The organism is Actinocorallia sp. B10E7, assembly GCF_039871655.1.
In the GTDB taxonomy this organism is placed as follows: Bacteria; Actinomycetota; Actinomycetes; order Streptosporangiales; family Streptosporangiaceae; genus Actinocorallia.
Window position 1 is genome coordinate 168,543 of the sequence record NZ_JBDPLZ010000011.1, and the last position, 56,261, is coordinate 224,803.

Annotated in this window: 54 protein-coding genes (2 of these 54 cut by a window edge); 21 read left to right on the top strand and 33 right to left on the bottom strand. The window is 71.3% G+C overall.

Annotated elements, in window-relative coordinates; genetic code table 11:
* The 6 genes in view from ABGB12_RS29785 to ABGB12_RS29810 are tightly spaced (at most 27 nt apart) and all read left to right on the top strand, a layout consistent with a single transcriptional unit that may run on beyond the window.
* Positions 1-727: the 3' portion of an acyl-CoA dehydrogenase family protein gene (locus ABGB12_RS29785; protein WP_347682908.1), read on the top strand. 278 nt of this gene lie to the left of the window's left edge; 727 of the gene's 1,005 nt are visible here — the last part of the coding sequence; the start codon falls outside the window, past its left edge; it ends in the stop codon at positions 725-727.
* The gene (locus tag ABGB12_RS29790) at positions 724-1,572 is read left to right on the top strand and encodes a VOC family protein (RefSeq protein ID WP_347682910.1); all 849 of its coding nucleotides are present in this window, start codon (positions 724-726) and stop codon (positions 1,570-1,572) included. The genes ABGB12_RS29785 and ABGB12_RS29790 overlap by 4 nt, the downstream gene beginning before the upstream one ends.
* The gene (locus ABGB12_RS29795; RefSeq protein ID WP_347682912.1) at positions 1,569-2,564 is read left to right on the top strand and encodes a hypothetical protein; all 996 of its coding nucleotides are present in this window, start codon (positions 1,569-1,571) and stop codon (positions 2,562-2,564) included. The genes ABGB12_RS29790 and ABGB12_RS29795 overlap by 4 nt, the downstream gene beginning before the upstream one ends.
* A gap of 5 nt (positions 2,565-2,569) precedes the next feature.
* Positions 2,570-4,123 carry an acyl-CoA synthetase gene (locus ABGB12_RS29800; RefSeq protein ID WP_347682914.1) on the top strand — a complete coding sequence of 518 codons (1,554 nt, stop codon included), beginning with the start codon at positions 2,570-2,572 and terminating at the stop codon, positions 4,121-4,123.
* 27 nt (positions 4,124-4,150) lie between these two features.
* Positions 4,151-4,357, top strand: a complete 207-nt coding sequence (locus ABGB12_RS29805; protein ID WP_347682916.1) for a hypothetical protein — start codon at positions 4,151-4,153, stop codon at positions 4,355-4,357.
* Positions 4,357-4,581: a type II toxin-antitoxin system HicA family toxin gene (locus ABGB12_RS29810; RefSeq protein ID WP_347682918.1), complete on the top strand. Its 225-nt coding sequence runs from the start codon at positions 4,357-4,359 to the stop codon at positions 4,579-4,581. The genes ABGB12_RS29805 and ABGB12_RS29810 overlap by 1 nt, the downstream gene beginning before the upstream one ends.
* Positions 4,582-4,677: 96 nt before the next feature.
* Here the strand turns inward: ABGB12_RS29810 and ABGB12_RS29815 are convergent, their stop codons facing one another.
* The 4 genes from ABGB12_RS29815 to ABGB12_RS29830 all read right to left on the bottom strand — a co-directional run bounded on the left by ABGB12_RS29815 (position 4,678) and on the right by ABGB12_RS29830 (position 7,742).
* Complete coding sequence (locus tag ABGB12_RS29815; RefSeq protein WP_347682920.1) at positions 4,678-5,010, bottom strand: hypothetical protein; 333 nt, start codon at positions 5,008-5,010, stop codon at positions 4,678-4,680.
* Positions 5,011-5,042: 32 nt separating this feature from the next.
* A complete protein-coding gene (locus tag ABGB12_RS29820) occupies positions 5,043-5,768 on the bottom strand; it encodes a hypothetical protein (protein WP_347682922.1) in 726 nt (241 codons plus the stop codon).
* Positions 5,769-5,796: 28 nt separating this feature from the next.
* The gene (locus ABGB12_RS29825) at positions 5,797-7,026 is read right to left on the bottom strand and encodes a hypothetical protein (protein WP_347682924.1); all 1,230 of its coding nucleotides are present in this window, start codon (positions 7,024-7,026) and stop codon (positions 5,797-5,799) included.
* Between the two features lie 248 nt (positions 7,027-7,274).
* Entirely contained in the window at positions 7,275-7,742 is a 468-nt protein-coding gene (locus tag ABGB12_RS29830; protein ID WP_347682926.1) for a hypothetical protein, read from the bottom strand.
* A 700-nt stretch (positions 7,743-8,442) separates the two neighbouring features.
* Between ABGB12_RS29830 and ABGB12_RS29835 the strand changes: the two genes are divergently transcribed.
* Positions 8,443-8,745 (top strand): hypothetical protein, encoded by a 303-nt coding sequence (locus tag ABGB12_RS29835; RefSeq protein WP_347682928.1) that lies wholly within the window; start codon positions 8,443-8,445, stop codon positions 8,743-8,745.
* A gap of 146 nt (positions 8,746-8,891) precedes the next feature.
* Here the strand turns inward: ABGB12_RS29835 and ABGB12_RS29840 are convergent, their stop codons facing one another.
* The 8 genes from ABGB12_RS29840 to ABGB12_RS29875 all read right to left on the bottom strand — a co-directional run bounded on the left by ABGB12_RS29840 (position 8,892) and on the right by ABGB12_RS29875 (position 18,014).
* Positions 8,892-9,707, bottom strand: coding sequence for a mycofactocin-coupled SDR family oxidoreductase (locus ABGB12_RS29840; RefSeq protein ID WP_347682930.1), 816 nt, complete (start codon positions 9,705-9,707; stop codon positions 8,892-8,894).
* A gap of 39 nt (positions 9,708-9,746) precedes the next feature.
* Entirely contained in the window at positions 9,747-11,222 is a 1,476-nt protein-coding gene (locus ABGB12_RS29845) for an aldehyde dehydrogenase family protein (RefSeq protein ID WP_347682931.1), read from the bottom strand.
* A 50-nt stretch (positions 11,223-11,272) separates the two neighbouring features.
* On the bottom strand, positions 11,273-12,493 hold the full coding sequence (locus tag ABGB12_RS29850; protein WP_347682933.1) for a cytochrome P450: 1,221 nt from the start codon (positions 12,491-12,493) through the stop codon (positions 11,273-11,275).
* 36 nt (positions 12,494-12,529) lie between these two features.
* Positions 12,530-12,724 (bottom strand): ferredoxin, encoded by a 195-nt coding sequence (locus tag ABGB12_RS29855; RefSeq protein WP_347682935.1) that lies wholly within the window; start codon positions 12,722-12,724, stop codon positions 12,530-12,532.
* 104 nt (positions 12,725-12,828) lie between these two features.
* Positions 12,829-15,282: a CoA transferase gene (locus ABGB12_RS29860; protein ID WP_347682937.1), complete on the bottom strand. Its 2,454-nt coding sequence runs from the start codon at positions 15,280-15,282 to the stop codon at positions 12,829-12,831.
* 40 nt (positions 15,283-15,322) lie between these two features.
* On the bottom strand, positions 15,323-15,757 hold the full coding sequence (locus ABGB12_RS29865; protein ID WP_347682939.1) for an OB-fold domain-containing protein: 435 nt from the start codon (positions 15,755-15,757) through the stop codon (positions 15,323-15,325).
* Between the two features lie 5 nt (positions 15,758-15,762).
* Positions 15,763-16,950 carry an acetyl-CoA acetyltransferase gene (locus ABGB12_RS29870; protein WP_347682941.1) on the bottom strand — a complete coding sequence of 396 codons (1,188 nt, stop codon included), beginning with the start codon at positions 16,948-16,950 and terminating at the stop codon, positions 15,763-15,765.
* 341 nt (positions 16,951-17,291) lie between these two features.
* Positions 17,292-18,014: a TetR family transcriptional regulator gene (locus ABGB12_RS29875; protein WP_347682943.1), complete on the bottom strand. Its 723-nt coding sequence runs from the start codon at positions 18,012-18,014 to the stop codon at positions 17,292-17,294.
* A 418-nt stretch (positions 18,015-18,432) separates the two neighbouring features.
* Between ABGB12_RS29875 and ABGB12_RS29880 the strand changes: the two genes are divergently transcribed.
* The 3 genes from ABGB12_RS29880 to ABGB12_RS29890 all read left to right on the top strand — a co-directional run bounded on the left by ABGB12_RS29880 (position 18,433) and on the right by ABGB12_RS29890 (position 22,523).
* The gene (locus ABGB12_RS29880; protein WP_347682945.1) at positions 18,433-20,589 is read left to right on the top strand and encodes an acyl-CoA dehydrogenase; all 2,157 of its coding nucleotides are present in this window, start codon (positions 18,433-18,435) and stop codon (positions 20,587-20,589) included.
* A 106-nt stretch (positions 20,590-20,695) separates the two neighbouring features.
* Positions 20,696-20,995, top strand: a complete 300-nt coding sequence (locus ABGB12_RS29885; RefSeq protein ID WP_347682947.1) for a hypothetical protein — start codon at positions 20,696-20,698, stop codon at positions 20,993-20,995.
* Between the two features lie 16 nt (positions 20,996-21,011).
* On the top strand, positions 21,012-22,523 hold the full coding sequence (locus ABGB12_RS29890; protein ID WP_347682949.1) for a fatty acid--CoA ligase family protein: 1,512 nt from the start codon (positions 21,012-21,014) through the stop codon (positions 22,521-22,523).
* A gap of 141 nt (positions 22,524-22,664) precedes the next feature.
* Here the strand turns inward: ABGB12_RS29890 and ABGB12_RS29895 are convergent, their stop codons facing one another.
* Positions 22,665-23,837: a thiolase family protein gene (locus ABGB12_RS29895; protein ID WP_347682952.1), complete on the bottom strand. Its 1,173-nt coding sequence runs from the start codon at positions 23,835-23,837 to the stop codon at positions 22,665-22,667.
* Positions 23,838-23,923: 86 nt separating this feature from the next.
* On the opposite strand from ABGB12_RS29895, the gene ABGB12_RS29900 reads away from it, so the two are divergent.
* A complete protein-coding gene (locus tag ABGB12_RS29900) occupies positions 23,924-24,685 on the top strand; it encodes an SDR family NAD(P)-dependent oxidoreductase (RefSeq protein WP_347682954.1) in 762 nt (253 codons plus the stop codon).
* A gap of 23 nt (positions 24,686-24,708) precedes the next feature.
* Here ABGB12_RS29900 and ABGB12_RS29905 read toward each other — a convergent pair whose 3' ends face one another.
* From ABGB12_RS29905 to ABGB12_RS29955, 11 genes are all read right to left on the bottom strand, one after another.
* Entirely contained in the window at positions 24,709-25,527 is an 819-nt protein-coding gene (locus ABGB12_RS29905) for a crotonase/enoyl-CoA hydratase family protein (RefSeq protein WP_347682956.1), read from the bottom strand.
* A gap of 10 nt (positions 25,528-25,537) precedes the next feature.
* Complete coding sequence (locus tag ABGB12_RS29910; protein WP_347682958.1) at positions 25,538-26,035, bottom strand: DoxX family protein; 498 nt, start codon at positions 26,033-26,035, stop codon at positions 25,538-25,540.
* Positions 26,032-26,292: a hypothetical protein gene (locus ABGB12_RS29915; RefSeq protein ID WP_347682960.1), complete on the bottom strand. Its 261-nt coding sequence runs from the start codon at positions 26,290-26,292 to the stop codon at positions 26,032-26,034. Before ABGB12_RS29915 ends, ABGB12_RS29910 begins: the two co-directional genes overlap by 4 nt.
* A 76-nt stretch (positions 26,293-26,368) precedes the next feature.
* Positions 26,369-27,502 (bottom strand): amidohydrolase family protein, encoded by a 1,134-nt coding sequence (locus ABGB12_RS29920; protein ID WP_347682962.1) that lies wholly within the window; start codon positions 27,500-27,502, stop codon positions 26,369-26,371.
* A 207-nt stretch (positions 27,503-27,709) separates the two neighbouring features.
* Positions 27,710-28,657 carry an oxygenase MpaB family protein gene (locus ABGB12_RS29925; protein WP_347682964.1) on the bottom strand — a complete coding sequence of 316 codons (948 nt, stop codon included), beginning with the start codon at positions 28,655-28,657 and terminating at the stop codon, positions 27,710-27,712.
* A gap of 92 nt (positions 28,658-28,749) precedes the next feature.
* Complete coding sequence (locus ABGB12_RS29930) at positions 28,750-28,938, bottom strand: ferredoxin (RefSeq protein ID WP_347682966.1); 189 nt, start codon at positions 28,936-28,938, stop codon at positions 28,750-28,752.
* Positions 28,939-28,955: 17 nt separating this feature from the next.
* Positions 28,956-29,159: a hypothetical protein gene (locus ABGB12_RS29935; protein WP_347682968.1), complete on the bottom strand. Its 204-nt coding sequence runs from the start codon at positions 29,157-29,159 to the stop codon at positions 28,956-28,958.
* Positions 29,156-30,301: an amidohydrolase family protein gene (locus tag ABGB12_RS29940; protein WP_347682970.1), complete on the bottom strand. Its 1,146-nt coding sequence runs from the start codon at positions 30,299-30,301 to the stop codon at positions 29,156-29,158. Before ABGB12_RS29940 ends, ABGB12_RS29935 begins: the two co-directional genes overlap by 4 nt.
* 15 nt (positions 30,302-30,316) lie before the next feature.
* Positions 30,317-31,177 carry a mycofactocin-coupled SDR family oxidoreductase gene (locus ABGB12_RS29945; RefSeq protein ID WP_347682972.1) on the bottom strand — a complete coding sequence of 287 codons (861 nt, stop codon included), beginning with the start codon at positions 31,175-31,177 and terminating at the stop codon, positions 30,317-30,319.
* A gap of 38 nt (positions 31,178-31,215) precedes the next feature.
* Positions 31,216-32,688, bottom strand: coding sequence for an aldehyde dehydrogenase family protein (locus ABGB12_RS29950; RefSeq protein WP_347682974.1), 1,473 nt, complete (start codon positions 32,686-32,688; stop codon positions 31,216-31,218).
* Positions 32,688-33,878 carry a cytochrome P450 gene (locus ABGB12_RS29955; RefSeq protein WP_347682976.1) on the bottom strand — a complete coding sequence of 397 codons (1,191 nt, stop codon included), beginning with the start codon at positions 33,876-33,878 and terminating at the stop codon, positions 32,688-32,690. The genes ABGB12_RS29950 and ABGB12_RS29955 overlap by 1 nt, the downstream gene beginning before the upstream one ends.
* Positions 33,879-34,199: 321 nt before the next feature.
* On the opposite strand from ABGB12_RS29955, the gene ABGB12_RS29960 reads away from it, so the two are divergent.
* The 8 genes from ABGB12_RS29960 (at position 34,200) to ABGB12_RS29995 (ending at position 44,367) form a co-directional block, all read left to right on the top strand.
* Positions 34,200-35,432, top strand: a complete 1,233-nt coding sequence (locus ABGB12_RS29960) for a CoA transferase (protein WP_347682978.1) — start codon at positions 34,200-34,202, stop codon at positions 35,430-35,432.
* 76 nt (positions 35,433-35,508) lie between these two features.
* On the top strand, positions 35,509-36,978 hold the full coding sequence (locus tag ABGB12_RS29965) for an FCD domain-containing protein (RefSeq protein ID WP_347682980.1): 1,470 nt from the start codon (positions 35,509-35,511) through the stop codon (positions 36,976-36,978).
* A 157-nt stretch (positions 36,979-37,135) separates the two neighbouring features.
* Positions 37,136-38,791 carry an OB-fold domain-containing protein gene (locus tag ABGB12_RS29970; RefSeq protein WP_347682982.1) on the top strand — a complete coding sequence of 552 codons (1,656 nt, stop codon included), beginning with the start codon at positions 37,136-37,138 and terminating at the stop codon, positions 38,789-38,791.
* A gap of 30 nt (positions 38,792-38,821) precedes the next feature.
* The gene (locus ABGB12_RS29975) at positions 38,822-39,742 is read left to right on the top strand and encodes a hypothetical protein (protein ID WP_347682984.1); all 921 of its coding nucleotides are present in this window, start codon (positions 38,822-38,824) and stop codon (positions 39,740-39,742) included.
* Positions 39,739-41,121: a phosphotransferase family protein gene (locus ABGB12_RS29980; RefSeq protein ID WP_347682986.1), complete on the top strand. Its 1,383-nt coding sequence runs from the start codon at positions 39,739-39,741 to the stop codon at positions 41,119-41,121. Before ABGB12_RS29975 ends, ABGB12_RS29980 begins: the two co-directional genes overlap by 4 nt.
* Before the next feature lie 34 nt (positions 41,122-41,155).
* Positions 41,156-41,932: an enoyl-CoA hydratase/isomerase family protein gene (locus tag ABGB12_RS29985; protein ID WP_347682988.1), complete on the top strand. Its 777-nt coding sequence runs from the start codon at positions 41,156-41,158 to the stop codon at positions 41,930-41,932.
* Between the two features lie 44 nt (positions 41,933-41,976).
* On the top strand, positions 41,977-42,735 hold the full coding sequence (locus ABGB12_RS29990) for an SDR family NAD(P)-dependent oxidoreductase (RefSeq protein ID WP_347682990.1): 759 nt from the start codon (positions 41,977-41,979) through the stop codon (positions 42,733-42,735).
* A 126-nt stretch (positions 42,736-42,861) separates the two neighbouring features.
* On the top strand, positions 42,862-44,367 hold the full coding sequence (locus ABGB12_RS29995; RefSeq protein WP_347682992.1) for an FCD domain-containing protein: 1,506 nt from the start codon (positions 42,862-42,864) through the stop codon (positions 44,365-44,367).
* A gap of 43 nt (positions 44,368-44,410) precedes the next feature.
* Here ABGB12_RS29995 and ABGB12_RS30000 read toward each other — a convergent pair whose 3' ends face one another.
* From ABGB12_RS30000 to ABGB12_RS30040, 9 genes are all read right to left on the bottom strand, one after another.
* Complete coding sequence (locus ABGB12_RS30000; protein ID WP_347682994.1) at positions 44,411-45,913, bottom strand: long-chain fatty acid--CoA ligase; 1,503 nt, start codon at positions 45,911-45,913, stop codon at positions 44,411-44,413.
* Positions 45,914-45,945: 32 nt separating this feature from the next.
* Positions 45,946-46,257, bottom strand: a complete 312-nt coding sequence (locus ABGB12_RS30005) for a hypothetical protein (protein ID WP_347682996.1) — start codon at positions 46,255-46,257, stop codon at positions 45,946-45,948.
* 63 nt (positions 46,258-46,320) lie between these two features.
* Complete coding sequence (locus ABGB12_RS30010) at positions 46,321-47,115, bottom strand: enoyl-CoA hydratase-related protein (RefSeq protein WP_347682998.1); 795 nt, start codon at positions 47,113-47,115, stop codon at positions 46,321-46,323.
* Entirely contained in the window at positions 47,112-48,401 is a 1,290-nt protein-coding gene (locus ABGB12_RS30015) for a MaoC family dehydratase N-terminal domain-containing protein (protein WP_347683000.1), read from the bottom strand. The genes ABGB12_RS30010 and ABGB12_RS30015 overlap by 4 nt, the downstream gene beginning before the upstream one ends.
* 52 nt (positions 48,402-48,453) lie before the next feature.
* Positions 48,454-49,968, bottom strand: coding sequence for an AMP-binding protein (locus ABGB12_RS30020; protein WP_347683002.1), 1,515 nt, complete (start codon positions 49,966-49,968; stop codon positions 48,454-48,456).
* Between the two features lie 28 nt (positions 49,969-49,996).
* Positions 49,997-51,187 (bottom strand): acyl-CoA dehydrogenase family protein, encoded by a 1,191-nt coding sequence (locus ABGB12_RS30025; RefSeq protein ID WP_347683004.1) that lies wholly within the window; start codon positions 51,185-51,187, stop codon positions 49,997-49,999.
* Between the two features lie 14 nt (positions 51,188-51,201).
* Positions 51,202-52,734, bottom strand: a complete 1,533-nt coding sequence (locus tag ABGB12_RS30030; RefSeq protein WP_347683006.1) for a fatty acid--CoA ligase family protein — start codon at positions 52,732-52,734, stop codon at positions 51,202-51,204.
* 28 nt (positions 52,735-52,762) lie between these two features.
* Positions 52,763-53,860 carry an acyl-CoA dehydrogenase family protein gene (locus ABGB12_RS30035; protein WP_347683026.1) on the bottom strand — a complete coding sequence of 366 codons (1,098 nt, stop codon included), beginning with the start codon at positions 53,858-53,860 and terminating at the stop codon, positions 52,763-52,765.
* A gap of 5 nt (positions 53,861-53,865) precedes the next feature.
* Positions 53,866-55,050: an acyl-CoA dehydrogenase family protein gene (locus ABGB12_RS30040; protein ID WP_347683008.1), complete on the bottom strand. Its 1,185-nt coding sequence runs from the start codon at positions 55,048-55,050 to the stop codon at positions 53,866-53,868.
* A gap of 103 nt (positions 55,051-55,153) precedes the next feature.
* On the opposite strand from ABGB12_RS30040, the gene ABGB12_RS30045 reads away from it, so the two are divergent.
* Together ABGB12_RS30045 and ABGB12_RS30050 are read left to right on the top strand one after the other, a co-directional pair.
* Positions 55,154-56,149 (top strand): LLM class flavin-dependent oxidoreductase, encoded by a 996-nt coding sequence (locus ABGB12_RS30045; RefSeq protein ID WP_347683010.1) that lies wholly within the window; start codon positions 55,154-55,156, stop codon positions 56,147-56,149.
* A 92-nt stretch (positions 56,150-56,241) separates the two neighbouring features.
* Positions 56,242-56,261: the 5' end (the start) of a FadR/GntR family transcriptional regulator gene (locus tag ABGB12_RS30050; RefSeq protein WP_347683012.1), read on the top strand. Its footprint extends 769 nt past the window's final position; 20 of the gene's 789 nt are visible here — the first part of the coding sequence; its start codon is at positions 56,242-56,244; its stop codon lies off the right edge, out of view.

Genomic DNA, 56,261 nt, shown 5'->3' on the forward strand with positions numbered 1-56,261 from the left:
CCCCGCGCTGCTGGCCTCCGCGCCGGGAGACGCCGCCGCCGACCTGCTCACCCGGCTCGCCGAGGGTGCGACGACCGTGGGCGTGGCCGAGCACGGCGGGCTCGTGGCCTGCGCGGAAGACGTGGAGGTGGTCCTCGTGATCCGCGGTGAGCAGATCACCGCGCTCTCCGTCGGGCCCGGCTCGTTCATCCCCGTGCCCACGCTGGACGAGTCCATGCCGCTGTCCCGGCTGTCGGGGGGCGAGGAGCTCTTCACCGTCGAGGTGACGCCCGGGGACGTGCGTTTCGCCCGGGCCTCCGGCGCGCTCGCGGCCAGCGCCCAGCTCATCGGCGCCACCCGGCGCATCATCGACATGACCGTCGGCTACGTGGCGCAGCGGGAGCAGTTCGGCCGGACGATCGGCTCCTTCCAGGCCGTCCAGCACGCGCTCGTCGACGCCGCCCTGAAGCAGACGTTCGCCGAGCCCGTGGTGCACGCCGCGGCCTGGGCGATGGGGGACGGCGACTACGAGGCGCCGGTGTCCCACGCGAAGATCGCCGCCTCCGACGCGGCGCACCTGGCGTCCCGGACGGGTTTCCAGCTGCACGGCGCCATCGGGTACACCTACGAGTACGACCTGCACCTCTGGCTCAAGCGCGCGAAGACCCTCACGGGGCTCTACGGGACGCCGTCCCACCACCGGGCCCGGCTCAGGGAGCACGTGCTGTCCCTGGCGGAGGCCTCATGACCGTCCACGGTTTCTCGCATATCAACATCAACTGCACCGACCTGGACGCCACGGTCGGCTTCTACGCCGGGCTGCTCGGGATGCCGGTGGCCAAGAGGCTCCCGGTGCGGGAGAACACCGGCGCGCTCGTCGGGCTCGCACCGCCGCACACCAACCGGGTCGCGGTGCTGTCCCCCGGGAGCGGCGAGCCCGGGATGGAGCTCATCGAATGGCATCTGCCGACCCCTCCCCCGCCGGTGGAGGCCCCGGCGGGCGGGCGGCTCGCGGGCGTCGCCGCGCTGCGCCTCACGGTCGCCGACCTCGAGGCCGTCCGCGGCTCGCTGCCGGAGGCCGAGGATCGGGACGGCCTGGTCGTCACCTACGCCCCCGAAGGCGAGCGCGTCGAACTGGTGCAGGGCGACCGGACGGCTCTGCAGGCGGTCACCGTCGTGGTCGCGGACCTGGACGCCGCGGCACGCGCCTACGACGCGGTCCTCGGGATCGGGCCGAGCCCGGAAGGACAAAGGCTCGGTGACGACGGGACGCCCTTCCGCGAACTCGACCTGATCGTGCCCGCCAAGCCCGCGCCGCTGACCGTGACGCTCCGCGAGTACCGGGACGGGCTCACCCACGTCGTGCCCGAGCGCCGCGCCGACACCCCCGGGGCGCTGCGCCTGGCCTTCTTCGACAAGGACATCGAGGGCGCGCACGAGCGCGCCCTGACCGCCGGGGGCACCTCACTGTCGGCGCCCGAACTCTTCTACTTCGGCTCGCTCACCGCGCACGCCGCGCTCTGGTTCGACCGGGACGGCGTCCTGATCGAGGTGCTGACCTTCCTACGCGCAGAATCCAAGGAGACGAAATGACGCTGATGAGCGTGCTCGGGCCGGTGGAGGAGTCCGAGCTGGGCAGGGTGCTCGTCCACGAGCACGTGCGGGTGGCCTTCGCCGGCTGGGACCTCGACCCCCGCGGCACCATCGGCCGCGACGAGGAGATCGCCACCGCCGTCGGGCGGATGCGCGAGCTCCAGGAGTTCGGCGTGCGGACCTTCGTCGACCCCTGCCCCATCGAGCTCGGCCGGGACGTGACGCTGCTGAAGGAGGTGAGCGAGCGGACCGGCATGCACATCGTCGCCGCCACGGGTTTCTACCACGAGGAGGACGGCATGGGGATCCCCTACTACTGGCGCATGCGCTGGGTCGAGGAGATCGCCGAGCTGTACCTGCACGAGATCCAGAACGGCATCGACGGCACCGGGATCCGCCCCGGCGTCATCAAGACCGCGACGTCCAAGCCGGTGGGCCGGCACGACCTGAAGATCCTCGCCGCCACGGGCATCGCCGCCCGCGAGTCCGGGCTGGCCGTCATCACCCACACCACCCACGCGGCCGGGGTCGAGGAGCAGCTCGAGGCGTTCGAGAAGGCCGGGGTCGACCCGTCCCGCTGCCTCATCGGCCACCAGGACGAGCAGAAGGACTACGACGTCCTGCTCAAGATCGTGGAACGCGGACACTTCGTCGGGTTCGACCGGATCGGCATCTCCCGGCTCGCCGCGGACGAGCACCGCGCCGACAACATCGCCCGGCTCGTCCGGGACGGCTACGCCGGGCAGATCTGCCTCTCGCAGGACCACATGTGCTACGACGCCCACCCGCGTCCCGCCTACTGGATCCCGCCGAACCGCGCCGAAGAGGTGTTCCGCGACATCAAGCCGGTCGCGGACGAGGAGCTGTGGGGCCGCTCGCACACCTACATGTTCACCTCGTTCTTCCCGCTGCTGCACGAACGCGGCGTGTCCCAGGAGGAGATCGACCTCATGCTGACCGAGAACGCCGTCCGTCTCCTCACCGGGAAGTAGCAGCCGTGGACCTCGGACTTCACGCGGCGCAACAGCCGGACAGACCCGCAGTGATCATGGCCGAGAGCGGCGCCGTGACGACCTACCGCGAGCTGAACGCCAGGTCGACCCGGCTGGCCCGGCTGCTGAGGTCCGAGGGCCTGCGCCCCGGCGACCACATCGCGATCATGATGGAGAACCGCCCCGAGTTCCTGGAGGCGGTCTGGGCCGCCCAGCGCACCGGCCTGAAGTACACGCCGGTCAACTGGCACCTGACCGCCCGCGAGGCGCAGTACATCGTGAACGACTCCGGCTCCCTGGTCCTGATCACCTCCGCCGCCCTGGCGGAGGTGGTCGACCCGGCGGCCCCCGGCTGCGCGCTGCGCCGGACCCTGATCGTCAACGCGGGCCCCGGCCGGCGCGAGGACTACGAGACGGCCCTGGCCGAGTGGTCCGACGAGCCGCTCGACGACCAGGTCGAGGGCCGCTACATGTTCTACTCCTCGGGCACCACCGGCGACCCCAAGGGCATCGACGGCCCGCTGCCGGGCGTCCCGTTCGGCACCGGCTCCCCCTTCGACCGGGACCTGGGAACGTCCTTCGGCTACGGCCGCGACACCGTCTACCTCTGCCCGGCCCCGCTCTACCACGCGGCCCCGCTCAACTGGACGCTCGGCGCGCACCGCCACGGCGGCACCGCCGTGGTCCTGGAGAAGTTCGACGCCGAGACGGCACTGGCGCAGATCGAGGCCCGTCGGGTCACGCACGCCCAGTTCGTCCCCACGATGTTCGTGCGCATGCTGAAGCTCCCCCCGCGGATCCGCGACCGGTACGACCACTCGTCCCTGCGGATGGTGCTCCACTCCGCCGCGCCCTGCCCGCTCGACGTCAAACGCGCGATGATCGACTGGTGGGGTCCGATCCTGGTGGAGTACTACGGCTCCACCGAGGGCATCGGCATGACCCGCATCGACTCCCCCGAATGGCTGACCCACCCCGGTTCCGTGGGCCGCCCGCTGCCCCCGGCCACCCTGCACGTCCTCGGCCCCGACGGCCGCGAACTGCCGCCCGGCCAGGTAGGCGAGGTCCACTTCGGCGGCGGCCCCCGCTTCGAGTACCACAACGCCCCGGACAAGACCCGCGCCTCCTACACCCCCGACGGCCTGGCCACCTGCGGCGACCTGGGCCATCTCGACGAGGACGGTTACCTCTACCTGTCGGAACGCCGCACCGACCTGGTCCTCAGCGGAGGCGTGAACCTCTACCCGCAGGAGATCGAGGCCGCGCTCATCATGAGCCCCCTGGTCGCGGACGTCGCCGTCATCGGAGTCCCCGACGACGAACTCGGCGAGGCCGTCAAGGCCGTCGTCGAACCGGCCCCCGGCGTCCCCGCGAACGACGCGACGACCGCAGAGATCATGCGGTTCGCCCGAGCGAACCTGTCGTCCTTCAAATGCCCCAAGTCGATCGATTTCGCGCCCGAGCTCCCCCGCCTCCCGTCCGGCAAGATGCTCCGCCGCAAGATCCGCGAGGAATACGGGACCCGGACGCGCTCTCACAACGACGTTGCCGGGACGTGAGGAGGGCCGGGACGTAGACTCGGCGACATGAAGCGGATGGTGCAGATCCCGTACGAGCTCGAGCAGGAAGAAGACGGCAGCTGGGGTGCTCATGCCTCTTTTCCTCGGGGAGGCGCTCACGGGGTCGGGGAGACTCCGGAGGAGGCGGTCGCTGACCTGTACGAGGCCGTCAACCTGGTGATCGAGGAGTTCGGTGTACCGCAGGTACTGACCATCGTGCAGGATGTCGCCTGATGCCTCCTTTGCCTGTGGTTTCGGGGGCACAGGTGGTCAAAGTGCTAGAAAAGGCTGGATTCACGCTCGCGAGGGTCAAGGGTAGCCATCACATGATGACGGGCCCGTCGGGGCGGTTCACCGTCGTGCCCGTGCACCGGGGCAAGGATCTACCGCCTGGAACCCTGCGGCGCATCATCAACGACACGGGTCTGTCCGTAGGGGAGTTCATCGGCTTGCTGTAAGCCTTGGCGATGCCCTGATCCGACCTCCGGGCGCAGGCCTCGTCCTTGAAGGCGGGCTCAGCCCACGCGGTCCCCGCCGATCCTCTGACGGGCAGTTCACGGCTTCGGACTCCCGGCACTCACGGACGTGCCGTAGACGTGCCAGTCGTAGATGCCATCACTCCCGTCGAGGTCGTCATACCCATGAGCGGTGACCTCGACGGCGCCGTCATGGGTGGTGATTCCCCAGATCGTCCAGTCCGGGCCTCCCTCGATGCCCCACTCCTCGTCCTCGACCTTCGCGGAACGGGCATCCTGGAGCGCGACCAGACGCCATCGGCGAAGAGCAGGCGCGCACGGGAGACACGGGCCTTCCTCTGAAGACGGATCACGGGCAGGCTCGCCCTTCGGGGGTTGAAGATCGTCAGCCGCATCATGGACCTCGATCACGGCCTCTTGCTACCGACCATGAACGATCAAGGTCAGGCGGGCGGCATCAGATCGCTCTCGCTGATGGTGTACGTCAGCAGGGGGTAGATGAAGTCCGTTTCCTTGTTCTCACGGCGCCGTAGTCGGTAGAACTCGTGCCTCTGCTCATCGTCGGCCGACATGAGGCGCTCACCCTGCGGGAGGTATGCGTGTCCGTCGCGAAACCGAACGAAGGTCTTTGACGTTCGAAAGGTCACACCGAACCATTGGCTGTCCGTCGTCTGGACGGGCGTGTCCAGTACGATCTTGTGCCTGAGTCGCCGATTCGAGTCGACAGAGAACGCGACGATGCTGTTGTGGGCGAGGGGGATCTCGAACTTCTCGCCACCAGACCCCTTTGATTCGAAGATCAGCTTCCTCGGCGGGCTCGCTTCGGGATGCCGGTAGCAGGAGAAAACGGCGATGAACGACCCGTCGGCCAGATCGAGGGCCTGGTCGGAATGGCTGCCCATGGTTCTGTAATCGTTCGTGTAGATCTCGATGAGAGCGTTGTTGAAGCCGACCGGAAGCGCCGCACGTTCTTGAATCTGTTGCGCCAGCCGTTCGTGCACCGCACGGAAGCGCTGCGCCGGGCTGCTGTATTGAGTGGTAGTACGTACGAGAGGCACACCATCCGCCTCGTCGATCTTGGTGAGCACGGCACCACGCCGGCCTTTTCCCACGTCTTCCAGACGAGCCGACGCGGACAGCTCCGCGAAGAGATTCTCCTCGGTCGGCAAAGTGTACGAGAGGATCTCATCCGAGATCCTATTCTCGGGGGGCAGCGTAGTCTCCCGTGTTCATACTGAAGACGAACTCGTCGCCGTAATCAATGAAGGACGAGGTCTTGTTCTCCTCGGCGTACAGTCTGCGCAGCTCGTTCATGCCCGCCGGCGTGGGCGGCTCCAGCCTCACCAGATCTCCGTCCACCTTGAGGAACGTGTGGCCGTTCTTGTGAACGGCTTCGGCGCTCGAACAGCGCACCACGTATCCCAGGCGGGTCGGGAGCGACTCGGCGTCCAACGTCGAGGGCCGGATTTCGTGCGTGTACAGGCGGTTGGTGGACAGCGGCATGAAGAACACGGAGCCGGGGTGGAGAGTCAGGGTGAACTGCCGGGGGAACGCGACCCCGTCGCGTTCCCCGATCGGCTCCTTGAGGCGAAAGTGCAGCCTGGTCAGCCCGCTGACACCCTTCACACCGTAGTCGAAGGCGTCTTCGGCCAGGGGCTGCAGCTTGTCGAGCCGGTCATAGAAGGTACAGAAGGCCATGATGCCGTTGACGGGCATGTCCTTGGTCTTGTCGGCATGGGCCGAGATCTTGGCCTTGGACTGCTTGCGCTCAGTCGTGGCAGGGGCGTTGTGGTAGATCTGAGCGAGGACGTGATTCAGCGGTGCCTGGTTCCGGAAGACGGCGGCGGCCTCGAGGTTCAGAGCCTCGACGATACGCGTGTCGGTCGGGCGGAAGCTCTCGGTCGGCCCCGAGAGATTCGTGGAGCACCGGAGCAGACGGAAATGCAGTTCGTCACCGTTTCGTGTGACGGGCGTCAGATAGATTCCGCTGCGATGGGCTGTTCCAGGCTTGGTGGACTCCGTCAGGGACTGGAACTCGTGCTCCGCACGGATCCGTCCGAAGTGATCGGCGCCAAGGCCGAAAAAGCGGCGGTAGTACACGCCGACGCCGTGTACGCGGATGGGAACTCGGCCGAGGCCGACGAGGGTCCAAGGTTCGTCGACGTCCTCGCGGTAACCGTGTGACAGCTCCCGGACAACGAATACCCGGGCCGCCGCACGCAATCGGCGGCCGCTGATCCCGGATACGTCGCCACACAGGTAGACGGTCTTCTGCGCGAGGTCGGTCGAACCCGAAGCAAGGTCCTCTGGCGTGATCGTGGACCCGAAAAAGTCCCTGATCAACTCACTGTCCTGCAACGTCGAAGGCGCGACCAAGATGTTGCCCGCATCCTCGAGGCGGGCTTCCATCGGCTCTGCCGTGCGCATCAAACCGTACCTGCCGTTCGCACTCCGAGACACGAACCCGCAGAGCCGACCAGACGGCTCGCCGACCCGATCGACCCATTCCATGAAATTCCGGACGGTAGAGGATGCAAGATATCAGCCTTCAGCCGACCGCGCCCCGGCCGTACGATGTCCGCCTCTCAGGAAACTTATTCATAAGCCCTCAAGAAGAGCAGTCCGGGCGCACGCAGTACGTCACGTATTCAGAACGCCACGCCGTGTCAGGTCTGTCATTCCGCCGCTTCTGAGGCGGTTCGGCTTTTGGTGCCGCCGAGCTTGCGCGGGACGGAGCGACGGGCTTTGGGGAACACGATGATGATCACGGACAGGCCGAACAGCAGGTAGAGGGCGTTCTCCACCCACGAGAAGGAGCCGGGGTCGTAGACGTAGTCGTTCGACCCGGTGTACAGCGCTGGGATCACGGTGCCGATGCCGACGTCGTCCGGCACGTCGCCCTTGTACTCGACGTGGTGCAGTGTCGTCCCGTCGTCGCCGGAGAAGGTGCCGCTCCAGGTCGTGTTGCGGCGGGAGCTCTCCCCCTGGCTTTCGATCCGGAAGGTGCCGGACGTGCCGGAACCCAGGTTCGCGCGGACCGCCGGGACGAGTGATTGCGCGGAGAAGAAGACGATCATCGCGCCGCAGAGTATGGAGAAGAAGGAGGTGAGCGCCTCGCCTTTTCCGGTCTTCCGCTCGGCCACGATTCTCCCCTGTCCGGGAGACCTCTCTCCCCCGTATTGCTGATGCGGGAGAGGGCTGGTCGGTTCGCCTGATGTCCGAGAAGCTCGATCGGGCACGCGGGCAGGGGAACGGATCGGTTGTTTCTGGCCGTTCTGGCGGCTGGCGATGATCGTGGTGATGACGATCGTGGCGGAGATGATGAGCGTGATGAGGACAAGGGCGAGCGGCCAGTCAACGGTGATGCTTCCTTGGACGAAGGGGTCCTTTTGCTCATCGTCGGCTCTACCCGCGCCGGTCGGTCAGGGAACATGGTCCGTCAGTGCGGACCATCGTCGTCATGACGTTCATGGTCTGGGAGAGGAGGGATGGCCGAATGCGTCGCGATGGGTCAGGTCGTCTTGACGCCTTCACGGCCGTCAACGGCCATCACCAGAAGGATGATGAATGAGATCGATGTCCAGCTTGGTGGTCCCAGGGGCGGTGCTTCTCCTCGCGACCGGGTGCGGGAAGAGCGTCTCCCTTGATGGACCGCCTACGCCTGGCGCCGAGTCGCCGGTCCCGTCGTCCTCGCCCACCTGGCATCTCCCGGGTGCCTGCGCCCTGCTCGATCCGTCCGTCGGCCGGGGGATCCTGGGGGCTCCCGTCGTCCAGCCCCGCCTGGCAGGGGAGCGCTCGTGGCGGGCTGAGGACGATCCTGCGAGCACCATCCGCATCGTGGCAGTGGAGGGGTTCGCCGAGACAGGTGAACGGAACCTCGAACGCAACACTGCGGTCATCCGCGAACGCTACGGCGAGATGGACGCCGACGAGTGTGCTCCGCTGCCGGTGTCCACCGTTTGCTGGGTGCCTCCTTCCAGGGGCGGAACGCTGACTTCCAGGGGCGGAACGCTGATCGTTCACGCCATCAAGAACGATGTCATGGTCACGTTCATCGCCAAGGGCTCCCTGCTCTCGTCCACTCCGGACGGAGCCGTTCGGCGTCTTGCGGAACAGACCGCCACGTCGGTTCTTTCCCGGCTCTGATCCCGTCGGCCGTCGTCGCGGTGGCCGGCAGGGTCTGACGCAGTGAAGCCGCCGACCGGTGGAGTCCGGTCGGCGGCTGGGTGGTGCTGTGCTCTCGCGGCCGGCGCGCCGCGGGCCACAGCGGGGGCCGGGGCCAGCCGTGTGCGTCAGCGCACGGTGAAACCGGCGTCCACGGGGAGGGCGACGCCCGTGATGTAGCGGGCGGCGTCGCTGACGAGCCAGGCGACGGACTCGGCGATGTCCTCGGGCTGGAGGACCTGGACGGGCAGGGCGTTCTGCATGGTGGACAGGCCGGCGCCGGCCGCGGCGACCACGTCCAGGAACGCCTGGTTGTTGATCATTCCGGTGTTGACGCCCGTGGGGTGGATGGTGTTGACACGGATGTCGTGGGGGGCCAGGTCGTTGGCGAAGACCTGCATGAGGCCGACGAGGCCGCGTTTGGCGGCGGTGTAGGCCTGCGATCCCGCGATCGGAGAGCCGGTGCCCTTGATGCCGGCGCTGGAGCTGGTGATGACGATGGAGCCGCCGCGGCCGCCCTCGACGAGGGCCGGGATGGCGACCCGGCAGGTGTTCCAGACGCCGGTGAGGTTGGTGTCGATGATGTCGCGCCACTCGGTGACCGGGTCGACCTCGGTGAAGCGGACGATGCCGGCGTTGGCGATGACGATGTCGACGCGGCCGAACTCCGCGAGGCCCTCTTCGAAGACGGCCTGCAGGGCGGCCTGGTCGCGGACGTCGGCGACGCGGGCCAGGATCTTGCCGCCCTCGGCCTCTACCAGCTTCTTCGTCTCCTCCAGATCGGCCGGGGAGGCGTTGGAGTAGTCCATCGACTCGATGTCGGCGCAGATGTCGACGCCGATGATCGAGACGCCCTCGCGGGCGAGGCGGACGGCGTGGGCGCGGCCCTGGCCGCGGGCGACGCCGGTGATGAAGGCGACCTTGCCGGACAGACCTGATGTCATTTCTGGTTCCTTGGTGTCGGGGTGGTGGGTGGGGGCCGTTCAGGCCAGGGCGATGCCGACGGCCTTGACGCGGAGGAACTCCTCGATGCCGGGGCGGCCGCCCTCCTTGCCGAAGCCGCTGAGGCCGAAGCCGCCGAACGGGCGGTGCACGGCGAGGTTGGCGGCGCCGTTGATGAGGACCTCGCCGGAGACCAGGGCCTCGGCCATGCGGTGGGCGCGGCGCAGGTCCTTGGTCTGGATGTAGGCGGACAGGCCGTACCTGGTGGCGTTGGCGATGGCGATCGCCTCTTCCTCGGTGTCGAACGGGATGATCGACAGGACCGGGCCGAACACCTCGGTCTGGGCGAGTTCGGAGTACGGGTCGACGTCGGCGAAGACGGTGGGCTCGAGGAAGTAGCCGCCGGCCAGGTCGCCGTCCAGGGTCAGCCGGACGCCGCCGGTGACCAGGCGGGCGCCGTCGGCCTCTGCCCGCTCGATCATGCCGAGGATGCGGTCGACCGCCGCCTGGTTGATCACCGGGCCGGACTGGACGGCGGGGTCGAACGGGTCGCCCACCGTGATGTTCTCGGCGATCGCGGTGACCTGGGCGACGACCTCGTCGTAGATGGAGCGCTGGACGAGCATGCGGGTCGGGAACGCGCAGCCTTGGCCGCTGAGCAGCGCCACCGGCAGGAACACGCCGTGCGGGCAGACCACGTCCAGGTCGGAGTCCTCGAACACGATGTTGGCGGACTTGCCGCCCAGTTCCAGCACCGCGGGCTTCATCTGGTCGGCGCAGGCGTGCAGGATCTTGCGGGCGGTCTCGGGGCCGCCGGTGAAGGTGACCTTCTGGACGAGGGGGTGTTCCACCAGCGCCGCCCCGGCCTCGGGCGCGCCGGGCAGGATGTTGACGACTCCGGCGGGAATACCCGCCTGCTCGACCAGGTCGGCGAACAGCTCGCCGGAGAACGGCGTCATCTCCGACGGCTTGACCACGACGGTGTTGCCCGCCGCGAGCGCCGCGGGGATCTTCATCGCCAGCGAGATGAGCGGCCCGTTCCAGGTGATGATGATGCCGATGACGCCGTAAGGCTGCGGCAGGGTGTAGCCGAGCTCGCCGGTGTCGGTGCTCATCGCGGTCATGTCGCCGGAGAGCTTGTCGGCCCAGCCCGCGTAGTAGCGGACCCACTCGCTGGAGGTGCCCGCCATGCCGGCCGCGGCCGTCATCGGCGTGGCGTTGTCGAGCGTGCCGCGCCGCGCGAACTCCGTCGCGTTCTCGTCGATCAGGTCGGCCAGGCGCATCAGCAGCCGGCGGCGCTCGGACGGCGCAGTCCTGCTCCAGCTCTGGAACGCCTCGTGCGCCGCCTTGACGGCCTGGTCGATCTCGGCGGCTCCGGCCAGCGGGATCTCCTTGTCCACCTTGCCGGTGGACGGGTCGACGTGCCCGTACACGCCGCCGGAACCGGACGTCAGCCGCTCGGCGCCGATCCGCAGGTGGACGTCGGGACGCGTCCGGTCCACTTCGTTGGTCGTCATCTGTGTTTCCTTGTCTTGAACGAGGGTGGAAGGGGTGGATCGGCCGTCGGTCAGGCCAGGACGCCGGAGCCCTCGCGGGTGCCGGGGGTGAACGTGGCGGGCAGGGTGGCCCAGCCGTTGACGACGCCGATGGTCGAGTAGCGTCCGGCGGAGGCCTCGATGGTGTAGTCCGGCATCCGGCGCAGCACCTCCTGGAGGATCACGCCGAACTCGACGCGGGCGAGGTTGGAGCCCAGGCAGCGGTGGATGCCGAGGCCGAAGGCCTGGTGCCGGTTGGGGAAGCGGTCGAGGACGACCTCGTCGGGCCTGTCGAACATCGTCTCGTCGAAGTTGGCGGACGACCACGACATCAGGACCTGGTCTCCGGCCTTGATCTGCTGCCCGCCCAGCTCGCAGGCGCGGGTGGCGGTGCGCGACAGCGCCTGGACCGGGGAGAAGTACCGCAGGAACTCCTCGGTGGCCTGCGGGATCAGCTCGGGGTTCTCGCGCAGCCGGGCGCGCTCCTCGGGGTGGCGGGCCAGCCATTCCAGGACGCTGCCGGTCAGCGCCGAGGTGGTGTCGATGCCGCCGTAGATCACCAGGCTGATCATCTCCATCAGCCGCTGGTCGCTCAACGGCGCGCCGTCGACCTCGGAGTGGACCAGGGCGGAGATCAGGTCGTCGGCGGGCTCGGCGCGGCGCTGGACGACGGCCTCCTGGACCTGGCCCATCAGCGCCATGATCTGGGCGACCGCGGCGTCGTTCTCGGGTGTGCCCGGCACCGAGTGGATCGAGGCGTGCACGGCCGCGGAGAACTTCTGCCAGTCGTCGGTGGGCAGCCCCAGCAGCTTCAGGGTGAGGATGGCCGGGACGGGGCCCGCGATGTCGCTCATGAAGTCCGCCGTTCCGGACTCGATGACGCGGTCGACGCAGAAGGTGACGGCCTCTTCCAGATAGGGGCGCCACTGCTCGGCCTTGCCCGGGGAGAACCACGGGGTCAGCAGCTTGCGGTAGGTGTGGAACTCCGGCGGGTCCATCTCGATGGGCACCTGGCGGATCGCGGTGACCGGGACCGTGACGCCGAGGTGCGAGCCGTCGGGGAGTTCCTGGTAGGAGGAGAAGGTGGTGTCGTCGTGCACCACGGTGGAGACGTCGTCGTAGCGGCTGACGACCCAGAAGCCGCCGTGCGCCTCGCTGCGCGCGACCGGACAGGTCGCCCGCAGTTCCGCGTTGATCTCACGCCAGTTCTCGGCGTAGTGGGTCGAGTGGTGGTCGAAGTCCTGGGCGGTCATGGCCTGGCTCCAAGGGGGTCGGGGTGGGGAGGTGGATCAGTCGGTGAGGGTGATCGCCCGCTCGGGGCAGGCGGCCGCGGCGCGCCGGGCGACGGGCTCCTGGCCCGCCGGCACCTTTTCCTGCAGCGGCAGGGCGTGCTCGGCCTCGTCGTCGAAGCCGAACAGTTCCGGCGCCGCCGACAGGCACTGGGCGTGTCCCTGACAGCGGTCGGGATCGACGGAGATGCGCATGGTGAACCTCTTGATCGTAAAGTGAGTTATTGATTACTTTCTGTAACACCCCGGGGGGTGGCGTGGGGATGCGGAGCCGCCGTTCCCCGGGGCTGCACCGGGGGTCAGCCGCAGGCGATCACACCGCGGGCTTCGAGGTCCTCGATGGCCTTCTCGTCGTAGCCGACCTCGCCGAGCACCTTGCGGGTGTGCTGGCCCAGTGAGCAGCCGACGGTGGCGGTGGTGGCCGAGCGGGAGAAGCCGACGAGGGGCCCGACGCGGGTGTACTCGCCGAGCACCGGGCTGTCCACTTCGGCCGTGTAGCCGTGCGCCCGCCCGAACTCACCCATGTAGTTCTTCTCCACCGGCCGTTCGTCGACCATCACGCAGCCGACGTCGGCCGCGAGCAGGTCGCGCTCCCAGTCGGCGGCCGGGCGGGTGGCGAAGACCTCGGCCAGTCCTTCGGTCAGCTCGGCGTCGTGTGCCTTGCGGGCCTCGTCGGTGGCGAACCTGGGGTCCGCGGCCAGTCCGGCGAACGCCGGCACGGCGGTCAGGTCACGCCAGTCGCCGTCCGAGGGGACCGCGAGGAAGACCCAGCCCTGTGCCGTCTCGTACAGGCGGTAACGGGCGTTCAGCCCGAAGCCCTGCGCGTCGACCTTGGCGGGCTCGGGACGGCCCTCGTACTCGAGCATCTCCTCGCCTTGGACGTGCGCGCACGTCTGCAGCATCGTGGTGAGCATGTGCCGGCCGCCCATGCCGATCCGCTGCAGGTACGCGCCGAGGCTCAGCGCGGTGCCGACGACCAGCGCCGCGAGCCCGTCCGGCTGTGCGACCGCGGGCCCGACCGCGTAGGTCAGCTGCACCGACCTCGCCCTGATGACGGCCAGGTCGTCGACGTTCTCGTCGGGCACCAGCGTCCCGGCGTTGCGCATCGCGATGCCCGCGCCCGACGCCATGGTGGGGGCGAACGCCGGACGGTGGCCGTAGGGGCCGTCGATCCCGTAGCCCGGGGCGTCCAGGTAGATCAGGTTCGGGTTCAGCTTCAGCAGGGCCTTCGCGCCGATGCCGAGCCTGTCGGCGGCGCCGGCCCGGAACCCGCACAGCACGATGTCCGCCTGCTCCGCGATCCGCGCCAGCACGGGCCTGCTCTCCGGCGAGCCCAGGTCGAGCGCCACCGACTCCTTGCCCTGCAGCACCCTCACTCCCCCGGCCTCGGGGAACGGCTGCATGCTCCGCGCGGGTTCGCCCTCCAGCGGCTCGATCTTGATGACCCTGGCGCCCAGGTCGGTGAGCATGGTGGCGCCGAACGGGGCCGCGAAGATCTTGCCGAGTTCCAGGATCGTCACCCCGGCCAGCGGCAGCTTTCCGACGGGGGCGTCCGGCGCCGACGGGACGGGCCGTCCGGCGGAGTCGGCTTCGGCGATCCGGGCCCGGATCCGGGCGCCGTGCTCGTCGAGCGCGGGCGCGCTCCCGGTCAGCTCGCCGGGCGTGCGGTCCAGCTTGATCAACTGACCCGGCTGGAGCACCGGGCCGTGCTCGGGGTCGGTGATGGTCACCGTCTGGCGCGCGAACTCCATCTGCGGGTGGTGGAGCAGAGCGGTGCCGCGCCGGTAGACCTCGGCGAAGACGTTCGGGTCGTGCTCGAACACCTCCTGCCACTGCGCGAGCGTGCGCTTCTTGACCTCGGTGAGCAGGATGTCCCAGAACCGCATGCGCTGCTGCCTGTCCTCGAACTCCGGGGCCGTCGACCACTCGGGGTCGTCGTACATCCACTCCAGGCCTGAGGCCTTCATGAACGCGCGGAACAGGTGCGGCTGCGCCTGGGAGAACTGCAGCCAGTGCCCGTCAGCGGTGACGGCCACCAGCAGCCGGAACGTGAAGCTGTAGTTGGGGACCCCGTCGTCGGCGATGGGCGGGGCCGCGACGAACGCGTCGGGGAACTTCGAGGTGATCCAGGCGCCGACCTGGTTCCACGGGTCCTGGGCCGCGAGGCTCTGCGCCAGGCTGGAGGTGACGAGCTGACCGGCTCCGCTGTCCTCGCGCTCGCGCAGGGCGACGAAGATGCCCTGGAGCAGGGTCTGGGTCGCGCTCCAGGACGCGTACGGCACCGAGACGAAGCTCGGTCCGGGCCGGATGGACATGCCGGCGAAGGCGCTGCCCATGGCCCCGAGCTTGGCCAGGACCAGGCCCTCGTAGCCCTTGGTGCCGGCCATCGGGCCGGTCTCGCCCCAGCCGGTGGCCACGGCGTACACCAGACGCGGGTTGCGCGCCGACAGCGTCTCGTGGTCGAGGCCGAACCTCCGCAGCGCCGGGGCGCGCAGCGTGGTGACGAACACGTCCGCCTCGTCCACGAGCCGCCGGGCGGCCTCCGCGTCGGCCTCCTGGTGCAGGTCCAGGACGATGCTCTGCTTGCCGCGGGCCAGGAACGGGAAGCCCGCCTCGCCGCGGTAGGGCACCCCGCCGGGCGCCTCGACCGTGACGACCTCGGCGCCCAGGTCGGCCAGCAGGCCGCCGACCTGCATCCCGGTGAGGGTGGGGGAGATCTCTACGACACGGAGATGGTCCAAGGGACCGCTCATACCTGTGCTCCTGTGTTTCTTCGGAAGATGGGGCGGGGCGTCAGCCGGCCGGCCGGAAACGGGGGATGGTGACCTCGGCGTCGACGTCGTCCCAGACGACCTCGACGCGGGAGCCGATGGCGATCCGCGCCGGATCGCACTCGACGATGTTCGCGATCATGCGGATGCCCGGCGCGCCGTCCGGCTCGATCACCGCGATCGTGTACGGCACCGTGCCGGCCAGCGACGGGACGACCCCGTGCCGGGCGACGGTGTAGGTGTAGACGGTGCCGGTGCCGGGCAGTTCGACGTGTTCGACGTCCTGGTGCCGGCACTCATGGCAGAACGGGCCGGGCGGGAAGCGGAACGTTCCGCATTCGGCGCAGCGCGGGGCGGTGAGCCGGTGCTCGCGGGCCGACAGCCAGAACGGCTCGGTCCACGAGTCGGGGTTGAGCTGGGCGAACTCGGCGGGCATCGCGCCCTGGGGCCGGGACATGGGGGTTACCTCCGGAGGATCAGCGCGCTGGTGGGCATGGAGGCGGGGCCGCCGGTGACGAGTGCGAACTCGGCGTCCTCGACCTGGTTGACGGCCTCGCCGCGGAGCTGCTCCACGGCCTCCTTCACGTGGGTCATGCCGATGATGTAGGCCTCGGACAGGTTGCCCCCGTGGGTGTTCACCGGGATGGAGCCGGTCTTGAAGCGGATGTTGCCGGCCTCGACGAACGGGCCTCCCTCGCCGATCTCGCAGAAGCCGTAGTCCTCCAGCTGCATCAGCACCATCGGGGTGAAGTGGTCGTAGAGCAGCGCGACGTCGATGTCGGCGGGCTTCACGCCGGCCCGTTCGTAGACCGCCCTGGCCACCGGGCGGTGGCCCGAGGAGACGAAGTACTCGTCCGGCATGCCCATCCAGCTGATCGCCTGCCCCCACCGGCCGTGCGCGCCGTGCGCCGAGGCGGTCACGTAGACCGGCGGCTTGCGCAGGTCGCGGGCGCGTTCGGCGGAGGTGGTGATGACCGCGACGGCGCCGTCGTTCTCCTGGGTGTAGTCGTACAGGCACAGCGGGTCGGAGATCATCCGGGCGTTGAAGTACTCGTCCAGGGTGAGCGGTTCGCGGAACCGGGCGGTGGGGCGGTTCACCGCGTTGGCCCGGGTGCTGATCGCGACCTCCGCGAACGCCTCGCGGCGCGTCCCGTACAGGTGCATGTGCCGCATGGCCAGCAGGGCGAACATCTGGCCGGGGGCGAACAGGCCGTGGGGCGCGACGAAGTCGGTCTGCGGGTCGGCGGGCCGCGAGTAGGCGCCGCCCCCCTTGGCGGCGAACGCCGCGCCGAAGCGGCTGTCCGGCACCTGCTGCAGCGCCATCAGGGACACCACGACCTCGGCCTGCCCGGAGGCGATGCCGGCCGCGGCCAGCCCGACGCTGCCGGCCGCGCCGCCGCCCCCGCCGGTCAGCGTGGCGGTGAAGGTGATCTCCGGGATGCCGAGCGTCTGGGCGATCAGCGCGGAGTCGAAACCACCGGAGTAATAGGCGAATCCATCGATTTCGTCCACTGACAGACCGGCGTCCTCGCAGGCGGCCAGGATCGCCTTGCAGGCGAGTTCGATCTTGCTCTGCGGGAGCGACTCGCCGCGTCGGTAGTACGGCGTCGCGCCGATGCCGACGATGGCCGTGCTGTCCTTGATCGACATTTCGGGAGGGGTTTCCAATCGGTGCTCAGCCCGGACCGGCCGCGATCGCGCGGGGGTCCGGCATCCCGTCCATGTGACGGGGCTAACAAAGGAGTACACCGAAGGACGGTTGTTGTACAAGGTACAAAAGAAGATTTTTTTTACGCAGTACGACGGATGTCGGAGAGTGCTCGGAGATCGGCGACGGCCGGGAACGCCGCACGGCACGGCCGACGAGATGGCTCGAACCGGTCGTCAAAGGGCACAGGAAAGGACGAAACGCCCAGGTCGGGGTCGGTCGTCAGTGGATCAGGACAGGCGGGCGCGCCGTCATCCCGGCGCGCGGACACCGCCCGCGGGCGTCACTCCGCCGCGGGGTCCTGCGGACGGTTCCGTCGCCGCGCGTCGCCGCCGTCCTCCTGCTGGGCGAGCATCATGCGCAGGCCGTCCAGGATGTGCTGCATCGCGAAGGCCCGATGGTCGTAGCGCAGGAGCTGCGGCCACAGGTCCTCGATCTCGCGCAGCGCCGGCCACTTGTCGCGGTCGGCCTCCGGCCTGGTGCCCATCTCCCCGGGCAGCCGCCGTTCCATCGCCGCGCGGCCGAGGCCCTGGGCGTAGATGATGCTGAACGCGATGACCGCGTTGCGCTTGGAGAAGCCGCCGTCCAGCAGGATCTGGAAGTACCCGTCCATGATCCGCCAGCCGTGCTCGGTGAGGGCCCGCTCGTACAGCAGCGGCTCGACGCCGGGGTGCCGCGACAGGATGTCGGTGGTCCGGATGTACAGCTCGTAGAGCCGGTCGTCCCAGGGCCCGTAGTCGATGCCGGGGATCTCCACCTCGGCCAGGACGGCGTCGACCACCAGCTCGATCAGGGCCTGCTTGTTGGGCACGTGGTAGTAGGCGGCCATCGTGGAGCAGCCGAGCTCCTCGGCCAGCCCCCGCATGGTCAGGGCCTCGAACCCCTTGGTGGCGCCGATCCGCAGGGCCGCCTCGATGATGTTCTCGACCGTCAGGAGGCGTCCGCCGCTCTCTGCGTCCGTTTCCGGGCTTCGGCCGGCCTTTCGGCGGCCGCGGGGCGGGGCCATCTCACCTTCCCGAGGTCGGTCGGAACTGATGCGCGCTCGCGGCCCCTCGGCCGACGGCGGCACCGCTGACTATACTTCATACAAGCCATTGGATCATCATGAGCCCCCGCCCCGGCGGCACGGGCCCGCCGGTGGACGCAGGCGCCTTCAGCACATCGCGCCCTCAAGGCGGACACGGCCGCCCACTCCGGTCATCGACTCCGGCGCCCGGCGTCGCGGTGCGCACCAGCCTCTGAGCAGCGGATTCTCCTGCCGGTCCTGGAGATCTTCCCCGCCCTCCCGATCGGGACCGCTCCGCCATCCTCCTTTCCCGCCCTCGGCGTGCAGCGCCTCTGGTGAAGTACGCTCAAGTGTCTTACGGTGTACAAAACCTTTTCGAGCGTGCCCGGACGGGGCACCCGGGCGGAGTGGAGTGGCGATGGCCCTGGCGATCACGGATGAGCATCGCGAACTGGCCGAGGTGGCCCGCGCGTTCCTGGCGGACGGCGGCGGACGCGCGGCGGCACGGCGGTCGCTGGACGACGGAGGGCCGACACTGCCGCCGTTCTGGAAGCAGCTGTGCGACCTCGGCTGGCTGGGGCTGCACCTGCCCGAGGAGTACGGAGGCCAGGGCTACGGCGTCCCCGAGCTCGCCATCGTGGCCGAGGAGCTGGGCCGGGTGCTGGCGCCCGGCCCCTTCCTGCCCACCGCGGTGGCTTCCGGGACGCTGGCCGCCGCCGGCCGGGAGGAATCCCGCCGCACCCTGCTCCCCCGGCTGGCCGACGGCTCGCTGACCGCCGCCGTGGCGCTCACCGGAACGACGGACAGGGCCGCCGACGGCACCGTGAGCGGGCACGTCGGGCAACTCGTCGGCGAGGTGTCCGACGGTGCGCTCCTCCTCCTGCCGGTGGGCGAGGACCTCGTGCTGGTCGACTCCGGCGCGCCGGGCGTGCGGATCACCCCGCTGGACGGCCTGGACGCCACCCGCACGGTCAGCTCCGTGCGCCTGGAAGGCGTCGCCGTCAGCGATGAGCGGGTGCTGCCGGGGGCCCGTGCGGCGGCGGTGGCGCTGGCCCGCACCCTCGCCGCGGCCGAGGCCTCGGGAATCGCGCACGCCTGCGTGGAGATGGCCACCGAGTACGCCAAGATACGCGTCCAGTTCGGACGTACGATCGGCACCTTCCAGGCGGTCAAACACCACTGCGCCGACATGCTCGTCGCCGCCGAGGCCGCCACCGCCGCCGCCTGGGACGCCGCCCGCGCCTTCGGCTCGGCGGAGCGGTCGGCGTTCGCCTCGGCGGTGGCCGTGCCGATGGCGCTGGACGCCGCCGTCCGCAACGCCCAGCAGAACATCCAGCTGCACGGCGGCATCGGCTTCACCTGGGAACACGACGCCCACCTGTACCTGCGGCGCGCGCTCGCGTCGGCCACGCTGTTCGGGCAGGTCACGGACGCGCGGAGGGAGATCTTCCAGCTGGCCCGGACGGGCGGCGAGCACGGTCACGGACTCGACCTGCCGCCGGAGGCCGAGGTGTACCGCGCCGAGGCCCGCGCCTTCTCCGAACGCCACGCCGCGCTGCCGGAGGACGAGCGGCGCGCCGCGCTGGTCGACTCCGGCTACCTGATGCCGCACTGGCCGAAGCCGTGGGGCCGCGCCGCCGACGCGGTGGAGCAGCTGGTGATCGAGGAGGAGCTGGCCGGTATCGACCTGCCGGATCTGGGCATCGGCGCCTGGGTGACCCTGACCCTGGCCCAGAGCGGCGACCCCGGGCAGCTCGAGCGCTGGATCCGGCCGAGCCTGCTCGGCGAGCTGCGCTGGTGCCAGCTGTTCAGCGAGCCGGGCGCGGGATCGGACGCGGCGGCGGTGCAGACCCGGGGCGTCCGGGTGGAGGGGGGCTGGCGGGTCACCGGCCAGAAGGTGTGGACCAGCGGGGCCCAGCACTGCAACCGCGGCCTGGCCACCGTGCGGACGAACCCGGACGCGCCCAAGCACCGCGGCATCACCATGATGGTGGTCGACCTGGACGCCCCGGGCGTCGAGGTGCGCCCGCTCCGGGAGATCACCGGTGACGCGGCGTTCAACGAGGTGTTCTTCGACGACGTGTTCGTCCCGGACGCCGACGTTGTGGGCGAGGTCGACCGGGGCTGGACGGTGGCCAGGGCCACGCTGGGCAACGAGCGGGTGAGCCTCGGCAAGAGCATCCGGACCGGGCTGGCCGCCGCGGACCTGCCCGAGCTGGTCGCACGGCACGTCCCCGGCGACGCCGCGATCGAACGGGACGTCGCCGACCTGATCGCCGAGGAGCAGGCCCTGGGCCTGCTGAACCTTCGCCAGGCGGCGCGCGCGGTGGCGGGCGGCGCCCCCGGCCCGGAGGCCAACGTCACCAAGCTGGTGTCGGCCGAGCACGTGCAGCGGGTGACCGAACTGGCCATGCGCGCCGCCGGAGCCGCCGCCGTCACCGGACGCGAACCCCGGATCGCTTACGAATACCTCCTCGACCGGTGCATGACCATCGCCGGCGGCACCTCCGAGATCGGCCGCAACGTCATCGCGGAGCGGCTGCTGGGACTGCCCAGGGACCCGCTGGCCGGGTGATCGACCGGCTTCGCTCCCTATCCCAGTACCCAGTGACTGTTTCCGAAGTTCTCCCCGCGATGGCCGATGGCCGGGCGGGGCCGCAAGAAAGGGAAGAGGAATGTCGATGGTGAAGGCAGGCGTGCGCCTGCGCAGCCAGGTGGGCGGCACCGAGGTGATCGTGGTGCGGGCCCCTGCCGAGGAGATCACGGTGAGCTGCTGCGGGGTGCCGATGGCAGGCGGCACCGAGCCGGTGTCCGAGGCGCCGGCCGCGCTGACCGGAGAGCCCGTTCTGCTCGGCAAGCGGTACAGCGACGCGGCCGGCCGGATCGAACTGCTGTGCCTGAAGCCGGGCGACGGCCCGCTGACGGTGGACGGCGAAGTGCTCTCGGTCCAGGCCGCGAAGCTGCTGCCCGCTTCTGACTGAACGAACGGATCACCATATGAACACCCTGATGCTGCTGGAGATGACCGCGGCGGGGTTCGGCGAGCGCGTCGCGCTCGGCCCACTCGATCGCGGCATGACCTACGAGGCGCTGCAGGCCGCGGCGCTCTCAGGGGGCGCCCGGCTGCGCGCCGGAGGACGGCGCACGGTCGTCTACATCGGTGAGAACGGCCCTGCGTTCCCGGTGGCGCTGTTCGCCGCCGCGGCGGCGAACGTGCCCTTCCTTCCGCTGAACTACCGGCTGACGCCCGAGCAGGTCGCGGACGTCGCCGCGCGGCAGGACCGGCCGCTGGTCATCGCCGGCGCGCACCTCGACGTCCTGGCGGCCCGGTGCGAGGAGGTCCTCACGCCGGACGAGTGGATCGCGCAGTGCACCGGGCCCGGAGCGTCCCCGGCCGACCAGGCGGCCCCGGCCGCCCCGGACACCGACGACATCGCCGTGCTCCTTCAGACCAGCGGCACCACGTCGGCTCCGAAGAGCGCCGTGCTGCGTCACCGGCATCTGACCGCGTACACCTTCGGAACGGTGGAGTTCGGCTCGGCGGACGAGCACGACGCGACACTCGTCAGCGTCCCGCCGTACCACATCGCAGCGGTCGCGAACCTACTCACCAACCTGTACGCGGGCCGCCGCATCGTCTATCTGGAGCAGTTCACCGCGACCGGGTGGCTCGATCTGGTCCGGACCGAGCGCATCACGCACGCCATGGTGGTGCCCACGATGCTGGCCCGCATCGTGGACGAACTGGAGCGCACCGGTGAAGCCGCCCCGCCATCGCTTCGCGCCGTGTCGTACGGCGGTTCGAAGATGCCCAGGCAGGTGGTCGAACGAGCGCTCCGTGCCTTCCCCGAGACCGACTTCACCAACGCCTACGGGCTCACCGAGACGTCCTCGTCCATCGCCGTGCTGGGTCCGCAGGAACACCGCGCGGCGCTGGCGGCCACCGAGCCGGGAGAGCGCGCCCGGCTGGGCTCGGCCGGGCTGCCGCTGCCGGACGTCGCCGTGGAGATCCGCGACGACAAGGGCCTGCCCTGCCCGGCGGGCGTGACCGGGGACATCTGGGTGCGCGGGCCGCAGGTGGCCGGCGAGTACCTCGAATCGGGCACCACGCTGGACGGCGGCGGCTGGTTCTCCACCCGCGACCGAGGCCATCTCGACGAGGACGGATACCTGTTCGTCGAGGGGCGCTCCGACGACACCATCATCCGCGGCGGGGAGAACATCGCCCCCGCGGAGATCGAGAGCGTGCTGCTCGACCATCCGGCCGTGGCAGAAGTCGCGGTCGCCGGAGTCGAGGACGTCGAGTGGGGCCAGCGGATCGCCGCCTTCGTGGTCAGGCGCCCGGGCCCGCCGGTGGACGCGGCGGACGTCCAGGCGTGGGTCCGCGCCCGGCTGCGCGGTTCGAAGACCCCGGACCTCGTGATGTTCCTCGACGAACTACCGCAGACCGACACCGGGAAGGTGCTGCGCCGGGTCCTGGTGGAAAGGGCGCGGGCCGCCTCCGCCTGACGGCGGACCCGGCCCGAGAAGACGGAAGGTCCGCGGGTCCGGTACCGGACCCGCGGACCCTCACTCATCGGAGACGGCAGGAAGGAGGTGACGATCGTGCCCGTCGGAACGCAGCACGGCGCCCCGAAGGACGACCGGCCGTCACGCGACCTCGATGAGGACCGCGCCGCCCTGGCCGGCTCCCGCGCACATCGCGGCGACGCCGAGCCCTCCGCCGCGGCGGCGCAGCTCGTGGACCAGGGTGGTGAGCATCCTGGCCCCGGAGGCCGCCACCGGGTGGCCGAGGCTGCAGCCGCTGCCGAAGACGTTGACCTTCTCCTCCGCCAGGCCCAGGAGCTTGCAGGCCGCGACCGGCACCGAGGCGAACGCCTCGTTGATCTCCCACAGCGCGATGTCCTCGACCCGGCGGCCCGCCCGCTCCAGCAGCCTCGGGACGACCTCGACCGCGCCCATGCCGGTACGGGAGGGCTGGACGCCGACGGCCGCCCAGGCCCGGACGGTCGCGAGCGCCTCGAGCCCCTCCCCCGCGGCGAGGCCGCCGTCGGCCAGCGCCAGAGCCGACGCCCCGTCGTTGACCCCGCTGGCGTTGCCCGCGGTGATCGAGAAGCCCTCGATCTCCGGGTGCAGCGGCTTCAGCGCCGCCAGCTTCTCCAGCGTGGAACCGCGCCTGGGGTGCTCGTCCACGGCGAACTCCACCACGCTCCCGTCGGGCCGTGCCACCTTGATCGGGGTGATCTCGTCGGTGAACACGCCGGCGTCGATCGCGGCGATGGCGCGCTGGTGCGAGCGGAGCGCCCAGGCGTCCATCTCCCCGCGGGAGATACCGACCTCCTGAGCGACGTTCCAGCCGACCGACAGCGTCACGTCATCGGTGGCGTCCTCGGTGTAGGGGAAGGTCGGCAGTCCGCCCTCCTGGAACTCCTCCGCCGTGCCGGGCGTGCGCCACAGCAGCTTGGGCGAGGTCGAGGTGGCCTGGACGCCGCCGGCGACGACCGCCCGGTCCATGCCCGCCCGGATGGACGCGGCGGCGTTCCCCACCGCGGTCAGGCCGCCCGCGCAGTGGCGGTTCACCGCCTGGCCCGGCACTCCGACCATGCCCGCGGCCACCGCGGCGTGGCGGGCCAGGTCGCCTCCGCCGTAGAGCGACTCGGCCAGGATCACGTCGTCGAACCTGTCCGCGGCCAGGCCGGAGCGGCGCACGGCCTCGCGGACCACGTGGACGGCCAGGTCCTCGGCCCTGGTCTCGCTGAGCGTGCCCTTGCGGGCGGTTCCGACGGCGGTCCGGACGGCGCTGATGATGACGGCTTCACGCACGATGTGCCTCACAGATTTTTTGGCTGATGGAAAAAACCCGAAGTCGTCGCCGGATGTCCGGCGGACTTCTCACTTCAGGAGGAAATATGGAACTCTCCAACGGCTCCGCCCTGGTCACCGGCGGTGCGGGCGGCTTCGGCGCGGCGACCGTCCGACGGCTGGTCGCCGCGGGCGCCAAGGTCGTCATCGCCGACATGTCCCAGGAGAAGGGCGAGGCCCTCGCCGACGAACTGGGGGACGCCGTCCGGTTCGTCAAGACGGACGTCACGAACGAGCGGTCGGTGCTCGACGCCCTGGCCGCGGCGCAGGAGCTCGGCCCGCTGCGCGTCGCGGTCGCCGTGCACGGCGGCCCCGTCGCGGGCGCGCGGATCGTCAACAGGAGCGGGGAGGCCTACCCGGTCGACGCCTTCCGCCGCACCGTGGAGGTCTTCCTGACCGGGACGTTCATCGTCCTCAGCCGGGCCGCGCAGGCCATGGCCGGCAACGAGCCGCTCGACTCGGGCCAGCGCGGCGTGGTCATCACCACCGCCAGCATCGCCGGCTTCGAAGGCCAGGTCGGGCAGAGCGACTATTCGGCGGCCAAGGGCGGCGTCATCGGCATGAACCTCACCGCGGCCCGCGACCTGGCCCCGCTCGGCGTCCGGGTCATGTGCATCGCCCCCGGCACCTTCTTCACCCCCGCGTACGGGATGGAGGAGGCCGAGGCCCAGGCCAAGTGGGGTCCGGGCGTCCCGAACCCCAAGCGCATGGGCCACGCCGACGAATACGCGCGCCTCGCCGTCCACATCGCCGAGAACGACTACCTGAACGGCGAGGTCATCCGCATCGACGGAGCGCAGCGCTTTTAGCGCGGCCGGGCCGGGAGCGGCGGTCAACGGCCCTGCCAGACGGGGTCGCGCTTCTCGGCGAAGGCGAGGGGGCCCTCCGCCGCGTCCTGGGAGGCCAGGACGGCGGCGGTCTCCTTCGCCGTCAGCTCCCACGGGGCGGCCTCGGCGGGACGTCCGCCGTCGCGCAGGCCCAGGGCTATGCGCTTGCTGGCCTGGACGGACAGGGGCGCGTTGGCGGCGATCGTCTCGGCGAGGGCGACGGCCTCCTCGAGCACCCGGTCGGCGGGGACCACCCGGTTGACCAGGCCGAGTTCCAGCGCGCGGGCCGCCGTGACGGGCTCGCCGGTCAGCAGCAGCTCGAGACCGACGCGCGGCGGCACCTGCCGCACCAGGCGGAAGGCCCCGCCCGCCGCGGCCACCAGGCCGCGGCGCACCTCCGGCAGCCCGAACACCGCGGTCTCCGCCGCGACGGCCAGGTCGCTGGCGAGCACGATCTCCGTGCCACCGCCCAGGGCGGAGCCGTTGACCGCCGCGATCGTCGGCTTGCTGATCGGGTGGCCGACGAAACCGGCCAGGCCCCAGGCCTCACGGCCTTCGGGGATGATGCGCTCGCCGCGGGCGAGGGCCTTGAGGTCCGCGCCGGCGCAGAAGGCCCGGTCGCCCGCCCCGGTCAGCACCAGGACGCGGACCTCCCGGTCCTGCTCCGCCTCCGCCAGGGCGTCGCCGACACCCAGGCAGACCGCCTCGTTGACGGCGTTGCGCGCCTCCGGCCGGTTGATCGTCACGATCATGACGTGGCCCTGGCGTTCGACCAGGACTTCCTGCTGGTCCATGTTCTCCTCCAGGGAGATCGCAATGTTCACGGTGAATCGTTCAGCCGCGGTTCGGGCGCCAGGCGAACCCGAGTGTCAGCGCGGCCCCCAGCACTCCGGGGACGGTCGACAGCGCGAAACCCGTCCAGCCGGACAGGTCGAGCCCGAGCGCCGCGTCCGCCGAGATCCCGCCCGGCCCGGCGATCCCCACCGCCGCCGACACGATCGCGATCACCGCGACGTACTCGTAGCCCTCGCGGAAGATGAAGAACCCGTGGGGCAGGTGCACGGTCACGAACGCCACGCACATCACGCCGATCGCGGCCGCGCAGGCCAGCGGGGTGAGCAGCCCGAGGATGAGCCCGGCCCCCGCCGCGACCTCCGTGACGACGCTCGCCCAGGCGTGCACCACGCCGGGACGCAGCCCCAGGCCCTCGAACCAGTCGGCGGTCCCGGCGATGCGGCCGCCGCCGAGCGCGTGGTTCCAGGCGTGCGCCAGCAGCACGACGCCCAGGCACACCCGGATCAGCAGGAGCGCGGCGTCGGTCGAGCCGGTCATGCCGGGGTCCCGCCGTCCAGCGGGCGCAGCACGACGTTGGCGCGTCCCTCTCGGGGGACGTCCTCGGCGTGCCAGCGGGAGCCGTCGGAGGCGGTGACGATCAGCCGGCCCGCTCGGGCGGGGTCCCAGGACGCCTCGCGCAGGTAGATCGGCGGCGACATGAAGTAGCTGCCGGCCACGACGGGCTCGCCGTCCCGCACCAGCACCTCGAACGTCGGGGTGCCGAGAGCTTCTTCCTCTTCTTCCAGGAACTGCATGAGATGTCCTTCCTCGAGTCTCCGTGTCGAACCGGTGGTCGGCCGGGCGCCTCCGGGAGCGCCCGGCCGGACCGGATCAGTACTCGTCGGCGGGCGGGGCGCCGACCTCGGGGAACAGGTCGTTGAAGGCGCCCACCGTGATGCGCTTGCGCACCGCCTCGGGAACGTCTTCGAACAGTTCGTGCAGCGTCTTCTGCGTGTGGCCGTACGTGCCCTCCAGGTGGGGGTAGTCGCTCCCCCACATCACGTTCTGCCAGCCCATGTGCTGCATGGCGGCGATCGCGGTCACGTCGTGCTGGAAGGAGGCGTACACCTGCTCGTAGATGAACTCCATCGGCGGCTTCGACAGCTGCGGCCGCACGTAGATGCCGTGCTGGCGGTACCCCTCGTTCATCCGGTCGCCCAGGAACGGGCCCCAGGCGGCGCCGCCTTCCGACACCAGGACCCGCAGGCCCGGGTGCCGGTCCAGGGCCCCGGACGCGACCATCTGCATGGTCGCGATCTGGCCGCCGAACGTGGTCTGGGTGTAGTTGAGCACCGCGCCGCCGGGCCCTCGGAACTTGACGCCCACCTGCTGGTCGGCCTCGACCGGCTCGGTGCCGATGTGGAAGGACAACACCATGTTGTTGGCCTCCAGGGCCGTCCACAGCGGGTCCCAGTGGTCGATGTAGTTGAAGGGCTTCTGTCCGGCCGGCGGGGCGGTCGGCACGAAGACCGCGCGGAAGCCCAGGTCGGCGCAGCGCTCGACCTCGGCCACCGCGTCGTCGATGTCCAGCAGCGAGACCGACGCGGTGGCCACCAGCCGCGGCGAGGCCTTCATGATGTGCTCGTGCGCCCAGTCGTTCAGGCAGCGGACGCCGGCCTTCATCAGGTCCGCGCTCTTGATCGAGCTCGCCCAGATGCCGAGGGACGGGTAGGTGACCTCGGCCCAGATGCCCTCCTCGTCGAGGTCCTTGAGACGGAGCACCGGGTCGTTGGCGCCGGGCGCGCGTTCGACGACGACGTCGATGATCGCCTTGCTGTCCGCGTTCGGACTCGGCATGTCCCGGCGGAACTCCTGGCCGTCGACGGTGACGACTTCGTAGCCGTCGAACTTCTGGGACTTGGGCATCCGGTCGGCCAGCGCCTTCGGCAGGCGCTCGTCGAACAGGTCCGGGGGCTCCATGAAGTGGGAGTCGCCGGAGTTCGCCCAGATCTTCTTGGGGATCATGCATGCCTCCTGAACGGATTTATACGGCGTACAAACTGTTTTTACAGTGTACGAACCTGTATCGCCGGAGGTCAATGCCCAGCGCGCGGGCGGTGCCTTCCAAGGTGGGATCGAACCGGGGTACAGCCGGAAACGCCGCGGCCCGACCGCCTTCTACGAGGCGGTCGGGCCGTTGATGATCGGGCACCGGTCACATCCCGGTGCCGGTCAGGAGGCAGCCTTGATGCGCTCGCGCGCCTCCTTCACGTACCACGGGGTGCCGATGGCCTTCTGCACGCCGTTGACGACCGCGTAGTTCAGCTTCCTGCCGATCGCGCGCTGCCGCGGGGTGGACTTCGCGCCGAGGACCTCGCGGGCCCACCACGGCATCGCGTCCTCCAGCGCCCAGCGCATCGGCGCGCGGCCGGGCTTGTCGAACTCCGAGAACGCGAAGTCGAGTGCCCACTTGCCGTCCTCGTTGATGCACATCCGCGGCCGCATCTGCCGGTAGTACTCCTCGATCTCCTCCATCGTCCGCGGCAGGTCGGTGGCGCCGATCGCCTCGTGGATGCGGGCCATCCCGGCCACCACCTCGTCGAGCTTCTTCGGCGGCAGCGGCCTGGGGTGGTACAGCTGGTGGCCGCGGACGTAGCCCCAGGTGAGGCCGGCGTGCGCCCAGCGGAGGTTCTCCGCGCTGTTGGCGGCGTACGGCGTGCCGTCCGGCATCGTGCCCTGGACCGTCTCGTGGTACCGGTGCACGTTCCGGCAGATCTTCTCGGCGACCTCGGTCGGGCCGAAGACGGTGGCCCAGTAGAACGACGCCGAGCGGCCGCCGCGGCGCTTGCGGTCGTTGAAGAAGTCGCTGTGGTCGAGGCCGCCGTACACCATGTCGGGCTTGACGCCCTCGCACATCAGCCCGACGAAGCCGCCGGCGATCGCGGAGAAGTGCGAGTGGACGTACCACATGGCGCTGTCGGGAGAGAACCAGCCGGGGTCGCCGGCCGGCCGGTCGAAGCGCACGCCGGGCAGCATGGCGGACTCGTACATCAGGTGGTCGAGCTTGTCCTGGACCCAGCCGTGCCGGCGGATCGGGTCGACGGGACGCTGCGTGCGGGTCTGCGGAGGGCGGCGCCCGTCGGCCGGCATCGTCTGAGGGGGTTCCTGGGTCACGTCCATCGTTTACATCCCAACTTGGTCGTCCTGGTTGCCTTCGTTGATTTCTGAGCTGGAAAGGCCGGTCCTCCGCGGCGAGAGGGGCGGGCGGCTGATCACACGATGGTGATCGCGCGTTCCGGGCAGGCGCGGGCGCCGGCGAGGGCCGCTTCCTCCATCCCCTCGGGCACCTCGATCTCGTTCACGGCCACGTATCCGAGGTCGTCGAGCTCGAACAGCTCCGGAGCCCGGTCGTTGCAGCGCGCGTGGCCGCAGCACTTGCCCTGATCCACCACGAGTTTCATGAGATCTCCAGTCGCGTTCAGCGCGCGGACGGTCCCCGCGTCCACGTCTCCAGGACGTCCAGCCGCTGCTCCAAGGCGGCCCTCGCCTCGGGCCGCGACTCGGCGTCGAGCCGCGCCCGGACGTCCGTGATCTCGGCGCGGACCCGTTCGGCCGCCTCCTCACGGGTGAGCAGGTCCAGGTCGGTCCAGTCGGAGCGCTCCGACTCCGGGCGCGTGCTCATGCGGGGAAGTCGTAGAGCCGGCGGGTGTTCAGCTCGACGATCTTGTGGACCTCCTCGTCGGGCACGCCGGCCAGCCGCTCGGCGGCGACGGCGCGGCTCTTGGGCCAGTAGGAGTCGGAGTGCGGGTAGTCGCACTCCCAAGTGATGTTGTCGACGCCGATCGCGTGCCGGGCCTCGATGCCGAAGGAGTCGTCGATGAAGCAGCCGTGGATGTGCCTGCGGAACAAGTCGGAGGGCAGCACGTCCTGGTTGACGTTCTGGTAGAAGCGGTGCCGCTTCCAGGTGGTGTCGATGCGCTCGAGCAGGTAGGGCACCCAGCCGATGCCGCCCTCGGACAGGCCGACCTTGAGCTTGGGGTGCCTGTGGAAGACCGGGGAGAACAGCAGGTCCGCGGTGGCGTACATCGAGTTGCAGCCGAACAGCGCGATCATCACCGCGAACGGGGCGTCGGGCGCCGTGACCGGCGCGTATCCCGAGGTGCCGAAGTGCATGCTCAGCGGCATGCCGGTCTCCTCGGCCGCGGAGAAGACCGGGTCCCAATGGTCGGTGTGGAACGAGGGAAGCCCCAGGGGGACGGGGTTCTCGGGGAACGCGATCGCCTTGGCCCCCTTGGCCGCGGTGCGGTGGATCTCCGCCACGCACAGCCCCACGTCCCACAGCGGCAGGATGGCCAGGGGGATGAGCCGGTCCGGCGCGGCGGCGCACCACTCGTCGAGGACGTAGTCGTTCCACGCCTTGACGCACAGGTGGGCCAGCTCGCGGTCCTCGCCCTCGAGGAAGAGGGTGCCGGCGAAGCGGGGGAAGGACGGGAAGCACAGCGCGCCCCAGACGCCGTCGAGGTCCATGTCGGCCAGCCGGGCGCGGGGGTCGTAGCAGCCGGGGATCATCTCGTCGTAGCGGGTCGGTTCGAGGCCGAACTCCTCGGGCCGCTTGCCCGCCACGGCGTTGAGGCCGATGGTCGGGTAGATCCGGTCCTCGTACTTCCAGACCTCGGCGGGCGCCCCGCCGCTCGGCCGGTCCTGCTCGACGATGACCGGGCCGACGTCGCGGTACTTCGACGGCAGGCGGTCCGACCACACCCGCGGATGCTCGATGAGGTGGTCGTCGGTGGACAGCATCTTCATCCACGGCTGCAACGGCATTGTCGTTCTCCTCCGTCAGAAGGCCGGCTGCTGGGGGCGGTTCTTGACGTAGCTGCCGGCGTCGACCCGCATCTGCATGCCGGTCACGTACCGGGACTCGTCGGAGACCAGGAACAGCACCATGTCCGCGACGTCCTCGGGCTCGACGAACCCGACCGGCATCGCCTGCATCGCGGGGAACGCCAGTAGCGCGTCCTCGCGGGTCGGCTGCTCCAGGTCCGGGCGGAACACCCGGTACATGACGTCGCTGTTGAGCATGTCGGTGTTGCAGTTGGAGGGGTGCACCGCGTTCACCCGGATCCGGCGCGGGGCCAGGGCCACGGCCAGGTCGTGGACGAACGAGGCGACGGCGCGCTTGGCCCAGGCGTAGCCCATGCCCCCGAAGCCGTTGGCCGGGTTGTCGGTGCTTCCGAGCAGCAGCCCGGCGACGGAACCGGTCGCGACGATCGAGGCGCCGTCCGGCAGGTGGGGTATCGCGGCCTGGACCGCGTTCACCACGCCGTTGAAGTCGACGGACACGGCGTCCAGGAACGCCTGCGCGTCCTGGCTGCCCAGCGGGCAGATACCGGCGTTCGCGACGACCGCGTCCAACCCGCCGAGCTCGGCCGCACCCCGGGAGACGGCGTCCACGAGCGCCGCGGGCTCGCGGACGTCGGCCTGCGCCGCGAACATGCGGCGGCCCAGTTTCTCCACCTGGCGGACCGTCTCGTCCAGGTCCTCGCGCGTGGCGAGCGAATAGCCGTTGGTGGCGATGTCAGCGCACAGGTCGACGCCGATGATGTCGGCGCCCTCCTGCGCGAGGCGCAGCGCGTGGGCCCTGCCCTGGCCGCGTGCGACGCCGGTGATGAACACTGTCTTGCCCTGGACCCGGCTCATTTCTCTTCCCTTCCTCACGGCCGGGCGGTGCGGACGGCTCAGCCGCCCGCGACGCCCCAGCTGATGCTCTTGGTCTGCAGGTACTCGTCGAGTCCGTGCTCGCCCCACTCGCGGCCGAGGCCGCTCTGCTTGTAGCCGCCGAAGGCGATGTGCGGGCTGACGCCGCCGCCACCGCCGTTGACCGAGACGAAGCCGGCCCGGATCCGCTTGGCGATCTCGTAGGCGCGGACCGGATCCGCCGACCACACCGAACCGGCCAGCCCGTAGGGGCTGTCGTTGGCGATGCGCACCGCGTCCTCGTCGTCGTCGAACGGGATGACCACGCCGACGGGGCCGAAGAACTCGGTCCGCGCGATCGTCATGGCGTTGTCGACCCCGGTGAACAGCGTCGGCTCCACGAAGTAGCCCCGCTCCAGGCCCGCGGGGCGGCCGCCGCCGAAGGCGAGGTGCGCGCCCTCCTCCTCCCCGGTCCGGATCAGCTTCTCGACCTTGCCGCGCTGCGCCTCGCTGATCAGCGGGCCCATCGCGGTGTCCGGCTCGGCCGGATCTCCGACCTTGACGTACCGCAGCGCGGTGACGATCTTCTCGACGAGCTCGTCGTGCCGGGAGCGGTGCACCAGCGTCCGGGTGAACAGCGCGCACCCCTGCCCGGCCTGGACGACGATGCCGGCCAGGATCTCCGGGAGCACCTTGTCGAGGTCGGCGTCCTCGCACACGACGCTGGCGGACTTGCCGCCCAGCTCCAGCACGACCTTCTTCATCGTGGGCGCGGCCTGCCCGTAGACCATCCGGCCGACGGTGTCGGAGCCGGTGAAGCTCACCAGGTCCACCATCGGGTTGGTGGTCAGCTCCAGGCCCGCCTCGACGTCGCCGGTGACGACGTTGAGCACTCCCGCCGGCAGCCCCGCCTCCTCGGCGATCTCCCCCAGGACCAGCACCTCGAGCGGGGTGGTCGGCGCGGGCTTCAGCACGGTCGTGCACCCGGCGGCCAGCGCGGGCGCCAGCTTCATGACGCTGAGGAAGAACGGGAAGTTGTAGGCGGGGATGAGCGCGGCGACGCCGAACGGCTCGCGCCGCAGCACCCCCTGGCCGATGCCCTGGCCGACGGTCGGCGGCATCGGCGCCTCCCAGTCGAAGGCGGGCATGACGCGCTCGGCCATGTCCCGGAATTGCCGGATCGGGATGCCCACCTGGATGGACTCGGCCAGCGGGCGGGTGGAGCCGGCCTCGGCCATGTTCAGCTCGATGAGCTCGGGCAGCCGCCGCTCCATCACCGCGGCCATCGCGAGCATGACCTCCGCGCGCTCCCGGACGGACATCCGGGGCCAGGGGCCTTCGTCGAACGCGCGCCGCGCGGCCTCGATCGCCCGCACCACGTCGTCGCGGGTCGCCTGCGGCACCCGGCCGACGACCTGTTCGGTCGCCGGGTTGACGACCTCGATCCGCTCGTCGCCGGTGCCCTCGGTCCAGGCCCCGTCGATGTACAGCCGGTGGGTCGATTCGGTGCTCATCACACGTCCCATCGCAGTCGCAGCGCGTCGAGCCCCCACACGCCGCCGCCGTGCTCCGTCGGCGTCTCGACCAGTTCGTAGTCGGGGATGAGCCGGTGCCATTCCGCCAGCAGGACCGCCATCTCCTGGCGGGCCAGGTGGGAGCCCAGGCAGCGGTGCGGCCCGGCGCCGAAGGACAGGTGGCGGACGTCCTCTCGGTCCAGGTCGACGCGGCGGGCGTCGGGGAAGGCCGATGCGTCGCGTCCGGCCGCGGACAGCGGGAAGGCGGCCATGTCCCCGGCCTTGATCGGGCAGCCGTGGAAGTCGACGTCCCTGGTGGCCTTGCGGGCGGTCTGCACGATCGGGTAGACGCGCAGCAGTTCCTCGACCGCGTGCGGGATCAGCTCCGGCGAGTCCGTGACGCGCTTGCGGTCGCCGGGGTGCGTGGCCAGGTGCAGGAAGGCGTAGGAGGTCTGGCTGGTGACGGTGTCCAGGCCCGCCATGAACAGCAGCAGCATGCAGTTCAGCAGGTCGGCGTCGGAGACCGGTTCACCGTCGATCTCCCAGTTCAGGGCCGTGTTGACGATGTCGGTCGCCGCTTCGTCCGGGTCGGCCCTGCGCTCGGCGATCAGCCCGGCGAAGTAGCCCATCACGAGCTGCATGCCTTCCATCCGGACGTCGTTGTCGCTGCTGTGGAGGATCTTCTCCTCCCACTCCATGAACTCCTCGAACTTGCCGACCGGCATGCCCATGATCTGCAGGAAGATCGTGGCCGGGAAGATCCGCGCGACGTCGCGTACGAAGTCGCACTCGCCCTTCGGCCTGACCGCCTCGATGATCTCGGCGGCCAGCCGGCGCTGCTCGTCGAGCATCGCCTTGGTCCGCTTCGGGGTGAAGTAGCCGCCGAGCAGCTGCCGCCAGCGGGTGTGCTCGGGCGGGTCGAGCATCACCGGGATCCACTGGAACGGCGGGTCGGGCTCGGTCGGCGTGATGACCTGGCTCGACCACAGGTCGGGCTGCTGGAGCCCGTCCAGGATCACGTCGTGGTCGGTGAAGACCCAGTAGCCGGGGGTGTCCCTGGTCCACAGCACGGGGCGTGCGCGGTCCTGGTATCCGTCCATGCGTTCGAACGACGTCAACGCCGGCACCGGCGGACCGAAGGTCCGGTAGTCCTCGATCGGGCACGCCGCGGGGGTGGGGTCTCCGGCCATATCGGCTCCTCAGAGGGCGCATGTGATCTGACGCACTGGAGCATAAGTCTCTTCACCGGATTTGGGTAGCCTCAATTTAAAGAAGACCACCACCCTCACCCCTCCCTCTCCGGACGTCACCCTTCCAGCGAAGACACCTTCCCTGCCCGCTTCATCCCCTACTTACTCAGCAAAATAGGCGATCTTCCCCATCCGATCAGAGACCTTCCGCCATCTTCCCGAAGATTCGAGCGGTTGCTATGCTCCCGCCGTAGCGGCAACAGAGTGCACACAATAACGTTCTGTAGGCGCTTCATCGCTTCGAGGAGAGGGCGGTACGGAATGCATCGACCCATGGACGGCGTGCGGATCCTGGAAGTAGCCCAGTTCACCTTCGTGCCGTCCGCGGGCGCGGTACTGGCCGACTGGGGGGCCGACGTCGTCAAGATCGAGCACGCCGAGCACGGCGACGCCCAGCGCGGCCTGGTCCGGCTGCTCGGCCTGGACGTGCGCAGCAAGGGCACCTCGTTCTTCCCGATCATGGAGGGGCCCAACCGGGGCAAGCGCAGCGTCGGCCTCGCCCTGGAGAACCCGTCGGCGCGCAAGGTGCTGGAGGAGCTCGTCCGCGACAGCGACGTGTTCCTGACGAACTTCCTCCCCGGCGCGCGGGCCAGGCTGCGCATCGAACTCGAGGACATCCGCGCGATCAACCCCGACATCATCTACGTCCGCGGCAGCGGGTTCGGCGCGCGCGGCGAGGAGGCCGACAAGGGCGGCTACGACAGCACGGCGTTCTGGGCCCGGGGCGGCAGCGCCGCCGGGGTGACCCCGCCGGGCTCGGACACCATGATGCGCATGCCCGCCGGCGCCTACGGCGACTCGATCGGCGGCATGACGATCGCCGGAGGGATCGCCGCGGCGCTGTACTCGCGGCAGGCCACCGGCCGGCCGTCGGTCGTCGACGTGTCGCTGATCGGCGTCGGCGCCTGGGCGACCCAGTTCTCGGTCAATCTCGCGCTCATGGCCGGCGGGCCGCTGCCGCAGGTCGAGCAGCCCAGGCACGGGTCGGCGACCAACCCGCTGATCGGCGCCTACCGCACCGCCGACGGGCGCTGGCTGGAGCTGGCGATGCTGCAGCCCGGACGGTACTGGCCGGAACTGTGCTCCGTCATCGGCCGCGAGGACCTGATCACCGACGAGCGCTTCGACGGCGTCGAGAAGATCATGGAGAACGCCGCCGAGGCGGCCGAGATCCTCGCCGGAGTCATCGAGCAGCGCACCTACGCCGAGTGGATCGAGCTTCTGGAGGACGTGCAGGGCCAGTGGGCCGCGGTGCAGGACGCCTGGGAGGTCGGTCAGGACCCGGCGCTGCGCGCCAACGGGCTCATCGCCCCCGTGGTCGACGCCGACGGCCGTCAACGCGAACTCGTCGCCAACCCCGTCCAGTTCGACGAGACCCCTCCCGCACTGCGGCGCGCGCCCCAGTTCGCCGAGCACACCGACGAGGTGCTGCGCGAGCTGGGTTGGAGCGACGACGAACTGATCCAGCTCAAGATCGACGGCGCGATCACCTGACCCGCGACCGGGCCGGGTGCGGCGCCTCCCGCACTAGACTCGGCGCCAGATGTCGGGGGCCGGAGGTGAGCCGCTGTTGGCGAGGACTGATGCCCGGCTCACGGACGTCCGCGACGGCGGCCCCGTCCCCGGCGGCCGGGGCGGGTCGGTGGGCAAGCTCGCCTCGCAGGTGGCCCGGCGGATCGAGGCCGAGGTGATCAGGCGGGGCTGGCCGGTCGGCGAGATCCTGGACTCCGAGCCCGTGCTCCGCGAGCGCTACGGGGTGAGCCAGACCGTGCTGCGCGAGGCGGCCCGGCTGCTGGAGCACCACCAGGTCGCCAGGATGCGCCGCGGCCGGGGCGGCGGGCTCGTCATCTGCGCGCCCGACGCCGGGCCGGCGGTCAGGGCCGTCGTCGTCTACATCGAGTACGTCGGCGCGGCTCCGGGCGACGTGCTCCACGCCCGCCGCCTCATCGAGCCGCTCGTCGGCAGGCTGGCCACCGAGCGGATCGACGAGAACGGCATCGCGGCGCTGCGCGGCACCCTCGCCGCGGAGCTCTCCGCGCGCGAGCACGGTGACTGGGCGGACGGCCTCTTCCACGCCGTGCTGAGCGAGATGACCGGGAATCCGGTGCTCCAGCTCTTCACCGACGTGCTGGAGCAGCTGACCTACCGGCACGCGGGCGTGTTCGGGCACATCTCCAGGGACGAGCTGATCCGCTTCAGGATGGTCTCCCACCACCGGCACGCCGAGATCATGGACGCCGCGGTCGCCGGCGACACGTCGCGGGCCGAGGTCGGGCTCATCGAGCACCTGGACGAGGTGGTCGAGTGGCTCGGCATCGGAACCGACCGGGAACGGCCGGACCCGGTCGTGCCCGCCGCCGCGGCGGTGAACCTGGGCACGGGCACCACGCTCGCCGAGGCGCTCGCGGCGCGGATCTACCAGGACATCGTCGATCGTGGCATGCGGCCCGGCGCGGTCCTCGGCTCGGAGGCCGAGCTGATGGACCGCTACGAGACGAGCCGCGCCGTGCTGCGCGCGGCCGTCCGGCTGTTGGAGCACCATTCGGTGGCCATGGCCCGGCGGGGGCCGGGGGGCGGCCTGGTCGTCACCCCCCAGGCGCCGCAGGCGGCCATCGACGCGAGCGCGCTGTACCTGGCGTTTCGCGGCGTCACCGCCGAGGACCTGGACCTCGTCCGCGAGGCGATCGAGATCGGAACGGTCGCCCGCGTGACGGCCCGGAGCGGTGAACCGGACATCGCACGCCGGCTCGAGACGCTCGCGGACCGGCCGCCTCGGGAGCCGGGAGACGAGGGCGACCCCGCCGACGGCCGCGGCTTCCACGCCGAACTCGCCGAGCTGGCCGGCAATCCGGTGCTGAGCCTGTTCCTGCGGATCATCACCGACCTGTCCCGTCGGATCCGTACCGCCCATGGCGGATCCGTGCCGACCGGCGCCTGCCTCGACGGCTTCGACCGCGCGCACGGGGAGATCCTCGGCGCGATCCGCGACGGCGACGCGAGCCTGGCCCAGCACCGGATGCGGCGGCACCTGTCCTCCTGACCCGGTATCCGGGTACGGAGCGACCGGCGAGCCCTTTTGAGGCTACTTATTACGCTCAATATCCACAATGCCGCACCACGATCTCTTGATGCCGCAGGATTGTGTGCACTATATTCGGCCTCGGTCACCAGCGACCTTCGAACGAAGGGGCCTCGACATGGATCGACCGACAGGCAGGCCGCTACCGCAGCCGACACTGGCCAGCGCCGATTTCTGGGCGGCCGGCGGTGATGGCGAACTGCGTATCGCACGCTGCGGGGACTGTTCCACCTACACGCATCCGCCGCTGCCGCGCTGCCGTTCCTGCCGTGGCGCGAACATGGCGATGACACCGGTCTCCGGCCGGGCGACGGTGGCCGGGTTCACGATCAACTTCCAGCAGTGGCTGCCGGACCTCCCCCCGCCGTACATCGTCGCGATCGTCGTGATCGACGAGGACGACGGGGTCCGGCTGACCACGAACATCGTCAACTGCGACCCCGCCGACGTGCGCGTCGGGATGCAAGTACGCGTGGTCTTCGAGAAGGCGGGAGATGTCCACCTGCCGCTCTTCGAGCCGGACCCGGAGCACACGGGCGTCACCGGCCCCCTCCCCGAACCCCGCGACCACCGGGCGGCGCTGCGGCCGATGGCCCGCCGGGAGAAGTTCGAGGACAAGGTCGCCCTGACCGGGGTCGGGCAGTCGGCGGTCGGCCGCCGCCTGATGGTCGACCCGCTGTCGCTCACCGCCGACGCCTGCCTGCGGGCGCTCGAGGACGCGGGCCTGTCCGTCGACGAGGTCGACGGCCTGGCCACCTACCCCGGCAACGCCCCCGCGGGCATGTCGGAGGGCGGGGTCATGGCGCTGGCCGAGGCCCTGCAGCTCAAACCCACCTGGGTCGCAGGGGGCGCCGACACCCCGGGTCAGATCGGGTCCATCATGTCGGCGATGCTGGCGGTCGCCTCCGGCCTGTGCCGCCACGTGCTGTGCTTCCGGACGGTGTGGGAGTCCTCGCACACCGCCCTGGTGCGCTCTGGCCGCTGGCACGTCGGCGACGAGCGGGCCACCGGGATGATGGAATGGCGCCTGCCCTTCGGCGCGATGTCGGCTGCCAACTGGATCGCCTGCCAGGCCTCCCATTACTTCCACCGGTACGGCGGCGACCGCGAGACGCTCGGCTGGATCGCGCTCAACGCCCGCGCCAACGCGGCGCGCAACCCCGAGGCCGTCTACCGGGATCCGATGACCATGGACGACTACCTGCGGGCCCGCATGGTCTCCACCCCCTTCGGGCTCTACGACTGCGACGTGCCCGTCGACGGCGCCGTCGCCGTCGTCGTGTCGGCCGCCGAGACCGCCGGGGACCTGCGCAAGCCGCCGGTGCTGGTCGAAGCGGTCGGCACCCAGATCACGGAACGGCTGTCCTGGGACCAGGACACCCTCACCCACCTGCCGCAGTCCCTCGGCCCGTCGGCGCACCTGTGGAGCAGGACGTCGCTGCGCCCCGAGGACGTCGATGTGGCCGAACTCTACGACGGGTTCACCTTCAACGCCCTGTCGTGGCTGGAGGCCCTCGGCTTCTGCGAGTTCGGAGGCGCCCGCGACTTCATCGACGAGGGCCGCGGCATCGCCCTCGACGGACCACTCCCCCTCAACACCCACGGCGGCCAGCTGTCGGCCGGACGGCTGCACGGTTACGGATTCGTCCGGGAGGCCGTCCTGCAGCTGAGAGGCGAGGCCGAAGGCCGCCAGGTCCCCGGCGCCCGGGTCGCCGTCGTGACCGCCGGCGGAGGCGTCCCCTCGGGCGCGATGCTGCTGCGCTCGGACCGCTGAGTTCGCCCCGACCACAGAAAGGCGCCTGCCGTGACCCCCGCGGAAGACCGCTTCACACCGGCCGACGACGACCTGCACCCACCCGCCGGCGACTTCTACCACACCGAGGCCTTCTGGTACTCCTTCTTCGTTCCCGAGCGCGCGCTCGGGGGGTGGCTGTACGCGTCGGTCCGCGGTGCCCTGGGCGCCACGGCCGGCGGGATGTGGATCTGGGACGCCACCGCGACGGACCCCTGGGATCTGCCCTTCTTCGAGCAGTTCGGCCACCTCAAACCGCCGACCCCCAGAGGGCCCGGGCACATCGACTTCCCCACGGGCATGTCGGTGGCGACGCGCGAGCCCGGCATGTCCTACGACCTGCGTTATGACGACCGCGACCGGGTCCGGGTACGGCTGCGCTTCGACGCGCTGGAGGAGCCGGTGCCGCTGCGCCGCGGAGCGCCTCCCTACCCCAAGGCGTCCCACTACGACCAGACGGGCCGGGTGACCGGGCAGATCGTCCTCGACGGCGAGCTCATCAATGTCGACTGCCACGCCATGCGCGACCGCTCCTGGGGGACGCGCAACGAACGCGGCTACCGCCGGGTGGGCTACAGCTGGGCGGCCTCGCCCGAGTTCAGTCTGCTGACCTACACCATGCCGGACGGCGAGGGGCCCGAGCGCGTCCACGCCGGATATGTCCGGCGCGATGGCCGCACGGCGCACATCGTGGACGGCCGCCGGGAGGTCGAACGCGACCCCGTCAAGAACTGGATCACCGGAATCTCCCTGGAGGTCCGCGACGACCTGGGGCGCATCACCGCGGCCCGCGCGGAGTCCGTCAGCAGGATGTTCCTGCCGGGCGCCACCTCCCTGTGCCTCAACAGCTCGCTGCGCTGGACGGTCGAAGGACTCCCCCTCCACGGTGAGGACCAGGACGTCTGGCCGCTGAAGGAATGGACCCGAGGTTGACGACGAGATCCGAGGAAACGGCCACCGGGCTCAGCGCGGCCCTGATCGACTGGATGGCGCGCTCCGTCGGAGGAAAGATCACCTCCGTCGAGCGGCGGCCCGGTGGAGGAAGGCGCGAAGCCTGGTTCGTCGACGCGGAGACGGCCGACGGAGAGCGACTCGAACTGTTCCTTCGCTACGACCGCAGCGACCCGGACAAGACCGGCGACCCCTTCACCCTGCAGGACGAGGCGCGCTACTTCCTCGCCCTGCAGGACACCCCCGTCCCGGTGCCGCGCATCCACGCCGTCCACCCCCGCGAGCAGGCCATCCTGTCCGAGCGGGTGCCGGGGCAGGCCTGGTTCTCCCAGCTGCGGGACGAAGAGCAGCGGCTGGGCGTCGCCCGCGAGTTCATGGGCGTCCTCGCGGCGCTGCACGAGGTCGACCCCCGCCGGGTGGCGCCGCCCGGACTGCCGCCGGAGGCCGACCTGCGCGAGCTGGTGCACGCCGAGATCGACCGCTGGGAGGCCCTCTACCGTCGGGCCGAGGCCCCCGCCGACCCGCTCATCGAACTGGGACTCGCCTGGGTGCGGCGGAACGTCCCCGACGTCTCGGAGCCGGCGGTGATCGTCCAGGGGGACACCGGGCCGGGCAACTTCCTCTACCAGGACGGCCATGTCACGGCGGTGCTCGACTGGGAACTGGCCCATCTGGGCGACGCGCACGACGACCTGGCGTGGCTCACGGTGCGCGCGGTCCAGGAGCCGTTCACGCACCTCCCCGACCGGCTCGCCGACTACGCGGCGGCGGCCGGACGCACCCTCGACCCGCACCGGATCCGCTACTACCGCGTTCTCGCCGAACTGCGCATCCTCATCCTCGGCCACCGGAGCCCGGAGAAGATCGACCCGCTCTCCGAGGTGGGCAACAACCTGATCTTCCGCGTGCTGCACCGCCGTCTCTTCGTGGAGGCGCTGGCCGACGTGACCGGAGCGGAGCTCGGCCCTCCGGTCCCGCTGACGGCCGCCGACCGCGACGACGCATGGCTGTACGACGCCGCCATCGCCCAGCTCGGGGGGATCATCGTGCCGCGCAGCGAGGACCCCTTCGTCGTCCAGCGCGGCAAGGGAGTGGCCCGCATCCTGAAGTACCTGCGCGAGAGCGGGCGGCTCGGGGACGCCAAGCGCCGGTGCGAACTGGACGACCTCGAAGGCGTGCTGGGCGACCGCCCGGACACCGTCGCCGCCGGGCTCGCCCGCCTGTCGGATGGACTGCGCGAGGGCTCGGTGACGCTCTCCGCGGCGCTGCCCGTCCTGTACCGCTGGGTGCTCCGGGAGACCCAGGTGTGCCGCCCCGCGATGGGCCGGCTCGCGGACCGGCATTTCGACCCCCTGGCCTGACACGGCCCGTCCCCCACGGCAGAACGGAGTCCCGATGGACCTCACCACGGTGATCTACGAGGTGTCCGATCACGTCGCCACCATCACGCTGAACCGCCCCGAGGTGCTCAACAGCTTCAACCCGGCGATGTGCGAGGAGTTCTCGCTGCTCTGGAAGACGGTACGCGAGGACGACGACGTCCACGTGGTGGTGCTGCGCGCCGCCGGCGACCGCGCCTTCTGCACCGGCGCGGACGTCAAGGAGGGCATCAGCCTGCACCCCAACGTCTGGAACCAGGCCGACCCCGGCGAGAAGCTGTCGCCCAAGCTCAACCAGGTGTGGAAGCCCGTGGTGTGCTGCGTGCACGGGATGGCCGCCGGCGGCGCCTTCTACTGGATCAACGAGTCCGACATCGTGATCTGCTCCGAGGACGCGATGTTCTTCGACCCGCACGTCACCTACGGGCTGACCGCGGCGCTGGAGCCCATCGGCCTGCTGCACCGCGTCCCGCTCGGCGAGGCGCTGCGCATCGCGCTGCTCGGCCTCAACGAGCGGCTGTCGGCCGAACGAGCCCTGCAGATCGGCCTGGTCACCGAGGTGCTCCCGGAGAAGGAGCGATTGTGGGAGCGCGGGGCCGAACTCGCCCGGATCATCGCCGACCAGCCGCCCATGGCCGTCCAGGGCACCGTCCGTGCCATCTGGGAGTCGCTCGACTCCACCCGCAGTCAGGCGCTGCGCATGGGCATGTCCTACCCGCAGCGCAGCAACCTGGCCGAGGGCACGAAGGTCGACCTGGCCGCCCGGTCCCGACCCAAGTGGACTCTGCGGTGAGAACCGCCCCACCTCTACGGCAGTGAAGCGAAAACGGAGGACACATGGAGATCAACGGTAAGAAGGCGGTCGTCTTCGGCGGCGCCTCGGGCATGGGGCGCGCGACCGCGGAGGCCTTCGCGGCGCGGGGCGCCGACGTGGCGGTGGTCGACCGTCCGGGATCGGGCGGGGACGAGGTGGCCAAGGCGCTGGGCGGCTCGTTCTTCGCCTGCGACGTCACCGACTTCGAGGGCACCGAGAAGACCCTCGACGACGTGGTGGAGGAGCTGGGCGGGCTCCATGTGGCCGTCACGACCGCCGGTGGCGGGATCGCCGAGCGCACCCTCGGCAGGAACGGCCCGCACGACCTGGACAGGTTCCGGCAGGTGCTCGACCTCAACGTGGTCGCCGCGTTCAACATCAGCCGGCTGGCCGCCGCGCACATGAGCGCCAACGACCCCGAGGACGACGAGCGCGGCGTCATCATCAACACCTCCTCGATCGCCGCGTTCGAGGGACAGATCGGACAGGTCGCCTACACCGCCGCCAAGGCCGGCATCGCCGGGATGTGCCTGACCATGGCCCGCGACCTCGGCTCGCTCGGCATCCGGGTGCTGGCCATCGCGCCCAGCCTGTTCGCCACCGGGATCACCGCGGCCATCCCCGACGACATGGCCGAGGCCCTCACCAAGGACGCCGCCTTCCCCCGCCGCATGGGCCGTCCCGAGGAGTACGCCAAGCTCGCGCTGGCCATCGTCGACAACCAGATGCTCAACGGCCAGTGCCTGCGCCTGGACGCCGGGCAGCGGTTCGCTCCGAAGTGACCGCGGGGACCGTCGGCCGAGAGAAGAGTGTCACCGAAGCAGGGGCGCCGTCGGGATCCGGACGAACGGTCTCGGGGCGGAACTAAACTGAGGATCCTTTGATCCCTGCGGAGGAGTTTCCGTCCCATGGCGAGAGCCGACCTGAACGTCCCGGCCGCCGGTGAGCGGGAGCCGGTGCGGGCATGGGACTCCGCCGGGCGGCCGGACGCCGACGGCGCCCCGGCGGGCAAGCTGGCCGCCCAGGTCGCCCGGCGGATCGAGGACGACATCATCCGCCTCGGCTGGCCGGTCGGACGCAACCTGGGCTCGGAAGCCGAACTGCGCGACCGCTACGGGGTGAGCCGGTCGGTGCTGCGCGAGGCGGTGCGCCTGGTGGAGCACCACCGGGTGGCGCGGATGCGCCGCGGGCCGGGCGGCGGCCTGCTGGTGACCGCCCCCGACGCCGCCCCGGCCAGCCACGCCATGGTGATCTACCTCGACTACGTCGGCACCGGCGTCGAGGACCTGATGTACGCCCGGCTGCTGCTGGAGCCGCCGGCGGCCGCGCTGGCGGCCGAGCGGCTGACCGAGGACGGCATCGCCCGGCTGCGGCGCGCCCTGCGCGAGGAGGAGGAGCGCGGCGGCGAACCCGGGGTCTGGTCGCAGAACCCGCTGCACGTCCTGCTCGCCGAACTGTCCGGCAACCCCGCCCTGCACCTGTTCGTCGACATGCTGGCCCGCCTGACCACCTGGTACGCGCACCACTCGCGCCCCATGCCCAGGGCGAAGGCCGAGCACGCCAAGGAGCTGTCCCGGCACTCCCACGTCCAGATCGTCGACGCCGTCATCGCCGGTGACGGAGGCCGGGCGCAGGCGTACCTGACCGGCCACCTGAACGTCATCGCCGACTGGCTGCGCGAGTACCGGGCGCCGGAGGGCACCCGGCCCCCGCAGGCGGACGGCCGGCTGGTCGGCGGGCCCGGCGCCAAGCTGGCCGAGACGATCGCCGCCCGCATCCACGACGAGATCGCCGCCGACGGCTGGCGGGACGGCCGGGTGCTGGGCTCGGAGGCCGATCTGCTGGCCCGGTACGGCATCAGCAGGGCGGTGCTGCGCGAGGCGGTGCGGCTGCTGGAGTACCACCAGGTCGCGCGGATGCGCCGGGGTCCGGGCGGCGGCCTGGTGGTCACCACCCCCGAGCCGGACGCCAGCGTGGACACCATGGCGCTCTACCTGGACCACCAGGGCGTCACCGCCGAGGACCTGCGGCTGGTGCGCGACGCCGTCGAGCTGGGCACTCTGCGGCGGGTGACCGCCCGCCGCGGCGAGCCCGAGGTCGGCACGCGGCTGCACGCCGTGCTGGAGCGGACGGCCGAGCCGGTCGGGCCCGGGCTGTCGGGCGCCGACCTGTTCCACACCGAGCTGGCCGACCTGTCCGGCAACCCGGTGTTGTCGGTGTTCCTGCGGATTCTCACCGAACTATGGGCCCGGCACACCTCGGCCCAGGAGCAGCCGCTGCCCGGCGCGGAGTCCGCCGCCGAGGTGGAGCGGATCCACCGCCGCATCCTGGAGGCGATCCAGGAGGGCGACGAGAGCGTGGCCCACCACCGCATGCGCCGCCACCTGGAGGCGCTGACGACCTGGTACCACTGACCGGGGGGCGCACCGGGCGTGAGGCCCGCGTACGTCCCGCCGCTCAGGGCACCGCGTTCCGTTCCCCGGTCAGTCCCCGCACCACGTCGTGGCGCAGGATCTTGCCGGTGGGGGTGCGCGGCAGCTCCGGCCAGCAGGCGATGCGGTCGGGGGTCCTGGAGCCGCGCAGCGCCGCGCGGACGTGTTCGCGCAGCGCCTCGACGTCCACGTCGGAGCCGGGCTCCGGGACGACGACGGCCTCGATGCGCTGGCCCCACTCCTCGTCGGGCACCCCGACCACGACCGCGTCGGCGACGCCGTCGTGGCGCAGCAGGACGTCCTCGATCTCGGCCGGGGCGATGTTCTCCGCACCGCGGATGATGGTGTCGTCGACGCGGCCCTCGACGAACAGGTAGCCGCCGACGTCCAGCCGGCCCCGGTCGCGGGTGTCGAAGAAGCCGCGTTCGTCGGTCGCCGGGCCCCGGCCGGCGTATTGGCCGGAGACCTGCTCGCCGCGCACCCAGATCCGCCCGGTCTCGCCGGAGGGCAGCACACCGCCCGCCTCGTCGCGGATCTCCAGCTCGACCGCCGGGACGGGCCGTCCGGCCGAGCCCAGGCGGGCGCGCACGGCGGGATCGCCGGAGGCCAGCGCGGCGCGGTGCTCCTCGGGGCCCAGCACCGCGATGGTCGAGCTGGTCTCGGTCAGCCCGTAGGCGTTGACGAAGCCGACGTGCGGCCACTCGGCCAGGGCCCGCTCGATGACCCGGGGCGGCGTCCTGGCGCCGCCGTAGGCCAGTGAGCGCAGCGACGGCACCGACCGGTCCAGGCCGTCGGCGTCCATGATGCGGGCCAGCATGGTGGGAACGACCATCGCGTTGGTCACCCGCTGCTCCCGTACCGTCTCCAGCCAGCCGAGCGGAGAAAAAGACGGCAACGCGATGAACCTGCGGCCCGCGTACAGGTTGGTCAGCACGTTGGAGACGGCCGCGATGTGGTACGGCGGCACGCTCATCAGGGCCGCCTCGTCCTCGCCCGCCGCCGCGAACTCCACCGACCCCAGCACGTAGGACACCAGGTTCCGGTGGTGCAGCAGCACACCCTTGGGTTCGGAGGTGGTCCCGCTGGTGTAGATGACGACGGCCGGAGCCCCCGTCTCGGCGGGTTCCTCGGCGCCGACGGGCCCGGAGCCCGCGGCCGCCAGGAACTCCGCGGGCGTGCGCGCCCGCAGGCCGGCCTGCCGGAGCACCTCGAAGTGGTCCTCGTCGGCGATCGCGTAGGCGCCGGGGTGGCCGGCCAGCAGCCGGTCGAGCCGCTCGCGGCCGAGCCGGTAGTTGACGGGCACCAGCGGCACCCCGGCACGGGCGGCGGCGAACATCGCCACCGGGAAGGCGGGGCCGTTCACCCCGAGGTACAGGACCGCGTCGGCGTCGGCGGCCGAGACCTCCCCGGCTCCACCGATCGCCAGCTCGCGCAGCCGGGAGGCGGTCAGGCCGTCCGGCCCGCCCCCGACGACGACCCTGTCGCCGAAGCCCTCCGCCGCCATGTCCAGCAGCATCGTCACGTTCATGGTCACTCCGGTCTGTCGTGGGATCGGCGGGGTCAGTCCGAGGCCGGAAGCGGCTTGCTCTCCTTGATCTTCAATGGCTCGCCGTCGACGGCCACCGTCCCCTGGCCCGGCTTGGTGCACAGCAGCTCCAGCCCGAGCCCTTCGTGGGTGTAGCGCTTGCCGAGCAGGGTTCCGTCCTGCAGGGCCGGGTCGGCGGCGCCTCCCTCGCCCGTCCCGGCGTCTGCGGGATCGACCATGGCCGGGCCGCCGCAGGTCAGGACGACGTCGTCGTCGGGAGCGCGCACCACGATCATCCTCGTGCCGTCGACGGCACTGGCCACCTGCTGTCCAGGGCTCAGCTTCATGGCAGGTCCTCCGCATGCTCGAACGAGGGGCGCCGGGTGAGGCTCCCTCACTGTATTGACGGGTCAGTGGCCGGTGAAGCGCGGCGGACGGCGCTCCAGGAAGGCGGCCAGGCCCTCCTTGAAGTCGTCGCCCCGCAGGCTCAGCTCCACGGCGCGGGCCTCCGCGGCCAGCGCGCGGGGCAGGTCCGAGGTGAGGTGGTCGGAGATCATCGCCTTGGTGAGGCCGTGCACGAAGGTGGGCCCGGCGGCCAGCTCGGCCGCCAGCCGGGCCGCGGCCTCCGGCAGCCGTTCGTCCGGGACGACCTCGCCGATCAGGCCCCACTCCAGCGCCTGCGGAGCCGTCACCACCTCCCCGCCGATGAGCATCCGCTTGGCGCGCGCCACCCCGACCAGCCGGGGCAGCAGGTAGGTGGCCCCGCTGTCGGCGGTGAAGCCCCGCCGGGCGAACGGGTGGCCGAACGTCGCCGACTCGGCGGCCACCACGAAGTCTGCGGCCAGGGCCAGGTTCAGGCCGAACGCGGCCGCCCGTCCCTGGACCGCCGCGACCGTCGGCACCGGCAGGTCCCACAGCGTCTGGACGACCCGGTGCGCCACGGCGTTCAGCGACCGCAGCATGGTGCCGATCGGAGGCCGTCCCCCGCCCGGCGGGTTGGCCGAGACCAGGTCGGCCCCGGCGCAGAAGTTGCGGCCCTCGCCCTCGATCAGCACCGCCCGCGCCGTCCGGTCGGCGGCCACGGCCTCCAGGGCCTCCAGGACCACGTCCATGTCCCGGCCACGCATCGCGTTGGCCTTGTCGGGACGGGCCAGGGTGATCCGCAGCAGGCCGCCGGAGACCTCGCAGCGCGGCTCTCCGATCACCGGCCGCCCTCGCGCAGCAGCTCGCCGTGCCGGGTCATCATCTCGATGGCGCGGCGCTGCAGATCGGCGGGAACCTCCGGCAGCAGGGCCGGGCCGTGCTCCCGGCTGGGCAGCGCGATCGTCGCGGTGCCCTTGATGGTGTCCTCGCCGCGCTGGTTGGTGGCCTTGAACGCGACATCGACCAGGCACCGGCCGTCCCGCTCGCGTTTGCCCGTCACCTCGCCGGACAGGAAGTGCACGTCACCGTGGTAGTTGAATTTCCGGATCTCGTCGTGCTGGGAGACGATCCAGCCGTCGTCACCGGCCCAGTCGGTCAGGTAGTGGTGCACCCAGCACTCGCGCAGCACGCCGTAGTCGTAGGCGCGGGGGTTGCCGATCGCCTGGGCCCAGGCCGAGTCCCAGTGCACGCGCTGCGCCACGTCGGGCACGCCGTACTCGTTCTTGATGTAGAACGGCGCGATGCGCTGCCGGTTGGCGTGGGCGAGCCGGCTCGTCTTGAGGCCGTAGGGGGTGAACCCGTAGCCGCCCGCGTGGAAGACGATCATGTCGGTGGTGGTGAGCGGGCCCTTGACCATCGCGGGCAGCTCCTCGCCCACCGCCACGTCCTCGAAGTAGTGCGGCCACGCTCCCCTGGGGCGTTCGGCGGCGTAGATCTCATCGATGCGCGCCAGGTCCTCGTCGGTGTACGAGGGCTCCTCGATACCCGCGTACTTGCCGCGCTCGCGGGCCTTCTTGCGCTCGGTGTAGATCACCAGGGTCCGGTAGACGCCGACGACCTCGGCGTCGCCGTTCATCTTGACGTCGCGCAGCACCTTGATGACCGAGCGGCCCGCGAACTCCGAGCGTTTGACCTCGACGGACTCCAGACCCCCGAAGGAGTACAGGGTGTCGCCCGGGCGGATCGGCCGGTACCAGTCCCAGGTGCCGCCGGAGACGAAGGCGTGGATGCCGCGGTAGCTGCCGCCGCGCTCCCCCTTGGAGGGGCGCTCACCACGCAGCGGCGCGTTGAGGACCGCCGCCATGATGGGCGGGGCTATCTGGCCGCCCCAGCGGGTGCCCCGGCCGTACTCGGGGTCGGTGAACAGCGGATTGTCGTCGCCGTAGCCGTGGGCGAAGTTGCGGATGGCCTCGGGGGTCGCGGTGGACAGGAACTCCTGGGTCCGGCCCGCCCAGTCGCGCCCGAGGATCGCCCGGTCCTTTTCGATGTCGGAGTCCTGGAGTTCCGCCGAGGTGGCCTTGGCGAACTCCTCCTCCTGCGCCCGGTCGCCGGTCGTCGTCTCACTCATCGCTGCTCCTTCGGTCTCGTGGTCGGCGCGCGTCACAGGGAATGGCCCGCCCTCAGGGGCCGACCAGCAGCCTGCGCAGCAGCTTGCCGGTCGGGGTACGCGGCAGTTCGTCGGTGAACTCGATCGTGCGGGGGCACTTGTAACCCGCCAGGTGCTCGCGGCAGTGTGCGATGAGCTCGTCGGCCAGCCCTGGCCCGGCGGCGGGATCGGCGGGCTGGACGACGGCCCGCACCCGGCGGCCCAGCTCGGGGTCGGGTGCGCCGACCACGGCTACGTCGGTCACGGCGGGATGGACGGCCAGGACGTTCTCGATCTCCTGCGGGTAGATGTTGACGCCCCCGCTGAGGATGAGGTCGGTCCGCCGGTCCACCAGGTACAGATAGCCGTCGGCGTCGAGGCGGCCGACGTCGCCGAGAGTGCTCCAACCGCGTTCGTTGTGCGCCCCGGCGGTCTTGTCCGGATCATTGTGGTACCTGAAGTCCGGCCCGTCCTCGAACCAGACGGTGCCGACCTCCCCGGCGGGCAGCTCGCGGCCCTCGTCGTCGAGGATGTGGACCCTGCCGAAGGCGGGCCGCCCGACCGAGCCGGGATGGGCGAGCCAGTCCTGCGGGCCGATCAGGAAGAAGCAGTTGCCCTCGCTGCCGGAGTAGAACTCCCACACGATCGGCCCGAGCCACTCGATGATCCGGCGTTTGGCCTCGACGGGACAGGGCGCGGCGGCGTGCACCACCGTGCGCAGGCTGGACAGGTCGTGCCGGGCGCGGACCTCCTCGGGCAGCTTCAGCATCCGCAGGAGCATCGTCGGCACGAACTGGGCGTGCGTCACCCTGTGGCGTTCGATGTACTCCAGCGCCCGTCCGGCGTCGAAGCGGTCCATGAGGACGACCGTGCCGCCGTTGCGCATCGTGCCGAGCGTCCAGCCGGTGGGCGCGGCGTGGTACAGCGGGGCGGGGCACAGGTAGACGGTGTCGCCGCCGAACCCGAACATTCCCCCGAGGGTGTGGTCGATGGCCAGCCCTGTGCCGAACGGCTCGCCGGTGAGGGCCGGGAGGATCCCCTTGGGCCGTCCGGTGGTGCCGGATGAGTAGAACATGTAGTAGCCCTCGCGCTCCCCTTCCCGCTCCTTCGCGGGGCAGGCGCGAATCGCCTCGTCCAGATCCTCGAACCCCTCCGGCACCTCCCCTCCCCCGGAGATCAGCCGCGTCTGCACGCCCGGAACGGCGGCGGCGACCTCCCGCGCCCGCACGCCCGGCGTCCCGGAGGCGATCAGGGCGCGGGCGCCGCAGTCCCGCACGATGTGGGCGGCCTCCTCGACGGTCAGGTGATGGTTGACCGGCGTCCAGTACAGCCCCGACCGCTGGCAGGCCCACGCGGCGACGAAATAGGCGGAGATGTTGTCGATCAGCAGAGCGACGTGGTCGCCGAACGCCAGGCCCCGGTCGGCCAGCAGCCGGGCGAGCCGGAGGGAGAGCCCGTCCAGCTCACGGTAGGTCACGACCTCCCCGGTGGCCGCGACGATCACGGCGGGCTTGTCCGGATGGGCCTCGGCGAGCCTGGACAGGTGCATGGCGTCCTCCGTACGGGGCGGGGCGGGACTAGCGGGGTTCGCGGGGCAGGCCAAGGCCGCGCTCGGCGATGATGTTGCGCATGATCTCCGAGCTGCCGCCCGCGATGGTGTAGGCACGGGCGTACAGGTAGGCGTCCTGCCAGCGGCCTCCGGCGACGGCGTCCGGATCGTCCTCGGTGAGCACTCCCCTGCGGCCCAGCAGCTCCAGCGCGTACTCGGCGATGCGCAGGTTCAGCTCGCTGAAGTACAGCTTGGTGATCGGGGCGTCGCTCGCCTGCTCCTTTCCGGCGCTCCACCGGGCCAGTGAGGTGTGGGCGAGCAGCGCGCAGGTGTCGACCTCGGCGCGGAACGCCGCCAGCCGCTGGCGGACGTCATCGCACTCCAGCGCCGGCCGCCCGTCCAGCACGACGCCGCGGGCGTCGCGGACGAGGTCCTCCCAGGCGAGCTGGAGCTGGACGACCGAGGCGCCCACCCCGTTGCGCTCCTTGGCCAGCGAGGCGTTGGCGATGAGCCAGCCCTGCCCGGGTGCGCCGATGAGGGCGTCGGCGGGCAGCCGGACCCCGTCGAAGAAGACCTCGTTGAAGTCGGAGGTTCCGGTCAGCTCGCGCAATGGCCGCACCTGCACGCCCGGTGCCCTCATGTCCAGGACGAAGGCACTGATGCCCTTGTGCTTGGGCGCCTGCGGATCGGTGCGGGCCAGCAGGTAGCCGTGACCGGCCCAATGCCCGTTGGTCGTCCAGACCTTCTGCCCGTCGACCACCCACTCGTCGCCGTCCCGCACCGCGACGGTCCGCAGCGACGCCAGGTCGCTGCCCGCGTCGGGCTCGCTGAACAGCTGGCACCACAGGTCCTCACCGGACCGGATCCGGGGCAGGTACCTGCGCCGCTGCTCCTCGGTGCCGAACCCGATCAAGGCGTGCGCGGCCAGCGAACCGCCGCCGGCGGGCATCGGAGCGCGGGCGCGGGCGACCTCCTCGCCGACCACGAAGTCCCGCAACGGGTCGTGACCCGGCACACCGCCGTACTCGACCGGCCAGTCCGCGCCGACGTAACCGGCCGCGTAGAGCCTGGCCGTCCAGTTCTGCAGCTCCTTGAGCTCGGCGGCGTTCTCGGGGCTGCGCACCCCCGACCTGACCTTGTAGCCCGGGGCGTGCGCGGCGACGAACGCGCGCACCTGCTCGCGAAACTCCTCAAGGGGCGTTCCGGCACCGAATTCCATGAAGTCCTCTCTCGTTAGCCGAACAGCGCGACGAGGTCGACGCGGCTGACCTTCTGGGACACTCCGCGCGGCAGTTCGCGCACGGGAAGGAAGCGCACCGGCACCTCGTAGGGCAGCAGCTCCCGGCGGCACCACTCGTGCAGTTCCTCGGCGCCGGGGGCTTCGGCCCCGGGACGCACCTCGAAGGCGGCCACCGGCACCTGGCCGAGCCGCTCGTCGGGCAGCCCGGCGACCGCGGCCTCGGACACCGCCGGGTGCCGTTCCAGCGCGGCGGCCACCACCGGCGGGTGCACCTTGAAGCCGCCCCGGATGATCACGTCGTCGGCGCGGCCCTCGATCCACAGGAAACCCTCGGAGTCCAGGCGGGCGAGGTCGCTGGTGCGGATCCACCCGCCGTCGCCGCCCGCCTGGGCGGTGCGGATCTCCAGCACGCCGCTGCCACCGGCCGGCTGCTCCTCTCCGTCCTCGCCGACGACCCGCAGCGCGACCCCCGGGAGCGGGCGGCCGACACTGCCCTTCTTGCGCTCCCACCACTCCTGGTGCAGCGGCAGCGACCAGCCCGCGACGGCGCCGGAGAACTCGGTGGCGCCGTACATGACCAGCACGGCCACGTCATAACGCCGCTGGAACTCCTCGATCAGCTCGGGCGGGGTCGGCGCCGTGCCCGCGATGACCGCGCGCAGGCTCGCCAGGTCCTCCGCGGGCACGTCGGCGTTCAGCACGCCGCGCATGGCCGTCGGCGGCAGTCCCGCGACCCTCGGCCGGTGGGTGCGGATGAGCTCGCGCCAGGCGTCCACGGTGAACCGTTCGAGCAGCACCATCCGGCGGCCCTCGGCCAGCGCCTGGATCACCCCCCACATGCCGCCGATGTGCACGATCGGGGTGGTGAGCAGCACGACGCCGCCGGTGAACGGCGGCCGCTCACGCCTGCCCGCGGCCATGTGGCCGTGCACCGAGTCCAGCGCGGACTCCAGCTGGCGGTAGGCCAGCGGGATGCGTTTGGGCGGGCCCGTGGTGCCGGACGTGCTCAGCTCCACCGCCGTGCCCGGCGCGGTGCGCACCGGGGCGGAGGCGTCGTCCACCGCCGGCAGGGCGACCCGCCGCACCGACCGGCCCTCGGCGGCGAATCCGGCGGCACCGGCCCGGGCGGCGGCACCGGCGAACTCCGCGGACTCCCACAGCACGGCGGGGGCGAACAGCACCGGCGGCGCGGTCCGCTCCACGTCGGCGACCAGCCGCCCGGCGGGCTGCAGGGGGTTGAAAACGGTGGCGCAGCGCCCGGTGGACAGGATCAGGTGGACCAGGGCCACGGACTCGGGCCGGTTGCCCAGGACCACACCGATGCGGGCGCCCTCGCCCAGACCGAGCGCGTCCAGCTCGCGTCCGGCCGCCTCGCCCAGTTCCCGCAGCTCGCCCCAGGTGATCTCGGCCCCCTGGTAGTCGACCGCCGTGACACCGGCGTCGGTGCCGTCCAGCCTCCGCATCAGCTCGGGCAGAGACGGACTCCGCCCGTTCTCCGCCCGTTCCCGTGTGGTGAATGTGCTCAAAGCGATGCTCCCGTGGAAGAGACGAGGATCAGGGCAGTTCGAGGGCGGTGGTCACCAGCGTCGTCGCGGCCCGTTCGCGCAGCCGGTCCGGCAGCGCCACGAGCGACTCGGCGGCCTTGGCCCGCCGCAGGTAGCGGTGGGCCGGGTGCTCCCAGGTGAAGCCCATGCCGCCGTGCACCTGGACGCAGCCGCCCGTCACCGTGACGGCGGCCTCCAACGCGCAGGCGGCGGCGAGGTCGACGGCGACGGCGGTGTCCCCGGACGGCTCGTCGAGGGCGGCGGCCGCCGCGGCGACGAGCGCCCGGGCGGACTCGACGGACACGAACATGTCGGCGCAACGGTGCGAGATCGCCTGGAAGGAGCCGATGGCGCGGCCGAACTGCCGCCGTGCGGCGGCGTACTCCACCGCCATGTCCAGAGCCCGTGCGGCCACGCCGACCGCGTCGGCGGCCAGCATGACCAGCGCCGCCCGCTCGGTGGCGCCGAGAACCTCGGCGAAGCCATCTGAATCGGACAGCGGCTCGGCGGGAGCCGCCTCCAAGTGGACGGCGGCCAGCGGCCGGGTCGGGTCCAGCGCGTCGAGCCTGTCGATCCGCACGTTCTCCGCCGTGGCGTCCACCAGGAACAGCGCCGGGCCCGCGCCGTCACCGGCGGCCACCAGCAGCAGCCCGGCCGCGGCCGCGTCGGCCACGACGGGCACCGAGCCGGTGAGCGTCCAGCCGACGGGCGTGCGGGCGGCCCGCACTCCGTCGGCCGCGACCCAGCCTTGCGCGGTCCGCCCTGCGGCCACCTCGCCGGAGGCCAGGCGCGGCAGCCACCGCGCCGCCCCTGCCGGGTCGCCGACGGCCAGCAGCGCTGCCTGCACCGCGACCGTGGACACCGAGGGCACCGGGGCCAGGCCGCGGCCGAGTTCCTCCTGAGCCGCCGCGGCGAGGGCGAAGCCCATTCCCTCGCCGCCGTACTCGGCGGGCACCGCCAGGCCGGGCAGCCCCATGGCCGACAGCGCGGCCCACAGGTCGCGGTCCCAGTCGTCCGGTCCGTCGGCGAGGGCGGCGACGCGCCCGGCGTCGCAACGCTCGGCGAGCAGCGCGCCGAGCGCCTCACGCAGTTCCTTCTCGACGTCCATGGTGCTCACCGCGGCTCCCCCAGGTGGGACGGCAGGCCGAGGACCTTCTCGGCGATGGTGTTGCGCTGGATCTCCGCGGTCCCGGCGCCGATGGTGGAGGCGCGGCTCATCAAATAGCCGTAGGTCCAGCGGCCCCGTTCGGGAGCGGAGGGCTCCCGGACGCCCAGCACCGCGTCCGGTCCGAGCACGCGCAGCGCGGCCTCGTGCAGCCGTTGGTCGAACTCGGACTTCACCAGGCGGTTCACCGAGGCGGCGGCTCCGGGATCGCGGCCTTGAAGCACCAGGTCCAGCGCACGACGGCTGTTGGCGGCCAGCACCCGCACCGACGCCTCGATCCGGGCCAGCGACTGGCGCACGACGGGGTCGGCGGCGGCTCCGGTCCTGCCCGCCAGCGCCAGAAGCTCGTCGACGACGCGGCGGTAGCGGAACTCGTCGGCCAGGAAGGCGGTGGCGCGCTCGTGGCCGAGGCTGGTGCGGGCGATCGCCCAGCCCTTGTTCTCCTCGCCGACCAGGTCGGCCGCCGGCACCCGGACGTCGTCGAAGAAGACCTCGGCGAAGTGAGCGCCGCCGCTGATGTCGCGCAGCGGACGGACGGTGACGCCCTCGGCCTTCATGGGGATGAGCAGGTAGCTGATGCCCGCCCCGCCGGGGCCGGGCGGCGCGGTGCGCACCAGCGCGAACATCCGGTCGGCGCGGTCGGCCATGGACGTCCACACCTTCTGGCCGTTGACCACGTAATGGTCGCCGTCACGCACCGCACGGGTGGTCAGCGCGGTCAGGTCACTGCCGGCCCCCGGCTCGGAGAAGCCCTGGCACCACAGCTCGTCGGCCCGCAGCAGCGGCCGCAGGAAGCGCTCCTTCTGCTCGGGGGTGCCGTGCATGATCAGCGTGGGCGCCACGATGAACGACAGCGGACAGGGATGCCTGGGCGCCCGGGCCCGGGTCATCTCCTGGTGGTAGGCGAGCTGGCCGACCAGGTCCAGGCCCATGCCGCCGGCCTCGACCGGCCAGCCGGGGGCGGCCAGCCCGGCCTCCTCCAGATCGGCGTGGAAGGCGCGGGCCCAGGCCGACCGCTCGGCCCCGTCTCGGGGCGGGCGGCCCGCGTGCTCGGCCAGGAACTCCCGCAGCCTGGCCCGCCACTCGGGCGGCGGTGGAACGTCCCCGGCCGCGTCGGTCGACACGGTGGCCATGGGTGTCTCCTCCCCACGTCGCGCGGTGTTGTGGTGTCTGCGCCCGACGAAGCATACATGGTTTACTAAGTTACCTACCAGGCGCCGATGAGAGGAGACCGACATGGAATGGGGACTGCCCTGGCCGGGCCCGCAGGTGGCAGCCGAGGCCGAACGGGCGGGCGCCGCCGCCTTCTGCGCCGGCGAGTTCGCCGACACCAACGCCTACCTCACGACCGGCGAGATGGCCGCCGACACCGAGCACGCCATGATCGGGCCGGGCATCGCCTACGCCTTCGCCCGGTCGCCGTTCGTCCACGCGTCGGCGCTGCGCCACCTGGCCAAACGGGCGCCGGGCCGGGTCTTCCTGGGGCTGGGCGCGGGCACCAGGCGGATGAACGCCGACTGGTTCGCCGTCGACGCGAGCGAGCCGGTGCGGCGGATGGCGGACCTGATCGGCGCGATCCGCGGCTACCTGGAAGCCGAGAACGGCCACCGCGTCGTGCACGAGGGCGAGTTCTACCCCGTCAACGCCGACATCAGGGCACCGGTCTTCGGCCGGCTCGACATCCCCGTCCTCATCGGCGCGTTCAACCGGCGGATGGCGCGCACCGCCGGCTCGGTCGCCGACGGGGTGCTCGGCCACGGCCTGTTCACCGACCGCTGGTGGAACGAGGTCGTCGGGCCCGAACTGGCCGAGGGCGCCGAAGCGGCGGGCCGCGACCCGGCCGGGCCGCGCCGCTGGGGCTGGATGATCACCGCGATCGACGAGGACGACCCCGCCCGCGCCCGCCGCGACGCGCAGCTGCAGATCGGCTTCTACCTCACCGTCAAGACCTACGACGGCCTGGCGGAACTGCACGGCTGGCAGGAGGAGACCGCCCGCCTCCGGGCGGCGTTCCGGGCCGGGGACTTCGACGGCATGGCGGACGCGGTGAGCGAGGAGATGCTGGACGCGATCGCGCTGTACGGCACGGCCGAGGAGGCCCGGCAGCGGCTGGCGGCCCGCACGGCACCGCCCGATCTGGCCTTCCTGTCCCCGCCGGCGTTCCTGGTGGGAGAGCGCCGCCGGCAGCGGTACGCCAGGGCCGCCATCGGGCTCATGCGCGGCGGCGGATGACCGGCCGCCGGCCGATATCCTTGGCGCACCGAGTCGACCCGGTGCTGAACGCGGGGGCGCGGCGCGACCGGGCCAGGAAGGAACGATCGTCCATGGCACTGCCGGAGTCCGG

Bases quoted from the DNA above. Each gene is read 5' to 3' on its own strand.
- ABGB12_RS29950 (WP_347682974.1), bottom strand. From the start codon at position 32,688: ATGAGCACCGAATCGACCCACCGGCTGTACATCGACGGGGCCTGGACC.
- ABGB12_RS30025 (WP_347683004.1), bottom strand. From the start codon at position 51,187: ATGGAATTCGGTGCCGGAACGCCCCTTGAGGAGTTTCGCGAGCAGGTG.
- ABGB12_RS29855 (WP_347682935.1), bottom strand. From the start codon at position 12,724: ATGCGCATCTCCGTCGATCCCGACCGCTGTCAGGGACACGCCCAGTGC.
- ABGB12_RS29970 (WP_347682982.1), top strand. From the start codon at position 37,136: ATGGATCGACCGACAGGCAGGCCGCTACCGCAGCCGACACTGGCCAGC.
- ABGB12_RS29985 (WP_347682988.1), top strand. From the start codon at position 41,156: ATGGACCTCACCACGGTGATCTACGAGGTGTCCGATCACGTCGCCACC.
- ABGB12_RS29885 (WP_347682947.1), top strand. From the start codon at position 20,696: ATGGTGAAGGCAGGCGTGCGCCTGCGCAGCCAGGTGGGCGGCACCGAG.
- ABGB12_RS30005 (WP_347682996.1), bottom strand. From the start codon at position 46,257: ATGAAGCTGAGCCCTGGACAGCAGGTGGCCAGTGCCGTCGACGGCACG.
- ABGB12_RS29805 (WP_347682916.1), top strand. From the start codon at position 4,151: ATGAAGCGGATGGTGCAGATCCCGTACGAGCTCGAGCAGGAAGAAGAC.
- ABGB12_RS29935 (WP_347682968.1), bottom strand. From the start codon at position 29,159: ATGAGCACGCGCCCGGAGTCGGAGCGCTCCGACTGGACCGACCTGGAC.
- ABGB12_RS30045 (WP_347683010.1), top strand. From the start codon at position 55,154: ATGGAATGGGGACTGCCCTGGCCGGGCCCGCAGGTGGCAGCCGAGGCC.
- ABGB12_RS29790 (WP_347682910.1), top strand. From the start codon at position 724: ATGACCGTCCACGGTTTCTCGCATATCAACATCAACTGCACCGACCTG.
- ABGB12_RS29860 (WP_347682937.1), bottom strand. From the start codon at position 15,282: ATGAGCGGTCCCTTGGACCATCTCCGTGTCGTAGAGATCTCCCCCACC.
- ABGB12_RS29825 (WP_347682924.1), bottom strand. From the start codon at position 7,026: ATGCGCACGGCAGAGCCGATGGAAGCCCGCCTCGAGGATGCGGGCAAC.
- ABGB12_RS29995 (WP_347682992.1), top strand. From the start codon at position 42,862: ATGGCGAGAGCCGACCTGAACGTCCCGGCCGCCGGTGAGCGGGAGCCG.
- ABGB12_RS29945 (WP_347682972.1), bottom strand. From the start codon at position 31,177: ATGAGCCGGGTCCAGGGCAAGACAGTGTTCATCACCGGCGTCGCACGC.
- ABGB12_RS29990 (WP_347682990.1), top strand. From the start codon at position 41,977: ATGGAGATCAACGGTAAGAAGGCGGTCGTCTTCGGCGGCGCCTCGGGC.
- ABGB12_RS29915 (WP_347682960.1), bottom strand. From the start codon at position 26,292: ATGCAGTTCCTGGAAGAAGAGGAAGAAGCTCTCGGCACCCCGACGTTC.
- ABGB12_RS29910 (WP_347682958.1), bottom strand. From the start codon at position 26,035: ATGACCGGCTCGACCGACGCCGCGCTCCTGCTGATCCGGGTGTGCCTG.
- ABGB12_RS29955 (WP_347682976.1), bottom strand. From the start codon at position 33,878: ATGGCCGGAGACCCCACCCCCGCGGCGTGCCCGATCGAGGACTACCGG.
- ABGB12_RS29875 (WP_347682943.1), bottom strand. From the start codon at position 18,014: ATGGCCCCGCCCCGCGGCCGCCGAAAGGCCGGCCGAAGCCCGGAAACG.
- ABGB12_RS29940 (WP_347682970.1), bottom strand. From the start codon at position 30,301: ATGCCGTTGCAGCCGTGGATGAAGATGCTGTCCACCGACGACCACCTC.
- ABGB12_RS29865 (WP_347682939.1), bottom strand. From the start codon at position 15,757: ATGTCCCGGCCCCAGGGCGCGATGCCCGCCGAGTTCGCCCAGCTCAAC.
- ABGB12_RS30015 (WP_347683000.1), bottom strand. From the start codon at position 48,401: ATGAGTGAGACGACGACCGGCGACCGGGCGCAGGAGGAGGAGTTCGCC.
- ABGB12_RS29920 (WP_347682962.1), bottom strand. From the start codon at position 27,502: ATGATCCCCAAGAAGATCTGGGCGAACTCCGGCGACTCCCACTTCATG.
- ABGB12_RS29890 (WP_347682949.1), top strand. From the start codon at position 21,012: ATGAACACCCTGATGCTGCTGGAGATGACCGCGGCGGGGTTCGGCGAG.
- ABGB12_RS30020 (WP_347683002.1), bottom strand. From the start codon at position 49,968: ATGCACCTGTCCAGGCTCGCCGAGGCCCATCCGGACAAGCCCGCCGTG.
- ABGB12_RS30035 (WP_347683026.1), bottom strand. From the start codon at position 53,860: ATGGACGTCGAGAAGGAACTGCGTGAGGCGCTCGGCGCGCTGCTCGCC.
- ABGB12_RS30000 (WP_347682994.1), bottom strand. From the start codon at position 45,913: ATGAACGTGACGATGCTGCTGGACATGGCGGCGGAGGGCTTCGGCGAC.
- ABGB12_RS29930 (WP_347682966.1), bottom strand. From the start codon at position 28,938: ATGAAACTCGTGGTGGATCAGGGCAAGTGCTGCGGCCACGCGCGCTGC.
- ABGB12_RS29845 (WP_347682931.1), bottom strand. From the start codon at position 11,222: ATGACGACCAACGAAGTGGACCGGACGCGTCCCGACGTCCACCTGCGG.
- ABGB12_RS29960 (WP_347682978.1), top strand. From the start codon at position 34,200: ATGCATCGACCCATGGACGGCGTGCGGATCCTGGAAGTAGCCCAGTTC.
- ABGB12_RS29810 (WP_347682918.1), top strand. From the start codon at position 4,357: ATGCCTCCTTTGCCTGTGGTTTCGGGGGCACAGGTGGTCAAAGTGCTA.
- ABGB12_RS29840 (WP_347682930.1), bottom strand. From the start codon at position 9,707: ATGACATCAGGTCTGTCCGGCAAGGTCGCCTTCATCACCGGCGTCGCC.
- ABGB12_RS29850 (WP_347682933.1), bottom strand. From the start codon at position 12,493: ATGACCGCCCAGGACTTCGACCACCACTCGACCCACTACGCCGAGAAC.
- ABGB12_RS29900 (WP_347682954.1), top strand. From the start codon at position 23,924: ATGGAACTCTCCAACGGCTCCGCCCTGGTCACCGGCGGTGCGGGCGGC.
- ABGB12_RS29795 (WP_347682912.1), top strand. From the start codon at position 1,569: ATGACGCTGATGAGCGTGCTCGGGCCGGTGGAGGAGTCCGAGCTGGGC.
- ABGB12_RS30040 (WP_347683008.1), bottom strand. From the start codon at position 55,050: ATGGCCACCGTGTCGACCGACGCGGCCGGGGACGTTCCACCGCCGCCC.
- ABGB12_RS29880 (WP_347682945.1), top strand. From the start codon at position 18,433: ATGGCCCTGGCGATCACGGATGAGCATCGCGAACTGGCCGAGGTGGCC.
- ABGB12_RS29870 (WP_347682941.1), bottom strand. From the start codon at position 16,950: ATGTCGATCAAGGACAGCACGGCCATCGTCGGCATCGGCGCGACGCCG.
- ABGB12_RS29925 (WP_347682964.1), bottom strand. From the start codon at position 28,657: ATGGACGTGACCCAGGAACCCCCTCAGACGATGCCGGCCGACGGGCGC.